This window comes from Afipia clevelandensis ATCC 49720, from assembly GCF_000336555.1.
GTDB classification, from domain to species: domain Bacteria; phylum Pseudomonadota; class Alphaproteobacteria; order Rhizobiales; family Xanthobacteraceae; genus Afipia; species Afipia clevelandensis.
The window spans coordinates 4063597-4121267 of sequence record NZ_KB375281.1; the positions used below are offsets into that span (position 1 = coordinate 4063597).

Consider the following 57671-nt stretch of genomic DNA (forward strand, 5'->3'; position numbering starts at 1 on the left):
CCCGGCCATGACGAGCAAGAGGTCGGGTGTCGCACAGGTTCTCGAGGACTCCAGGCACTGACTGACGAGCGCAGGTAGACGCATCCATGAGCGATAACGACGACATCCCCTTCAACAAGGATTTTCCCCTTAAGCCCGGCGTCGTGGACGAAGTTGTCCCGGGCGTGCGGCGGGTGTTGTGCGACAATCCAAGCCCGTTCACGTTTACCGGAACGGTGAGCTATATTGTCGGCAAGGGAAATGTCGCGATCATTGATCCCGGCCCGATCGACGAAGCGCATACGCAGGCGTTGCTGAACGCCGTGCGCGGCGAGACGGTCACGCATATTCTCGTCACCCACACCCACAACGATCATTCGCCCGGCGTTGCCGCGCTGAAGGCGGCGACGGGCGCGACGGTCTATGCCGAAGGCCCGCACCGCGCTTCGCGTCCGGCCTATGCCAGCGAAACCCGCGCCACCGAATCCGGCGGCGACAGGAATTTCCGTCCTGACGTGACGCTGAGGGACGGCGATGTTGTCGAGGGCGACGGCTGGCGGCTTGAAACGGTGAGCACGCCGGGACACACCGCCAATCACGTCGCCTTCGCCTGGCAGGACCGGAACCTGACATTTGTCGGCGATCACGTCATGGGCTGGTCCACCTCCATCGTCGCGCCGCCCGATGGATCGATGGTCGATTACATGGCCTCGCTTGATCGGCTGGCGGACCGCAGCGAGCAGCTTTATTTCTCCGGCCATGGTCCGGAAATTCCGGATGCCGTGCGGTTCGTGAAGTTTCTCATTCGCCACCGCAAGGCGCGCGAGGCGTCGATCCTGCACCGGCTTGCCAAGGGCGAGGCCGACATTCCGACCATCGTGCGCGCGAGCTATATCGGCATCGACCCGCGGCTGGTGGGCGCGGCCGGTTATTCGGTACTGGCGCATCTTGAGGATCTGGTGGCGCGCGATGTCGTCGCCACCGATGGCGACCCGACCATCGACGGCAGCTACCGCTTGGTCGCGCCCTTGGCCTGAGGCTTGGCCGGCGTAATCAGCTTTTTCACCGGCTGCGCGTTGTCCACCGCATCGTTGAGTTCTTCCGCGAACTTGATGATGCGCGCCGCGTTGGAGCCGAGATCGTGCTCGAAATAGCGCGACGATGAGCGCATATCGACTCGGGCGCTGTCGCCGTCCGGCGTCACGCGGATCGCGATATCCTCACGAAACCCCATCACAGGCGTGCGCGCCACCGCCTCGATGCGCCCGATGCGCTGCGGCGGCAGGGGCGGACGCTCGTCGATCACCAGCCACTTGTGCCGGTGAACCAGACGCTGGGCCATTTCATAGGCTTTCTGCACCGGAACGTCGATGCTGACCGGTTCGACATCGGGATAGGCGGCGCGCTGCTGCTCGGCGGAATAAAGGCCGGCATAGACTGCCGGATTGGCGCCGTCGCCAGCGCGCAGCCGCGCCAGCGCCTCGAAGCGCGGCGGATCAATCGGATCGGTGGTGATGTCGTGGATCGCCGGCAGGGTCCGGTATTGAAACGCGAGATAGGCCGGGTAGGCCAGAATGGCGGCGTCGATCAGGAACGCCAGCAGGATCCGGCTCATGCCGCGCGAGCCGTTCTGCCAGATGGCGGCGAAGGCGGCGAGGCCGACCAGGATCGAAAGACCGGCGCAGGCCAGCGCGCCGAAGAATGTCGTCAGCGCCGGTTTGAAATCGAGGACGCCGAAGCGGACGATCACGACCGCGACAATGGATGAGACCAGCGAAAACACCGCCAGGCGCCGCGACCACGACGCAAGGGCGGAGATCGGCTCCATCTGGTAAGCAGCAGCAATGCGGCGGGCCATGACGTGAATTCTGTCGGGTTGCGGATCGCCGGGCCGATGCCCGGCCGCGGCTGGTCCGCTTGAGACCATGGCATCGCTGCGAATTCAAGACATTTGGCGATCTGGGATGTTTTTCGGCCGGTTTTGGGCCGGCTGCGCGCCGCTTACCGGGCCGCGCGTCGGTTGAAACCGCAAGCCCGTTGGGGGCTTGCGGTGGCGTGCGTTATGGCCGGCTCAGTGGGTGACGAGCGGGCAGGCCGAATTGGAGAGCTTTCCAAAGGCCTCCTCGCCGGACATGGTCTGCACGAGGCTGTAATAGTCCCAAGGATACTTCGAGTCCTGGGGCTTCTTGACCTGCATCACGTACATCTCATGTTCCATCAGCCCGTCGGCGCGGATCTTGCCGTTGCTGCTGAACATGTCGTTGATCTTGGCCTTGTGCAGTTCGGCCATCACTTTGTCGGAGTCGGTGGTGCCGGCGGCCTTCACGGCATTGAGGTAGGTCAGGGTTGCCGAATAATAGGCCGCCTGGTTCATCGTCGGCATGCGCTTTGTTTTCGCGAAATAGCGCTTTCCGAACGCACGGGTCTTGTCGTTGAGGTCCCAGTACCAGCCCGTCGTCAGGTAGAGTCCCTGTGCGGTCTGCAGGCCGAGCGAATGAATGTCGCTGATGAAGGCCAGCAGCGCCGCCGGTTTCATCGTCTTGCCGAGGCCGAACTCGTTGAACGCCTTCAGCGAGTTGGTGAAGTCGTTGCCCGCATTGGCGAGGCCAACCACCTGAGCGCCGGACGACTGCGCCTGCAGCAGGAAGCTCGAAAAGTCCGAGGTTGCGAGCGGGACGCGAACGGCGCCGATCACCTTTCCGCCATTGGCGGTCACCACATGCGCCGCTGATTCCTGAAGCTGCGTGCCGAAGGCATAGTCGGCGGTGAGGAAGAACCAGCTCTTGCCGCCCTGTTTCACCATCGTGGTTGCCGTGCCGTTGCCAAGCGCCGTGGTGTCATAGGCATAGTGGACCATGTAGGCGTTGCAGTCCTTGCCGGTCAGCGAAGCGCCGGCCGCGCCGATGGCGATGAACGGCACCTTCTTTTCTTTCGCGACGGTGGCCATTGCGAGGCTGACGCCGGTATTCGATCCGCCGAGGATCATGGTCGCGTTCGCCGTATCGGCCCATTCGCGGAATTTCTGCGCGCCGATATCCGGCTTGTTCTGGTGATCCGTCACCATGAATTCAATCTTGTTGCCAAGAACGCTGCCACCGAAATCCTCGATGGCCATCTTTGCAGCTTCCACGCCGCCGGGACCGATGACGTCGGCATAAACGCCCGACATATCGTCGATGTCGCCGATCACCACCTTGTTCGATGCGGCATGGGCAACTGCTGTGGTGGACAGCAGTACGGACAGCAGCCAGCCGGCTGCCTGAAGATTTCGGGATTTTTTCATCTGCGCGTTTCCTCGTTGTTATTTTTGCGAGGGCCGCAAGTTAGGTAGGAGCCACGCGCGTTCCAATTCGCCTTTGGTTGGTGAAACGCCCCGCCAACACTGATAATTCTTAATGTTCGCTGCGGTGCCTGCAAAGAAAATCCCCCGCCGGTCGGGCGGGGGAGGTCTGAAAGCGTGTTTGTTGTTTGCGTTACGCAGCCGCGGTCGGGAGCTGATAGTCCTTGAACTGATCGCGGAGCGCGGTCTTTAAAATCTTGCCGGTGGCGGTGTGCGGAATGGCGTCCACGAACTGAACGTCATCCGGCATCCACCACTTGGCGATCTTGCCGTCCATGTATTGCAGGATTTCCTCGCGGGTTGCCTTCTGCTCGGGCTTGAGCTGCACGATCAGGAGGGGCCGCTCATCCCACTTCGGATGGAACACGCCGATCACGGCAGCTTCCAGCACCTTTGGATGGCCGACTGCGAGATTCTCAAGATCGATCGACGAAATCCACTCGCCGCCCGACTTGATCACGTCCTTCGACCGGTCGGTGATCCGCATATAGGCGTCGGCGTCGATGGTGGCGACGTCGCCGGTGTCGAAGAAGCCCTTGTCGTCGAGAATGTTCGTCTCCACGCGATAATAGGCCTTCGAGACGGCAGGACCGCTGACCTTGAGGCGGCCGAAGGTCTTGCCATCCCATGGCAGGTCCTTGCCGTTGTCGTCGGTGATCTTCATCTGCACGCCGAACGGCGGATATCCCTGCGTCTGCAGGATATCGAGCCGGGCGTCGCCGGTGAGGTTCGCGAACGGGGGCTTGAGCGCGCCGACCGTGCCGATCGGGCTCATCTCGGTCATGCCCCAGGCGTGGCGCACTTCGCAGCCCATGTCGACGAACGACTTGATCATGGAGCGCGGCATCGCCGAGCCGCCGCAGATCACGACCTTGAGGTCGGGCAGGGTCTTCTTCTCGGCGGCCATATGCTGCAGCAGCATCAGCCACACCGTCGGCACGCCAGCGGTGTAGGTGACCTTCTCGGTCGAGAGCAGTTCGTAGACCGAGGCGCCGTCGAGCTTGGCGCCCGGCATCACCAGCTTGGTGCCCATGGTCGGCGCCGAGAACGCGATGCCCCAGCTATTGGCATGGAACAGCGGCACAACCGGCAGCATTGTATCGCTGGCACGGGTGCCCAGCGCGTCGGTGTTGTTGGCCATCAGCGCGTGGAGGACATTCGAGCGATGCGAGTACAGCACGCCCTTCGGATCGCCGGTGGTTCCGGAGGTGTAGCACATCGCGGCTGCGGTGTTCTCGTCGAACTCCTTCCACTGGAAATCGCCGTCGACTTCCGCGATCCACTCTTCATAGGAAATCGCGTTCTTCAGCGTGGTCTGCGGCATGTGCGCCTTGTCCGTGAACACAATGTAGCGTTCGACGGACGGCATCTTGTCGGCGATCTTTTCCAGCAGCGGCACGAAGGTCAGATCGGTCATCATGATGCGGTCTTGCGCATGATTGACGATCCAGACGATCTGGTCGGGGAACAGCCGCGGATTCACGGTATGGCAAATGGCGCCGATGCCCATGATGCCGTACCATGCTTCAAGATGACGCCAGGTATTCCATGCAATGGTGGCGACACGATCGCCGAGCTTGATGCCGTGCTTGTCGAGCTGCTGACCGACCTTCAGCGCGCGGGCACGGATTTCAGCATAGTTGGTGCGGTGGATGGGTCCTTCGACCGATCGCGTCACGACTTCCTGCTTGCCGTGAATGGCCGCCGCGTGGTCGATAATCCGATGACACAACAACGGCCAATTTTGCATCAATCCAAGCATCCGTATCTCCTCCTCAAGGCAGTCTTGTTGTTTGGTGATTGCGCTCCCCGAAGGGACCTGAATGAATTCTAGCGCGGACAAAGCGGGCCGCAAATGGCCTTCTGGCTGGCATGCCACCCTCCGGCGGCCCGTGTTTTCACCCTTCGCGGTGGCGCTGGTTCTTATCGTCGCGGCTTCAGCCGAGGCAAGTGCTAAAGTGCCGCTGCCGCAGCCTCGCCCAGCGGAGGCGCCAGCGGCCGGAAATACGTCCTCCGATGAAAAAGAATCCTCTTCCGGTGTGCCTTCCCAGCCGGAAATAACCAGGCCGGCTGAACTTTCGGCCTGCCGGCAGGCCCTGACGGACAGCATCGCCATCGCGCCCTCGATCCCGCCGATCAGGGGGCCAGGCGGCTGCGGCGGCGAGGATCTGGTCCGGCTGGAAGCGATCGTGCTGTCACCGACCCAGCGCGTGACGGTCAAGCCCGCCGCCATCCTGCGCTGTACGATGGCGGCGGCGGTCGCCGACTGGGTACGCAACGATATCGCGCCATTGGCTGTGTCGCTCGGCACCACGGTCAGCGAACTCGATAATTTCGATTCCTTCGAGTGCCGCGGCCGTAACCGCGTCAAGGGAGCGAAGCTGTCCGAGCATGGCCTCGCCAATGCGCTGGATGTGCGCGGCCTGAAGTTCGCCGACGGCAAGATGCTGTCGCTGACCGACCGCGCGGTCCCGCGCGAGACGCGCGAGAAGGTGCTGGCGTCGGTCTGCGCGCGGTTCACTACCGTGCTGGGGCCGGGCTCGGACTGGTATCACGAGGATCACATCCATCTCGACCTCGCCCAGCGGCGCAACAACTTCAAACTGTGCCAGTGGGGCGTCTACGAGCCGATGCCGGCGATTGCGCCTTTGATGCCGGCGGAACGTCCGGACGAAGCGCCGCCGCGCCCGGCTGCGGATGGCAAGACCGCGCCTGAACAGGCATCCGACGATGCGCCGGGTGCAGATTCAGGCGGAGTGACAGAAAGACCGGCGGTCGTCTCCAGACCGCGCCGCTAGCTGTCGCGGCCGAACGGAGCAGGATAACTGCCAACAAAAAAGCGCCGGATCATCCGGCGCTTTTTTCAATTCACGGCTTGTTGCCGATCAGTACTGGCTGACGCCACCACCGCCCTGAAGGGCCATCTTCGAGTTGACGGGCGAGTCGCCCTGCTTCGGGTCGAGGACCACAACGACGGTGCCCTGCTTGGCGCGGCTGTAAAGATCGATCACGTCCTCGTTGGTCATGCGGATGCAGCCCGAGGAAATCGACGCGCCGATATATTCCGGCTGGTTGGTGCCGTGAATACGGAACAGCGTGTCGCGGTTCCCCTGATAGAGATAGAGCGCGCGGGCGCCGAGCGGATTGTCCGGACCGCCGGGGACGGATTGCGGCAGGCCTTCAATGCGCTTGTGGATGTCTGCGGTGGGCGTCCACTTCGGCCATTCCTGCATGTTGCCGACGCGGGCGATGCCCGAAAACGCGAGCGCTTCTTCGCCGACGGTGATGCCGTAACGGATCGCCTTGCCGCCCTCGAGCACGTAGTAGAGGTAATGATTGTCGGAATCCACGACGATCGAACCCGGCAATTCCTTGCGGTGATAGTTGACGATCGCGCGCCGGAAGGGCGCGGCCACCTCAACCTTGTCGTATCGCGCCTTGGCGAGATATTCCTTGTCGCGAGGCTTCAGGCTCGCTTCCGGAGATTTCTCGTAGGTGGCCGAGGTCGCCTGCATGCAGCCGGCGAGCGAAAGACCCGCGAGAACGACAATAATCTTTGAGCCGATCGAGGACATTCCGAAGTTCCAATGGGGGTGCGGAGGGTGTCTTCACGCTGAAATTAGCCGGAAGATGCTTCCGATTTCGTTACACTCTTTTTGCGCCGAAACAGGCGGTATTTCCAGAGCTTCGAGACCGGTTTTGCTCTGCAGCAGCGCACCTGTTGCATTTGCGCCGCAGGGCCGGGGACGAATAAGCCAGACCCTGCCCAAAACCCCGGCAAGTCCCAGGCTTTTGGCCCTTGGTCCCCGTTGAATGGTTCCCCGCGAGCCGGCCGAATCCGGCTCTCTCCCGGCCTCGCCGCCGAATCGCTCGCCCGGTTTTGATTGCGCGTGATCGGGATGATCCGGCCCGTCCGGCAGGGCCGGTCCGGCTTGCCGGAGGCTGCGTCACGGGAAGTCGGGCTGGCCCGCTATCCCGTGTGACAGTTGTATGTCCCGCAACGAAGTCCAGCGAAAATCCCGGCGATTGCGCTTTCGCTGCGGATGGACGACAGGTAATTCGCGAAAGAGATTCCTGGAGTCGCTCATGCTGTCGGTCTTCGTTCCCACGTCGTCCTCCCTGAAGAAGTTCGACAAGGTCGAGGCCGATGCGCTGCCGCCCGATGCGATCTGGATCGACCTCAAGTCGCCCTCGCCCGGCGAGGACAAGGCGGTCGAAAAGCTGGTCGGCATTGAAATTCCGACCCGCGAAGACATGCAGGAAATCGAGATTTCCAGCCGCCTCTATATCGAAAACAACGCGCGCTACATGACGGCGACGCTGATGTGCGCGACCGATTCCGGCAATCCGCGCACTACACCGGTGACCTTCATCCTGACCGATCACCGTCTTGTCACGGTGCGTTATGACGAGCCGAAGCCGTTCTCGCTGATCGCGGCGAAACTCGCGCGCAATTGTCCGGCCACCATCACCGGCGACGGCGTCCTGCTCGAACTGCTCGATGGCGTGATCGACCGCTGTGCCGACATTCTGGAGCGCGCCGGCGCCGATGTGGACGCGGTGTCGTCGCAGATCTTCGAGCCGTCCGCCGAGAAGGGCCACGCCCGCAGCTATTCCCAGATACTGCTGACGATCGGCAAGAAGGGCGACCTCACCTCGAAGGTCCGCGAAAGCCTTGTATCCATCGGCCGCCTGATTTCCTTCGTCACCGTCGAGACCGATGCCGGGCGCTGGAGCAAGGAGCAGAAGGCGCAGTTCAAGACCCTGCAGCGCGACGTGTCATCGCTGACCGATCATGCGTCCTATCTGTCGAACAAGATCACCTTCGTGCTCGATGCCATGCTCGGCGTCGTCAATCTCGAGCAGAACAACATCATCAAGCTGTTTTCAGTGATGGCCGTGGTGCTGATGCCGCCGACGCTGATCGCGTCGATTTACGGCATGAATTTCAAGATAATGCCGGAACTCGAACAGCCATGGGGCTATCCGCTGGCATTGCTGGCGATGCTGTTCGCAGCGGTTCTGCCTTACATGTTTTTCAAGTGGAAGCGCTGGCTGTAGTTACTTCGCGATCTTGCCGATCGCCGCCCTGATCGACCTTGCCGCGGCATCGTAATCCGACCACGCCCTGGTCCTGGCCAGCAGCGAAGGCACCGTCCGCACGGTATATCTCTTTGGGTCAAGGTCGCTGCGCACCTGTGTCCATGTCAGTGGCATGGAGACCGTCGCGCCGTCTCGCGCGCGGGGCGAAAGCGGCGCCACCGCGGTCGATGTCTTGTCATTGCGCAGGTAGTCGAGGAAGATTTTGCCTTCGCGCTGCTTCTTCGACATGTTGAGCAGGTAATGTTCCGGGCTGTCCGCCGCCATCTGCTGACAGACAGCCTGTGCGAAGGCTTTGGCCGTCTTCCAGTCGATCCTGTCTTTCTTCGCATCCTTCAACGGGGTGACGACATGCAGGCCCTTGCCGCCGGTGGTCTTGCAGAAACTTTCCAGCCCGAGATCCGCCAGCCTTTCGCGCATTTCGCGTGCGGCATCGACGACAGCGGAAAACGCGACATCGGGTGAGGGGTCGAGATCGAACACCAGACGCCCCGGCACATCGGGTTCGCCCGGTGCGCAATTCCACGGATGCAATTCAAGGCCGCCGATCTGCGCGACCGCGACAAGGCCCTCGACGCGATCAATCTGCACATAGGGCTTACGATCACCCGAGACTTTTACGACGTCGATCAGTTTTGACATGCCGGGCATGGCGTGACGCTGGAAGAAGGGTTCGCCGCCGATGCCGTCGGGTGCACGAAGGATCGAACAGGGGCGGCCCTTGATATGGCCGATCAGCCAGTCGCCGGCCTGCTCCATGTAGTGCGCCAGATCGAGCTTGGTGACCGGCTCGCCGTCACCGCCGTCCGGCCACATCGCTTTGTCCGGATGTGAAATCGTCACGCCCATGACGGTATTGGTTGCGGCTGTACGAGCGGTTTTCGTGGCTTTGGCGCTCGCCTTCGCTGACAGTTTCGCAATGTTGGTGCCTGAAGGCTTGTCAGGCGTCACCTCGCTCGCCGGCTTGTCTTTTCGCAAGCCCTTGAACGCCGCCTGCCGGACCATGTTGTCGCCGGTCCAACCTGCGAACTCGATCTCGGCGACGAGGTCGGGTTTCAGCCAGTGAACCTCCGCCGTTTTCTTCGGCGCGTTCTCGCCGCCAAACGGATTCTTCGCTGCGGCATGCGACTTCAACTCGGGCATGAGGCGCTTGACGACAGCCTGTCCGTAGCCTGTTCCGACCACGCCGACATAAGCGAGATGCCCGTTCTTCGGAACGCCGACCATTAGCGAGCGGAATTTGTCGCCATTGCTCTTCCAGCCGCCAATCACGACCTCATGTCCCGCGCGCACCTTGGCCTTGGTCCAGTTGCCGGACCGGCCCGAACGATAGGAGGCGGCGAGCTTCTTCGACACGATGCCCTCCAGCGACAGTGCACGGGCGGATTCCATGATCGCGCTGCCATTGGACTCGAAATGCTCCACGTAGCGGATGGTTCCTTCGCTGCGCTTCCGTTTGCCGTTGAGGAGACGTTTCAATCGCGCCTTGCGTTCGGACAGCGGAAGCGGCCTCAGGTCTTCGCCGCCTTCAAAGGGAAGGTCGAAAGCAAAGAAGATCAGGCCATCAGTCTTGCCGTCGGAGAGCGCGGCCTGCAGCGAAGCGAAACTCGGATGTCCTTCGTGATCGAGCGCGACAACCTCGCCGTCGATGATGGCGTCCGGAAATTTTTCCGCCTGTTTTGCGATTTCTGAAAATTTGTCGGTCCAGTCGAGACCTTTGCGGGTTTTCAGCGTTGCATTCCCGTTTTCGATCCGAAGCTGCACGCGGTAGCCGTCGAACTTGATCTCATGCACCCAGCCGTTGCCCGAAGGCGGCTGGTCAGTGGATTCGCACAGTTGCGGCGCGATAAAGCCGGGCAGCTTGCTGCTGCCTTTTGCAGTGGCTTTTGAATCCGTCTTCTTCGCCGCAGCTTTGCTTTTTGGGCTTGCCGCCTTGGTTCTCTCCTTTTTCCCGCGCTCGTCTGCAGCGAGACCTTTGTTTGAATCCCATACCTGAGCGGCCTTGGCGGGAGTCGATGCCTTGAGCATGAAAGGTTTGGGCGCGCGGCCTTTGCCTTCGGCGATCTGCGCCATGGTGCGTCCCGATGCAGCCGACTTGTCGTCGGCGAGAATGTTATTCGCCTTGCCTTCGCGCGCGTACTCGTCGCGATGCTTGATCAGCAGCCAGTTGGTTCGCTTGCCGCCGTTACGGTCATGCTTCATGCGCACCAGCACCCATTCGCCGTGCAGCTTGTCGCCCTCCAGCGCGAATTTGAGATCCCCCTTCTTGAAACCGCGCTCGGGATCGTCGGACAGCCAGTAGCCGCGATCCCAGATCATCACGGTGCCGCCGCCGTACTGGCCTTTCGGAATCGTGCCTTCAAAATCGCCGTAGTCGAGCGGATGGTCTTCAACCTCAACCGCGAGGCGCTTGTCCTTGGGATCGAGCGAAGGGCCGCGCGTGACGGCCCACGACTTGAACACACCCCCGAACTCAAGCCGCAGATCGTAATGCAGCCGCGTCGCATCGTGCTTCTGGATGACAAACCGCCGGGTCTTGGACGGAGCGACGGAAGATCGTCCGCTCGGCTCGGCGGTTTTCGTGAAATCACGTTTTGTTCGGTAAACCTTAAGCTGCTTTTGGGCCACGGCGCGGGATTCCCGACGGTGCAAAGGGCGCGGAAAAATGTATCATGCGTCATCAAACGGGCGTTCTGGAACAAAAACCTTTGGGTTCTGTTGAGGTTCCGGCCCGGGCATGTGTTCAGGTTTGCGTTCGAGTTGGAGGTAGCCGATGTTGCCGCGTGCGTACTGGAAGGGTTCGCTGAAGCTGTCGCTGGTCACTTGCCCCGTGGCTCTTTACTCCGCTGCCACTACGGTGGAGCGAACCCGCTTTCACATGATCAATACCGAGACGGGCAATCGGCTCAAGCAGCAGATGGTGGATTCCGAGACCGGCGACGTGGTCGAGAAGGAACAGAAGGGCCGCGGCTACGAAGTTGCCAAGGGCGAGTACGTCCAGATCGACAAGGACGAACTGGAAGCGGTTCAGCTCGAAAGCAATCACACCATCGACATCGACAACTTCGTCCCGCGCGACGAGATTGATCGCAGGTATCTCGACAATCCGTATTACATCGTACCCGACGGCAATGCCGGCATCGACGCTTTCGCCGTGATCCGGGACGCGATGAAGGATCAGGATCGCGTGGCGCTCGCGCGCGTCGTTCTGTCGAACCGCGAACGCATCGTGGCGATCGAGCCGCTCGGCAAGGGCCTGCTTGCGACAACCCTGCGATATGCCTACGAAGTTCGCAGCGAGGAAGATTACTTTGCCGAGATCAAGACGCCGAAAATCTCTAAGGACATGGTCGAACTCGCATCGCATATTCTCGACACCAAGGCATCACATTTCGACCCGTCGAAATTCGAGGATGAGTACGAAAACGCGCTGAAATCGCTGGTCAAGCAGAAGGCCGCCGGCAAGACCATCAAATCCGTCGAGAAGCCTGCGAAGGCTGACAATGTCATCAGCCTGATGGATGCGCTCAAGCAAAGCCTGAAGGGCAAGGCGCCCGCGCAGCGTCCTGCGCGCGCATCGCGCACCGCCCCGCGGGGTGCGAAAAAGACAAGCCGTTCCACCGCGCGCCAGCGCAAGGCAGGTTGAGACACAATTCCGACGAGCCGGGATTTGCTTTCGGAACGATCATGCCGTGAGCAATTGTGTCAGGCGGCTTGTGCAGCCAGCAGCTTCGCGCGCAGTTCCTTGATCTCCGCGGTCAGCTTCATGACTTCGGGGATGGTGATGTTGGTCGCGCAGCCGATCGCTTGCGGGATTTCGGCGGCCTTTTGCTTCAGCGCAGCGCCCTTCGGCGTGAGCTGTATTCTCACCACGCGCTCATCGTCCTGATCCCGCGTCCGCCGGACCATGCCCGCCGTCTCAAGCCGCTTGAGCAGCGGTGTAAGTGTGCTCGATTCCAGCAGCAGCTTTTCGCCGATCTCGCCGACGGTTCGTCCGTCTTTTTCCCATAGCACGGCCATCACCAGATATTGCGGATAGGTCAGGCCGAGCGGATCGAGCAGCGGCTTGTAGAGCCGCGTGAAGGCATGCCCGGCCGAATACAGGGCGAAGCAGATGAAATTGTCGATCTTCAGCAGGTCGTCTGCGGTCGGAGCCTTGGCCATGATCCATCTTCCCCGTGATCCGGTCTCAGGAACGTTATTTAAGGCGCGCGCGATTGAATCGCGCAACGCATTTTTGCATGGCTGCCGGTTGAAATATATGTTGCACGATTATATCGTGCACGATATATAGTGATTACTCCTTCCGGCGATGTCGGCGGAAGGCTGTTAGGTTTCAGTCCTCGGGAGAGGCAACCAGGGAGAAAGCAAATGCCGACCAATGTTCTCTATCGCACCCAAGCCACAGCAACCGGCGGCCGCGACGGCAAGGCCGCGACCACGGACGGCACGTTTCAGGTCAACCTCTCGACCCCGAAGGAACTCGGCGGCGGTGGTGGCGCCGGCAACAATCCGGAGCAGCTTTTCGCGGCCGGCTATTCGGCCTGCTTCATCGGTGCGATGAAGGCTGTCTCGAGCACGGTCGGCGTCAAGGTGCCGGCGGATGCGACCGTCACGGCCGATGTGGGCATCGGCCCGCGCTCCGAGGGCGGCTTCGGCCTCGACGTTGCGCTCGCCGTCAAGCTGCCGGGCGTTGACCGCGCAGACGCCGAAAAGCTTGTCGCTGTCGCGCATCAGGTTTGCCCGTATTCCAACGCGACCCGCAACAATCTCGACGTGAAGATCACCGTCGTCTGATTGCTGGATTGTTTCTGCAAAAGAGCGGAGCCTTGGCTCCGCTCTTTTCGTTTGGTGCTTTCGTCAGACGTGCTGGCCGCCATTGATGTGGATCTCGGCGCCATTCACGTAGGAGCTTGTCTCCGTACACAGCACATAGATGATCTTTGCGACTTCGTCCGGCGTGCCGAGGCGGTCCATCGGAATCTGCTCGTGAACGATCTTTTCGGTACCCGGTGAGAGGATCGAGGTGTCGATCTCGCCCGGCGCGATGGCGTTGACGCGCACGCCGACGCGGCCGAAGTCCGATGCCATCTCGCGCGTCAATGCCGCGAGCGCCGCTTTCGATGTTGCATAGGCCGCGCCCGCGAAGGGATGCACGCGGGAACCCGCGATCGAAGTGACATTCACCACCGATCCCTTCACCGATTTCAGTTCTTCGATCAATCCGCGAGCCATCATGATCGGCGCGAAGAAGTTGACGCGGAACACATGGCTCCACGAATCGACATCGGTGTCGATGGAGCCGAGCCGCGCGCCGTTCGCGCCTTTCGGTGAAATCGCGGCGTTATTGACCAGCGCATGCAGCCCGCCGCCGTCAAGCCGCTCGCGGATTTCGTCGATGGCGCGTGCGGTGTCCTTGTGATCCGCAAGATCGACCTGGATGTGATCTTCCGGCCCGGCGCCCCAGGGGCATTGCTCCGGGAATGGATGGCGCGAGCAGGTGAGGACGCGCCAGCCTGCGCTGGAAAAGCGGATCACGGTGGCGTGGCCGATGCCGCGGCTGGCACCCGTCAGAAGAAGGGTGCGCTTGGGCGCATTGGAATCGGCAGGCGCTGAATTCGGCATGAAATGGGGTCTCGCCTTCGGCGTTTGTGACATTGATCAGGGATAAAGCCGCGTCTTGTCCCACGCCGCGCTCGGCGCGTCGCGCGTGAAAATGATGCGATCGTGCAGGCGGAAGGGGCGGTCGTGCCAGAATTCCATCGCCTGCGGCGTGATGCGCCAGCCGCTCCAGCCGGGGGGGCGGGGGACGTCGCCGATGACGTACTTCGCGGCATTGAGCGCGATGGCCTTCTCGAAGGCCATGCGGCTTTCCAACGGCTGCGACTGCTTGCTGGCCCATGCGCCGATCTGCGCCTGCTTTGGCCGTGTGGCGAAATAGGCATCGGCTTCGGCGTCGGTGACGCGGCTCACGGCGCCGCGGATGCGGACCTGCCGGCGCAGCGATTTCCAGTGAAACAGCAGCGCGGCCTTCGGGTTGGCGGCCAGCTCGCGGCCCTTGGCGCTGTCGATATGGCTGTAGAACACGAAGCCGTCGGCATCATAGCCCTTCAGCAGCACCATGCGGATATCCGGCAGACCGTCGCTATCCACGGTGGCGAGCGCCATGGCGTTCGGATCGTTCGGCTCGGACTTCTCCGCCTCGGCCAGCCAGGCGGCAAAAAGCCCCAAGGGTTCCCCGGCGGCGGTAAAATCACCGGAAATTAACTCACCTGAGGTTTTGATTGTGTCTGGACCGTTCATGTCTGGAGTATCCGGTTGCGTATCCTGGCGCCCTTCCGTGCCAAGCCTGTTCTCGAGCGTTCCCTATATAGGGCACCCGAGGGCCGTGGCCTATCGCGGATCGGGCGTGTCGTGGCTGCCCTGTCGCTGGTGGCGTTTGGCTGTTCGGCGGGCGGCTGCAGCATGGGGACCATGTTTAGCAAGGATACTCCGAAGGACGACGCCTCCGACGTCACCGGCTCGATCGGGCCGGTCCTCCGCTCCCACGACGACACCAATCTCACCGACGCCGACCTTGCTTTGGCCCGCAATGCCGCGTCCGACGTGCTGACCCGCGGCCAGAAGGACGTCAGCCAGCCTTGGGAAAATCCTGAAACCGGCGCGCGGGGCTCAGTGACGCCGCTGGCCTCGACCTACACCTCCGAAGGCCGGGTCTGCCGGGATTTTCTGGCCAGCTATGTTCGCGGCACCAATGAAGGCTGGCTGCAGGGTGAAGCCTGCCAGCAGACCAGGGGTGACACCAAAGGCGCTTGGGAAATCCGCCATATGAAGCCCTGGAAGCGAAGCTAACCTTCCCAAGCGCGGCCAGAATCGCCGGGCTGATCGCAGTTTTGAGCCTTGCGGCGGGTGGAACCCGTTGCAGGATTGTCACGAAAACCCCACATCAGGGCAAAGGATCACTCGATCCTGACCTGAATTCCTGCAAGGAGACCTGACGGATGCGCGACCCCTATGAGGTCCTGGGGGTGCAGCGGAGTGCCAGTGCTGCGGCGATCAAGAGCGCCTATCGCAAGCTCGCCAAGAAGCACCACCCCGATGCCAACAAGGACGACCCGAAAGCAGCCGAACGCTTTTCCGAACTGAACATGGCGAACGAGATCCTCGGCGACGAGGACAAGCGCAAGCAGTTCGATCGCGGCGAGATCGACGCCGAGGGCAAACCGAAATTTCAGGGCTTCGAGGGCGGCTTCCCCGGAGGCGGCGGCGCACGCCGCGCGGGGCCGGGTGGGTTTGAATACTCTTTCCGCACCGGCGGTGGGCATCCCGGCGGACCGGGCGCGGGCGGCTTCGCCAGCGGCGGCGCATTCGAGGACATTCTCAAGAGCATGTTCGGCGGTCAGGCCGGAGCCGGCATGGGTGCGGGCATGGGCGGCGGTCCGCGCGGCGGCGCCGGCACCTTTGAGTACGACACGCCATTCGCCACCGATCTCGATGTCGCCGTCACCATGACGGTGGCGCTTGAGGAAGCCGTCAACGGCGCGACGCGGCGCGTGCGGCTGCCGACCGGCAAGGAACTGAATGTCAAGATTCCGGCGGGCGTTGCGGCGGGTCAGCAGATCCGTCTCAAGGGGCAGGGCGAAACCGCACCCGGTCACCGGCCCGGCGATGTGCTGATCACGGTGAACATCGCGCCGCATCCTTACTTCAAGATCGACGGCAACGACCTGCGTCTCGATCTGCCGATCACGCTTTATGAAGCGGTGCTTGGCGCGAAGGTGCGTGTGCCGACGCTCGACGGCGCGGTGCAGCTTTCGATCCCGAAGAACACCTCCTCGGGACGGACGTTCCGGCTCAAGGGCAAGGGCATGCCGATCAAGGGTGCGCGCGGCGCCGAAGGATTCGGCGATCTTTACGCCACCACGCGCATCATGCTGCCCGACGCCAACGACGCCGAACTCGAGGCGCTGATGGAAAAATGGCGCACCGAGCACCCGGCGAATCCGCGCAAGGATTTTGAGTGAGCGATGCCTCGCTATTTCGATGCGCTCGCTGAGTATTCTTGCGCCTGATTTTTCTCCGGTCGTCCCCGCGAAAGCGGGGACCCATATTCCCTGAGTTCTCGGTTTGCGGGAGCTGCTGGAGCAGCTTTCTCGCTCTCACCACGATGCGCGGTGGTTATGGGTCCCCGCTTGCGCGGGGACGACGTCGGATGCGTTGCACGAGTGCGCTCGACGAACAGGTCGTCATGGCCGGGCTTGTCCCGGCCATCCACGTCTTCCTTTCGGACTTTTCGCAAAGGCGTGGATCACCGGGTCAAGCCCGGTGATGATGATCATTGGTGTTGCACCTGCCTATGCTTCACCGACTTCCTGATTCAATTTTCAAACAGCCACTTCATTTACGCGCATGCCTCATCACTCCCGCGCTTCAATCGTGCGAGGTGAGCTGTCGTTGTGCCCCTCGACAATGAGGGGCATGGAGCGCCGCGAGGCGCAAATGTCTTGTTTCGCTTCCGGCATCGCGTGCGAAGCGATGTTGGTCCGGAAACGCATCGCCTCACGGCGCTCCATTCGCGGCGATTTTGGGCGAGGGGACCGTACTTCCGGATGGGACGGGCGAACCCTGATCCGGTCAGCTTTCGCTGCCTTCATCTCCATCTCGTGCAGCCGCGAACGGCAGAGCCACGTAGTTGGCCCGGACGGTGACCCCGCAGACGAGCGTGGCTCGTCACGCCTCCCGGACGCAACGGGTGCGAACCGTGCGCGCAGGCGCCGCATCCTGCTCCGCTTCAAAGCGCCCTCGAGAAGCGCCCCTCGTGAACAGGACAATACGGACTATATTCCTAGATCGGAAAATGTCAAGATGCTTCGTCATTGCGAGGAGGCGAAGCCGACGAAGCAATCCATTTTCGTCGGGACAAAGCAGATGGATTGCTTCGCTTCGCTCGCAATGACGATCGTGCGCGTTGGAGCGTCACGTCATCTATCAGCGGTCGTCCCGGCTTTCGCCGGGACGACATTTATGTTTTGCGGCTTGAGGTAAGTGAACTTGCGCAGAATACATCGCTGCCCAGTTACCTCCGGCGGTTGCCCTTCGTCGTTGAATCTGTAACGTCGGTGCATGTTCATCCTCAACGTCAGCATCGGCATGATCCATGGCTAACCCGCGATGGACCGGGATCGCCTGCCTCGGCATCACGGCATTCGGCTGGGGCCTGAACTGGCCTTTCATGAAACTGTTGCTGCGCGAATTGCCGCCGCTGTCCGCGCGCGGCCTCGCGGGCGTCACCGCCTCGCTCATTCTGGCGGTGATCGCCTTCAGCCGCCGCGAACGCCTGAGCGTGCCGCGCGCGGCGATTCCGCGCCTGTTGTTCGCGACATTCACCAATGTCATCGCATGGATGGGTTTTGGCACCGTTGCGATGAAATGGGTCAGCGTCGGCGAAGGCGCGCTGCTCGCCTACACGATGCCGATCTGGGCCACGCTGTTCGCCTGGCCGTTGCTCGGCATGCGACCGACATTCCGCGATGGTCTCGCGCTCTGCCTCGGCATCATCGGAATCGTGATCCTGTTCGGCGGTGACGGGTTTTCCTTCACGCCGGAAAAGCTGGCGGGCGCGGCGCTGGCGCTGTCCGCTGCGATCCTGTTCGCGCTTGGCAACGTCCTCAATCGTGAGCCGATCCCCGTGCCGCCGGTCGCGCTGGTGGCGTGGCAGGTCGGATTGGGCTGCCTTGCGATGCTGGTGTTCGGTCTGCTGTTCGAGAAGCCGGATTTTCCCGATGTGTCGGTCCGGGGCTGGGCGCTGATGGCGTACATGACCATCATTCCGATGGGCGTCTGCTATCTGACATGGTTCGAGACACTGCGCCGTCTGCCGCCGGCGACGGCCTCCACCGGCATGCTGCTGGTTCCGATTGTCGGCGTCGTCTCCGCCGCGCTGATGGTCGGGGAACCGCTCGGCCTGCGCGAGGTTCTTGCGATGGTCTTCACACTCGGCGGTGTCACACTGGCGTTACAACGGACGTAGCCGAACTTCGGGATGAAGCTGCGGCAATGCCGATGCTGTGCGCAGCGGCTTGGCATGCTATCCGTTAGGACAGAAATACTACCGCAAAGGACCCGCTTGTTACTCGAACTTGGAATTGTCGCTGTTCTCATCGTCATCAATGGTCTTCTGGCGATGTCGGAGCTTGCCATTGTCTCGTCGCGTCCCGCGCGGCTGACGGCTCTTGTTGAAAAGGGTGTCACCGGCTCGCGCCGTGCCCTCGCGTTGGCCTCCGACCCCGGAAAATTTCTTTCCACCGTGCAGATCGGCATCACGCTGGTCGGCGTGCTGTCCGGCGCGTTCTCCGGCGCGACGCTCGGTGCGCGCCTCTCGGCCTGGCTTGTGACTTTCGGACTTTCGCAAGGCGTTGCCGACGCGCTCGGCGTCGGCGTGGTGGTGACGCTGATCACCTATGCATCGCTGATCGTCGGCGAACTGGTGCCGAAGCAGATCGCGCTGCGCGATCCCGAGGCGGTGGCGGTGAAGGTCGCGCCAGCCATGGTGATGCTCTCGAAAATATCGCTGCCGCTGGTGTGGATACTCGATCGCTCCGGCAAGGCGCTGCTCTGGGTGCTCGGCCAGCGCGGCGAACCCGAGGAGAAAGTGAGTGAGGAGGAAATCCACACGCTCGTGGTTGAGGCCGAGAATGCCGGCGTACTCGAACCCGGCGAGAAGGAGATGATCGCGGGTGTGATGCGGCTCGGCGACCTGCCGGTCGGCGCGGTGATGACGCCGCGCCATGAGGTCACCATGATCAATCTTTCGGAGCCGGACGAGGCGATCCGTCTCGCGTTCAGGACCAGCGCGCATTCGCGCCTGCCGGTGTTCGACGGCGAGGAGACGCTCGGCATCCTGCAGTCCAAGGACATGCTGGATGCCTATCTTGCGGGCGAGACGCCAGATATCCGCAAGCTGATCCGGGAGGCGCCGGTCATTCCCGAAACGCTCGACGCGCGCGATGTCGTCGCGATCCTGCGCGATTCACCGGTGCACATGGGGCTGGTGCATGACGAGTACGGCACGTTTCAGGGCGTGGTGACCACGGCGGATATTCTCGAGTCGATTGTCGGCAGCTTTCACACCGAGCAAGGTCCGGCGGAGCCTGCCTTCGTCAAGCGCGATGACGGTTCGTATCTAGTGTCGGGCTGGATGCCGGCGCTGGAATTCGCGCGCCTGCTCGACATTCCGCTGCCGCCGTCGCGGGCGTATCAGACCTGCGCGGGCTATCTGCTCGACAGGTTCGGCGCCATCCCGTCGGAGGGGCAAAGCGTCAGCGCGGATGGCTGGCGCTTCGAGGTTGTGGATCTCGACGGCCGCCGCATCGACAAGGTGCTGGCGACGAAGGAATAGGCATGTCATTGCGAGCGAAGCGAAGCAATCCATGACCAACAAGGAAGACTGGATTGCTTCGTCGCAAGTGCTCCTCGCAATGACATCTGAAAATCGACGTGGGTCTTACAGCCTCACCTTCTCGGTCTGGTCGTAGACCATCCGCGCGACCTGCTCGAGGCGCGTCCGGTCGGTGGTGCCGCTCACCACAAAACCGACACCGCGATCCGCCCAGAACAGCGCGCCGCTGTTGCCGCTGCTGGCGTAGCGCATCTGCGTCGCTTCGGTGTCTGCGCGCGAAGCATAGACCGTGAAGCGTTCGCCGGAGGCGGTCTCGTACATCAGGAACGACGCCGGTCCGGCCGGGCCGGGGAGCAGGCGGCCACCCACCAGTTTCAAGCCGGTCGCATCAAGCTCCGGAGCGCGGACTTCCCAGCCGCAGCGCTTGGTCAGCCATTGCTGCAGATGCGCGCGCTCGTTGCCTGCCACCTCGACCGGATGGCGAACCTCGACCACATAGAGCTTGTGAGCTTCCAGCGCGTCGCCGGTCAAATTCGCGAACGCCGAGGGCGTGGCGCTGGCGCCGCGCGCCATCCAGCCGGCGCCGCCGCCGACGGCGAACATCACCAGCGACGCGGCGATGGCACCCAGCATCCAGCGGCGCGGCGGGCGCGACAGACTGTCGACCGAGAGACGCGCCGGAACGGGCTCGTCCGCGACGGAATCATACTTTGCATGCAGCGCCTCGCTCATCGCTCGCCACGAGGCGACGCGCGCTGCGTCATCGGGATGCGTGGCGATCCAGGCCTCGACCGCCGCGCGCCGATCCGCCGGAAGCTCGTTGTCCACGTAGGCGTGAAGCTCGTCCTCGGTGACGGGAATGTTGTGGTCGTCGGTCATCGGTCTTTATCTCTCGTCCTCAAGATCATCCGGCAGTGGTTACCTGCTCGCGCAGGTGGGGTGGAGGCTACGCAAGGTACAGAGTCTGCCTCCACCCCGCGCGCCAACCGCATCGCGTTCAGCGCGCCACCCTCTCCACGCGGGAGAGGGAGAAGAAATCGGGTCGCCCCATTCATCGCGCATCAAGTCCATCATCGTCCCCGTCGTCATTCACTTCACACGCCGCAGCGCCGGTCGCTCGCCCTCGATTACGGCGCGCACATGCGCCCGTGCGCGGGCGAGGCGCGACATCACGGTGCCGATCGGCACACCCTGAATGTCGGCGACATCGCGGTAGCTGAGGCCTTCCAGCACCACCAGCAGCAGCACCGCGCGCTGGTCTTCCGCGAGCGTTGCAAGGGCGCGGGAAATGTCGCGGCCCTCGGCCTCGGTGCCGGAGGCATCGGCGGTGGTGTCGTGCAGTTCCATCAGCGTCGGCTGGCGCGCCAGCGAGCGGCGGCGGTTGCGGTTGAGATTGGTCAGGATCGTGTAAAGCCAGGCGCGCAGGTCGCCGCCGAGAAAAAGTTTCTCGGAGCGCAGCGCCCGCACCAGCGTATCCTGCACCAGATCGTCGGCGATATCCGCATCCCGCGCCAGCGCGCGCGCATAGCGCCGCAGGGCCGGAATCATGGTCTCGACGTTATGGCGAAAATCGTTGCTCATTCAGCTTCGTCCGGCGCGGCCGTATTTGCCGTTCTACACTGAAAAACACCGCGAACCGGCAGCTATTCCGGCGGTTTCGCCGGTTAAGGTGGAGGCTCGCCGCTTGCCGGGTTGAACGGCTGGAATGGCTGTGCCATCAGGGGATCAAACACGAGGACCATCGTGCGCGGACTTGATCCGCGCATCCATCAACTTCAAAAATGCTCTTGATGATGGATTGCCGGGTCAAGCCCGGCAACCGACACGACAAGAAAGCCGCAACGCTTGATGCCATCGCCCACCGTTTACTTCATCCGTCACGGCCAGACCGAATGGAACGCCACCGGCCGCTTTCAGGGCTCACAGGACATTCCGCTCAACGAGATCGGCAAGGAACAGGCGATCCGCTCCGGCGAACTGTTGACCGACATTCTGGCGCGCGACGCGCTCGATCCGGCCAAAGTGCCGTTCGTGTCGTCGCCGCTCGGCCGTGCGCGCAACACCATGGAGCTGTTGCGCGGTGTGTTAGGGGTGCCGCCGCACGGCTATGAACTCGATGACCGCCTGCGCGAGATCGGATACGGCCACTGGGAAGGGTCGACCTTGCCGCAGATGGAGCAGTCGCATCCGGAAGTTTTCGCAGAGCGTCAGGCCGACAAATGGGGCGTGCCGCCCCCCGGTGGCGAGAGCTATGCCTCGGTCACCATCCGCATGCGCGAGTGGTACGACTCGCTGATTCAGGACACGGTCGCGGTGTCGCATGGCGGCTCGATGCGCGCGCTGCTGGTGGCGCTCGATGTCGAGACCCCGGTCGGGGCTGCGGACCTGACGGTGGAGCAGGGCGTGGTCTATGTTTTCTGCGACGGGCAGGTGACGAAACATAGTTAATGCTTCGTTAATGCGGCACTTTAAGTGCCTGAGATTTGACCCTAAGAAGCCCGCGCGTTACGACTTCACGTCAATTTTCGCGAATAGGGGCCGTTTGGCCCGGCGGGTAATTTCTGATGTCCTTCAACACCTTCGGCCATATGTTTCGCGTCACGACCTTCGGCGAAAGCCACGGGGTCGCGCTCGGCTGCGTGGTCGATGGCTGCCCGCCGCAAATCCCGCTGACGGTTGAAGAGATTCAACTGGATCTTGATCGCCGCCGCCCCGGCCAGAGCAAATACACCACCCAGCGGCAGGAGCCCGATCAGGTCAAAATCCTTTCCGGCGTGATGGACACCGACAAGGGACAGGTCACCACCGGCACGCCGATTGCGCTGATGATCGAGAACACCGACCAGCGCTCGAAGGATTATTCCGAGATCAAGGACAAGTTTCGTCCCGGCCATGCCGACTTCACCTATGAAGCCAAATACGGCCTGCGCGATTATCGTGGCGGCGGGCGCTCCTCGGCGCGCGAGACCGCGGCGCGTGTCGCGGCTGGTGCGGTGGCGCGGAAAATTATTCCGGACGTGAAGGTACGCGGCGCGCTGGTGCAGATGGGCCCGCACAAGGTCGACCGCGCCAACTGGGACTGGGACGAGGTTGGCCGCAATCCGTTCTTCTGTCCCGACAAGGCCAAGGCTGCATTCTTCGCCGAATATCTCGACGACATCCGCAAGAGGGGATCGTCCATCGGCGCGGTGATCGAGGTTGTGGCCGAAGGCGTGCCTGCGGGTCTCGGCGCACCGATCTACGGCAAGCTCGACAGCGACCTCGCGATGGCGATGATGAGCATCAACGCGGTGAAGGGCGTCGAAATCGGCGCGGGCTTCGGCGCGGCGGAATTGCACGGCGAGGACAACGCCGACGAAATGCGCATGGGCAATAACGGTCCGGTGTTCCTGTCCAACCATGCCGGCGGCATTCTCGGCGGCATCTCCACCGGACAGCCGGTGGTGGCGCGCTTCGCCGTGAAGCCGACCTCGTCGATCCTCACCCCGCGCCGGACCATCGACAAGTCAGGCGCGGACACCGACATCCTGACCAAGGGCCGCCACGACCCTTGCGTCGGCATTCGCGCGGTGCCGGTCGGCGAAGCCATGATGGCCTGCGTGATCGCCGATCATCTGCTGCGTCATCGCGGGCAGGTCGGAAGCTGACGACAAGCACCAGATTTTTCTTTCACGCCCCATCCGGATCATGATACCGTCGCATTCTCGCCCGTTGGCGAGGACCAGCGCGCTGTTTTTGCGCGTCCGGTTTGATTGCGGCGTGAATGAATTGTCCGGCGGTGCGCATGGCGGATGCGGCACAAGACTCGTTTTCGGTAGCGGCGGTCAGCCGCGCCGAACTGTCATCCTGCGAGGTCTGGCGCACCATGTTCGCCAGCGAGCGGAAGGATCGTCGTTATTACGAGATCATCGAGGATACGCTTCGCGAGGGTTTCGATTACAGGTACTTCGCCATCCGCGACGCGAGCGGACAGATCCGGGCGGTCCAGCCGTTCTTCCTGCTCGATCAGGATGTGCTGGAAGGCATGGGATCGGAGTGGCGGCTGGTCTGGCTCATTCGCCGGCGTTATCCGCGTTTTCTCAAACTTCGGACATTGATGGTCGGCTGCACCGCCGGCGAAGGGCATCTGGCGGTGGGCGATGGCGTCTCGGTCGAAAGCGTTGCCGATGTGCTGTCGCGGGACATTGGTAAACTCGCGAAGCAACTCGGCGCCCATCTGATCGTGCTGAAGGAATTTCCTGTCGGTTATCGCGAAGCCTTCGGCTGTTTCCTGCAGCGCGGGTTCGGGCGGGCTCCGAGCATGCCGATGACCAAACTGAATATCGAGTATGAGAGTTTCGACCGCTTCATCGAAAAAGCCCTGAGCGGCAAGGCCCGCAAGAACGTGCGCCGCAATCTTCAGGCCAGCGCGGGCGAAGACATCCGCATGACCGTCACCGATGACACGGCAAATCTGGTGGACGAAATCTATCCGCTTTACCTGCAGGTCTATGAGCGGTCGAAATTCCGGTTCGAGAAGCTGACCAAAGACTATTTCCGGGAAGTCGGCACGCAGATGAAAGACAAGGTCCGCGTCTTTACCTGGCATCGCGGCAACACGCTGGTGGCCTTTAATATCTGCATGGTTCAGGGCGATCAGTTTTTCTCCGAATATGTCGGCTTCGATTACTCCGTCGCACTGAACCTGCATTTGTATTTTTGCGTGGTCCGCGACACCATCAACTGGGCGATTGCGGGCGGCTACAAATGGTTTCGCAGCAGCGGCCTGAACTACGATCCGAAACTTCACCTGCGGCACCAGCTCGATCCGGTCGATCTGTATGTGCGCCATGTCTCGCCGGTTGCGAACATGGTGCTGAAGCGGGTGCTGCCGTGGCTGTCGCCGGTGCGGTACGACGAGACGCTGAAGAAATTCCCGAACTATCGCGAGATGTGGTGAGCCGGGCGGACCGACGCGCTTGACCCAATACGTGCGCCGTCGCAAAACAGATTCCATGCAAGGCAACAGTCTTCAGGGCGTCATCGACTGGCTGACCGACGGAGCGCGGTCGGCGACGCGGGTCGACCAGTTCGTGACCCAGACCTGCGAACGGCTGGTCGATTGCGGCCTGCCGCTCTCGCGCGTCGGCGTGTTCGTTCGCACACTGCATCCCAACATGCTGGGCCGGCATTTCGTCTGGCGCGCCGATGGCAGCGTCACCATGGGCGCGATGCCTCATGGCGATCAGGACGAGGACTACTTTCTCTCCAGTCCGCTGGCCATCGTGTTCGAGCAGGGGCTGGAGGTGCGCAAGCGGCTTCTGGATACGGGCGCGGGCAATGTGCCGTTCTTCGCCGAAATGAAAGATGGAGGCGCGACCGACTATATCGCGCTTCCGCTGCTGATGTCCGATGGCACCATTCATGCGGTGAGCTGGATCACCCAGCATCCTGAGGGTTTCGCCGAGGCGCAGCTTGCCGACCTGCGCCTGGTGATGCCGTCGCTCACGCGCATGATCGAAGTCTGGCTGCTGCGGCGGACCGCGGCGGGATTGCTGAACAATTATGTCGGCGGACGGGCCGGTGCGCGAATCCTCGCCGGGCAAATCCGCCGCGGCCATACCGAGACCATGCACGCGGCGATCTGGCTGTCGGACCTGCGCGGGTTTACGCCGCTGTCGGACCGGCTGCCGCCGGAAGCCGTGGTGGAGGTGCTCAACACCTATTTCGACTGTCAGGTGCCTGCGATCCTCAATCATGGCGGCGAAGTTCTCAAGTTCATGGGCGACGGCCTGCTGGCGGTGTTTCCGATCTCCGACAAGGAGGGCGACAGCGAAACCGTCTGCCGCCGCGTGCTGGAGGCGGCGCGCGAATGCCGCAAGAGCGTTGCGGCGATGACCTATTCCCATCAGGGTGAGACGCTTGCGAACTTCAGGTTCGGGCTGGCGCTGCATATCGGCAAGGTCCTGTACGGCAATATCGGCGGCGGCGACCGGCTCGATTTTACCTGTATCGGCCCGGCGGTGAATCTGGCGGCACGCATCGAGAAGATCGCCGGACGCCTGAACCGTACCGTGCTGGCCTCCACGGCCTTCGCCAGCCAGGCCGACGCCGGATGGACCGACCTCGGGCTGTTTTCTGTCGCGGGATTTGCCGCCGCCGAGCGGGTTTATGGCCTGGCGGACGAGACCGTGACTGTGCCCGCCTAGTCGTGCCGCCAGCGGCATTGACCGCCTTGCGCAAGGGGTTAAAACGCCGGATCGAACCCGGTCCGTAAAGTTCACGCATGGCGCCCTCCGGATATTTCCTCGAAGCCCCGCAACGGTTGAGGGCTTTCGTCCGCGCGCGGGAATCCAGCCTGATCGTGATCGCGGCCCTGATCGGCGCGATGGCGGGCCTGTTCGTGGCGGCGATGAGCGCCGCGGTCGAACTGCTGCATGTGGTCCTGTTCGATATTCCGATGGGCGCGCGGCTGTCCGCGATCAATCAGGTCGATCCGCTGCGCGCCATCGTTGTGCCGACTCTGGGTGGCCTGGTGCTGGGGATCGCGCTGCTGGTGCTGCTGCGGTGGCGGCCCGGACGTGAGATCGATCCCATCGAGGCCAATGCGCTGCATGGCGGCTACATGTCGTTTCGCGGCAGCATTATCGTCGCGTTGCAGACCATCTGGTCCAGCGGCGTCGGCGGGTCGGTCGGGCTCGAGGCGGGCTATACCCAGCTTGCCAGCGGCGTGGCCTCATCCATCGGACGGGCCTTTCACCTGCGCCGCGCGGATCAGCGCATTCTCGTCGGCTGCGGCGCCTCCGCCGCTATTGCAGGCGCTTTCAGTGCGCCGCTGGCCGGCGCATTCTATGCGTTCGAGCTGGTGCTCGGCGGCTACACGCCCGCCAGTCTTGCTCCGATCGGCGTCGCGGCCGTGACGGGATACGGCGTGACGCATCTGTTTGCACCGCTGTCGCTCGGCGTCAGCATCCGGCAAATCGGCGAGGTGACCAGTCAGGATCTGGCGATTGCCGCCGTGCTTGGCCTGCTCGCTGCGCTGACGGGCATCGCCATCATGCGCGGCGTGGCGCTTTTCGATACAGCGTTGTCGAAGATACGGCTGTGGACGCCGCTGCGTCCCGCGCTTGGCGGTCTGGCAGTGGGGCTGATGGCGCTGGTGACGCCGCAGGTCCTCGCCTCCGGTCACGGCGCGTTGTACCTCAACAGCCTGATCAAGATGCCGGTCACCTTGATGCTGATGGTGTTCCTGCTCAAGGCGCTGGCTTCGATTGTCTCGCTTGGCTCCGGATTTCGCGGAGGCCTGTTTTTCGCTTCGCTGCTGCTGGGATCGCTTGGCGGCCATCTGTTCGCTGCGGGGGTTTCCGCCGTGCTGCCCGGCCTCAATCTCGATCACGGCGTCTACGCGGTGATCGGCATGAGCGCGCTGTCGGCCTCGATCATCGGCGGCCCGCTCACCATGTCGTTCATCGCGCTGGAAGCCACCGGCAATCTCTGGCTGACCACCGCGGTGCTGATCGCCGTGATCGTGTCGATGCAGGTGACGCGCGAACTGTTCGGCTATTCATTCGCGACATGGCGCTTCCACCTGCGCGGCGAAACCATTCGCAGCGCGGCGGATGTCGGCTGGATCAGGGATCTGACCGTGCGGCGCATGATGCGGACGGATGTCATCACCATCGCGGTGGACACCCCGATTGCGGCCTTACAGACCGCGTTGCCGCTGGGATCGAAAACGCAGGTGGTCGCGGTGGACGCGGAGGGGCGGTATGCCGGCATCGTCTTTGTCGCCGAAGCGCACGGCCTGAAAGACACCCAGGCCGCCAGCGTGCGCGATATCCTGCACTATGCCGATGTCACGCTGCTTCCCGAGATGGATGTGCGGCAGGCGGTGTCGGCGTTCGATACCGCCGAGGCGGAATCGCTCGCCGTGGTCAATTCCGCCGTGGATCGCCGTGTCATCGGAATCCTCACCGAAGCGCATGCCCTGCGCCGCTATGCCGAGGAATCCGACCAGCACCGGCACAGCCTGATCGGAGAGCGATAGCCGCTCGCTCTGAAACGAAAACGGCGGCCCTGGGGCCGCCGTTTCAGCTTTGCTATTGAAGCGCGGCTTCAGGCGGCGCGCACGTTGGTGAGGAATTTTTCGACCTCGATCTTGAGGCGGTTGCTGTCGGTGGACAGCATCTGCGCCGCCGAAAGCACCTGACCGGAGGCCGCCCCGGTCTCGCCCGCGCCGCGGCTGACATCGGCGATGCTGTTGGCGACCTCGCCGCTGAGGGACGCCGCCTGCTGCACGTTGCGGGAGATTTCCTGCGTCGCCGCGCCCTGTTCCTCGACGGCGGCCGCGATGGTCTGGGAGATTTCCGAGATCAGCGTGATGGTCTTGCCGATTTCCTTGATCGTGGAGACGGATTCCTGGGTCGCGGTCTGCATGCCGGCAACCTGGGCGCTGATCTCGTCGGTGGCCTTGGCGGTCTGGGCGGCGAGAGCCTTCACTTCGGATGCGACCACCGCAAAGCCGCGGCCGGCTTCGCCGGCGCGGGCGGCTTCGATGGTGGCGTTCAGCGCGAGCAGGTTGGTCTGCTCGGCCACGGCGGTGATCAGCTTGACCACATCGCCGATGCGGGCCGCGGCCTGCGACAGCTCGGAGATGCTGGTGTCGGTCTTCTGGGCCTGACGCACCGCGTCGGTGGCGATGCGGCTGGATTCCTGCACCTGGCGGCCGATCTCGCCGACAGACGAGGTGATTTCCTCGGTGGCGACGGCGACGGACTGGACGTTGCTGGATACTTCCTGCGAGGCCGAGGCGGCTTCGCCCGAGGTCCGGCCAGTGACTTCAGCGGTGGATGTCAGCGTGTTGGCGGCAGCTTCCAGTTCGGTGGAGGACGACGACAGCGAGCCGACCAGTTCGCCGATCAGCTTTTCAAAATCGCGGGTGATGGCATCGACACGCTGGCCGCGCGCGATCTTGGCTTCGGCGTCGGCTGCTGCGGCTTCATCCGCAGCCTTCTTGGCGATCAGCGCTTCCTTGAACACCTGCAGGGTGTCGGCCATGGCGCCGATTTCGGTCTTCTCGCCCTGATGCGGCACAATGGCGGCAAGGTCGCCTTCGCCGAGCGCCTTCATCGGCGTCACGATCGAGGCGATGCCGCTGGACACGTCGCGGACCAGATAGAAGCCGACAACAACGCCGATCAGGATCACCGCGACAATTGCCGCGATCACCAGCTTGAACGCGAGAGTATAGCTGTCGGTAGCGTCCTTGCCGGCGGCTTCGGCGCCCTTGTTGTTCAGCTCGACGTCCTTCTGCAGAAGCTCGTCAGCCTTGATGCCGATCGGATTGGCGTGCTTCGCATTCAACTCCTGCGCCTCGCGCGAGAACCGGCCGGCCTGCTGGCGCGAGATGGCCATTACTTCCTGCGTCGCCTTCTTGTAGCTGTCCCACAGCCCGACCCATTCCTTGTACATCGCGCGTTCTTCCGACGACGTGATCATGGGCTCGTATTTTGCCCGAATAGCCATGTTCGCTTCGACGATGCGATCAATCAGCTTTTCCTGGGCCTGCTTGTCTTCAAGTGATTCCACCAGCAAGTGCTGGCGCACCACGTTGCGATAGGTCAGGACGCCCGCACGTAGTTCGCCGAGCGCACGGACGCTGGGCAGCCAGTTGGTCTGCAGATCGGTGGCATTGGCGTTGATCGCCTGCATCTGCCGGATCGAGAACGCTCCCAGCGCCGCGATGGCGACGAGCATCAGGGCAATAACAAACGTGATTTTGGTGCGGATGGACATTCTGGAGAGCATTTTGAATCCTGGGTCTTTCTGACCGGTCTGGCTGGGGGCGAGGTGTGGAGAACTGATATCTTGGGGGGCCGATGGTTTTGGTCCGCGAGGGCCGGACCGCTTTCAGGCGGTGCGGTTGCACCGCTTCAACTTCGTTGAACGAAGTGAAATGTTCGTAAAGGCGCGGTACTTCGGTGTTGCGCTGGCCGCATGGGGCTGTGCTGAAAAAGGACAGCTCGAAAATCGTCGGCGGCCCGCGATGCCGTCGCCGCGCGCGTGAAAAAGCCGGCGGTGCTTTCGCATCGCCGGCTTGAAGAAGGTTCGCCAGACGAATCCGGTCAGGCGGCGCGGATGGTGGAGAGGAAGTTGCGGACTTCCATCTGCAGGTGGTTGCTCTCCTTGGACAGCGATTGCGCCGCGGTGAGCACCTGCGCCGACGCCGCGCCGGTCTCGCCATTGCTGCGGTCGGCTTCGGTGATGTTCTCGGCGACCCGCATGCTGAGTTCGGCGGCCTGCTGAACGTTGCGGGCGATCTCCTGCGTCGCCGCGCCCTGTTCCTCGACGGCGGCAGCGATCGTGGACGAGATTTCCGACATCAGGTTGATGGTGCTGCTGATCTCCTTGATGGTCAGCACCGAGTCGCCGGTGGCGACCTGCATGTCCGAAATCTGCGCGGTGATTTCGTCGGTGGCCTTCGCGGTCTGGGAGGCGAGGGCCTTGACCTCGGAGGCGACCACGGCGAAGCCGCGGCCGGCCTCACCGGCGCGCGCCGCCTCGATGGTGGCGTTGAGCGCCAGCAGGTTGGTCTGGTCGGCGATGGCGGTGATCAGCTTGACCACATCGCCGATGCGGTTGGCGGCCTTCGACAGTTCGGCGATGCTGGCATCGGTTTTCTCGGCTTGCTGCACGGCGACCTGGGCGACCCGGCTGGATTCCAGCACCTGGCGGCCGATTTCCTTGACCGAGGAGGTGATCTCCTCGGTGGCGGTGGCGGTTGACTGGATGCTCTCGGAAACGTCCTGCGAGGCATTCGCCGCCGCGCTGGACAACTGCCGGGTGGTGTCGGCGGCGTTGGTTAGCGTGCCGGCGGTGGCTTCCATTTCGGTCGAGGCCGACGAGAGCGAGCCGATCAGTTCGCCGATCATGCCCTCGAAGTTGCGGGTGGTCTCATCCAGCACTTCGGCGCGGCGCATTTTTACGGCAGCCTCGGCAGCGGCGGCTTCATCGGCGGCCTTCTTGGCGATCATGGCGTCCTTGAACACCTGCACGGTATCGGCGATCTGGCCGATCTCGGTGCTTTCGCCCTGATGGGGGACCTGCGTGGTCAGGTCGCCGGTGGCCAGCGCGCGCATCGGGGTCAGCACCGAGTCGATGCCGCGCGCGATATCGCGGACGATCAGCACGGCGGCGCAAAGGCCCATCAGCGCCATGACAATGAGGGCACCGAGCACGATCCGGAACGCCATTTCATAGTCGTTTTCCGCCTTCTGGCCTGAGGCCGCCGCGCCCTTGTCGTTCATGGTCACGAGTTTCGCCAGCACGGCGTCCATGCTGCGGCCGGCGATGGTGGCGCGCTTGGCGTTGACCTCGCGCGCCTGCGCGACTTCCTTCTTGCGGGCGTGGGCGATGACTTCATCCGCGGCTTCCCGGAAGGTCTTCCAGGTCGCGGAAAGCTCCTTGTACAGCGCAGCTTCCTCCGCCGAGGAAATCAGCGGCTCGTAAGCCTTGTTCGCGGTGTCGTAATCCCTGGCGCGGGCGTCGAGATTCTTCTGGATGTCCGCCATGAACTTCTCGTCCGGCTCGGTCAGATAATCGCGCAGCACCGCCCGGTAGCGCGCCGACTGGGTGCGCAGTTCGCCGAGCAGGCGCACGCTGGGCAACCAGCTTGTCTTGATGTCCTGGGCCGAGGCGTTGATCGCGCGCATCTCGATGATGGCGAACAGGCCCATGGCGGTCAGGGCCACCAGCAGAATGGAGACGAGGGCGACGAGTTTGGTCCGGATGGAGAGGCGGGAGAGCATCTAATCAGTCCTTTCGGGGTCCTTCTGACCCCGCTCAAGAAAACGCGCGACGAAACCAGACACAGGGGTCTGGCCGTCGAAAATGATTTCGACGCCTGACAGGCGCGGCGGTGTTGGCAATTTCCAGTCGGCGACCCGTTCTCATGGCGGGGCGTCCGCTCTGCAAACGTAAATAAATTCCGTGAAATGTTGGTAAATGCCTCTGGACCGGGCATGCGGCCCGAAAAAGGGCGTGAAGGCGGGTTGCTGTGCATAGGGCAGAGGCGATTTCGGGTTTCGGCTTCCCGGACCGAAGGGGCCGTGTCACCATGATGTCGTGAACGACGGGAGGTCCGCCATGCGCTGGTGTGTCTCGATCGGAGCGGTGCTTGTGGCGGGTGTGGTCGCAGGCGGCGATGTTCCCGGATTTGCCGCGCCGGCCGCGCCCTCCGTCCCCGTGGCGGCCGAGGCCAGGGTCGATGTCGAACTGATCCTGGCGGTCGATGTCTCCTACTCCATGGACATGGATGAACTGGCCCTGCAGCGGGAAGGGTATGCGCTCGCGGTCACCTCGAAGGAATTCCTGCAGGCGCTGAAGACCGGCCCGACCGGCAAGGTCGCGGTGACCTATTTCGAGTGGGCCGCTTCGACCGACCAGAAGATCATCGTGCCATGGCGGGTGATCGACGGTCCGGAATCCGCCGGTGCGCTGGCTGAGGAAATCCTGAAAGCGCCGCTGCGCCGCGCCTCGCGCACCTCGATCTCCGGCGCGATCAATTTCGCCATGCCGCTGTTCGAGGCCAACGAATATCAGGGGCTACGGCGGGTCATCGACATTTCGGGCGACGGGCCGAACAACAATGGCGAGCCAGTGACCATCGCGCGCGACGCCGCGCTGGCCAAAGGCATCACCATCAACGGCCTGCCGATCATGGCCAAGGAAACCAACTACGCCACCATGGATATCGAGAATCTCGATTTCTATTACGAGGATTGCGTGATCGGCGGCCCGGGGTCGTTCGTGGTGCCGATCAAGACAAAAGAGAAATTCAAGGAAGCGATCCGCACCAAGCTGGTGATGGAAGTTGCATACCGCGCGCCCGAGCCGCGCATCGTTCCCGCCGCGACGCGCGAGCCGCGCGTGTCATGCACCATCGGCGAGAAGATCTGGCAGGAGCGGTGGGGACGGTAATTGTTTTGATCGATTTTGAGATGACGCACGACGTCTCCGCATATTCAGTCGTCATCACCGGGCTTGACCCGGTGATCCACGTCTTGCTTGCGATCTCAAAGAGAAGTCGTGGATGGCCGGGTCAAGCCCGGCCATGACGATCTGTGGTTTGTTGAGCGTTCAATCCGCAACTACGAGCCGAGTTCACCTTCTGAACCGCGCCACCAGTTCCACGTGCGGGGTGTGGCGGAACTGATCGACCGGCGTGACACGGTCGATCCTGAATCCTGCGTCGAGCAGAATCCGTGCATCGCGCGCGAAGGTCGCCGGATTGCACGACACCGCGACGGCCAGCGCGATTTTGCTGGCGGCCAATTGCTGCGCCTGCGCCTGCGCGCCCTGACGCGGCGGATCGAACACCACGCAATCGTAGTCGCGCAGTTCCTGCGGCACCAGCGGGCGGCGGAACAGATCGCGCATCTCGGCCTTGATCGGTTTGAGGCCTTGCGTCTGTTTCACCGCATTCTGCAGCGCCGTGATGGCGCCTGCGTCGCTGTCGAACGCCGCCACCTTGAATTTTTCCGCAAGCCGAAATGCAAACGGGCCGAAGCCGCAGAACAGGTCCGCGATATGTTTGGCGCCCTTGCAGCGCTCGAACGCCAGCGCCGCGAGGGTTTCCTCGCCCAGCGCGGTCGGCTGCATGAACGAGCCGGGCGGCAGCGTGACCTGCGCCTTGCCGACCTGCACCACCGGCGGCTTGCGCATGATGACCAGTTCGCCATGGCGGGTCAGCCGCGCAAGATCATGCTTCTCGGCGAGCTTCGACAGTGCCGTCAGCAGGGCCGTGCCGAGCGGGCCGGAGCCGCGCACATCGACATCAAGACCGTTGTCTGCCGCCGTGATCTGGATATCCAGCGGCTTGCTCACCGGGCGCAGCAGTTCGGCGATCTCGTTGGCGGCTTCAATGGCACCGTGCATCTTCGGATCGAGGATCGGGCAATGATCAATGGCGATGATCTCGTGCCGTCCCGCCGCGGCGAAGCCGACGCGCAGAACATCCTGCTGGCTTTGCCGCGCATGCAGTGTCATGCGGCGGCGACCGGTGCCGTGGGCGTCGATCAGATCGTCGATCTCGCACTCGATGCCCGCGTGATGAAGCGTGTCGATCACGAGCTGACGCTTCCACGCCTGATAGGAACTCGGCTCCCAGTGCTGGATGGCGCAGCCGCCGCAGGTGCCGAAATGCGGACAGAACGGTTCGATGCGCTGCGGGCTTGGCGTGACGATCTGCGCCAGTTCGCGGCGCTCGGGATGGCCGGGCGAGGGCAGCACATCGACGCTTTCGCCGCCGAGCGCATAGGGCACATAGATGCTCGCGCCATCGGCAAGCGCAACGCCGTCGCCGAAATGGCCGACATGATCAATGGTGAGGCGTTCAGTCATTCAATCTAGCCGCGCCGCGCGCCGAGGAAGAATTCGGTGTTTCCGTCGCCGCCTGCGATGGAGGACGGAAACACCTTGATCTCGGTGCAGCCGAGGTCTTCCGCGAATGCGACGATGTCATCGCAAACGGCCTTGTGCACGGCGGCGTCGCGGATGATGCCTTTCTTCGAGTGTTTGCGGTCCGCCTCGAACTGCGGCTTGATCAGCGCCAGAAGATGCGTCGGCGCGGCGGGAATCGGCAGCACAGCAGGCAGGACCAGCTTCAGTGAAATGAAGCTGACGTCGATCACGATAATATCCGGACGGATTTCCAGCCGCTTGCCTGCGAGCGAGCGGATGTCGGTCTCTTCCATCGAGACAATTCTGGAGTTGCCCTGCAGGCTCGGATGCAACTGGCCACGCCCGACGTCGATGGCGTAGACGAGACTTGCGCCGTTGGCGAGCAGCACTTCGGTGAACCCGCCGGTCGATGCGCCGACATCGACGCAGACATGATCCTCGATGTCGATAGGATACTGCTCCAGCGCGCCGGCGAGCTTGACGCCGCCGCGCGACACCCAGGGATGCGCGGGCTCGGCCACGATCTCGGCGTCAGCGGCAAGCGGTTCAGAGACTTTCAAAACCGGCTTGCCGTTGGCGGTCACGCCGCCGGCTTCGATAGCAGCCTGCGCGCGGGCGCGGCTATCGAACAGGCCGCGCTCAACCAGCAGAACATCTGCGCGTTTGCGTGAGGTCATGTGCCACACCCTTTCACCTCTCCCCGTGGGGCAGAGGTCGACGCGCGCAGCGCGGCGGGTGAGGGGGCTCGATAACCTTGTTCAGACATCTAGAGCCCCTCACCCCAACCCTCTCCCCACAGGGGAGAGGGAGTGCATCGCATGCGGCGTGACAGCGCGTATCTGTCGTGAAGATCGGCAGGTCGCTAGGCCAGCTTCACCGTTTCGGACTTCAAATCCTTGCCCAGCGCCTCGAAAACCTTGGCGACGATGCCCTTGGCGTCGAGACCGGCCTGCGCATACATCGCCGCGGGCGAGTCATGGTCAATGAACGTGTCGGGCAACACCATGTTGCGCACCCGCAGGCCGCGATCCAGCACGCCGTGATCGGCCAGCGTCTGCAGCACATGGGTGCCGAAGCCGCCGATGGAGCCTTCCTCGATGGTGATGAGGACTTCATGCTCGCGCGCCAGCTTCAGAATCATGTCGAGATCGAGCGGCTTCATGAAGCGTGCGTCGGCGACGGTGGCCGACAGGCCGTGCGTTTCAAGTTCGTCGGCAGCCTTGAGGCATTCGCCGAGCCGCGCGCCGAACGACAGCAGCGCGACCTTGGAGCCTTCACGCATGATGCGGCCCTTGCCGATCGGCAAGGCAACGCCGACCTCGGGCATCTCGACGCCGCGGCCTTCGCCGCGCGGATAGCGCAGGGCGCTTGGCGCGTCGTCGAGTGCAACCTGCGTCGCGACCATGTGGACGAGATCGGCTTCATCCGCCGCCGCCATGATGACGAAACCGGGCAGGCAGCCGAGATAGGCGTTGTCGAAAGAACCGGCATGGGTCGGGCCATCCTGGCCGACGAGGCCGGCGCGGTCGATGGCGAAACGCACCGGCAGGCGCTGGATTGCCACGTCATGCACGACCTGATCGTAGCCGCGCTGCAGGAAGGTCGAATAGATCGCGCAGAACGGCTTGAAGCCTTCGGTGGCAAGACCTGCCGCGAAGGTCACCGCATGCTGCTCGGCGATGCCGACATCGAAGGTGCGTTCCGGAAAGACCTTCTCGAACAGGTCGACGCCGGTGCCGCCGGGCATCGCCGCGGTGATGGCGACGATCTTGTCGTCCTTCTGCGCTTCCTTGATCAGGCTCTGGCCGAACACGGCGGTATAGGACGGCGCGTTGGATTTCGCTTTCGCCTGCGCGCCGGTGGCGACATCGAATTTCGCGACCGCATGATACTTGTCCGCCGACGCTTCGGCAGGCGCGTAGCCTTTGCCCTTCTGCGTCACGACATGGATCAGCACCGGGCCGTTGCCGGCATCGCGGACATTGGTCAGCACCGGCAGGAGATGATCGAGGTTGTGGCCGTCGATCGGACCGACATAGAAGAAGCCGAGTTCCTCGAACAGGGTGCCGCCGGTGACCATGCCGCGCGCATATTCCTCGGCGCGCAGCGCGCGGTCCTCGAAGAATTTCGGCAGCTTGTGCGCCAGATTTTTCAATGCTTCTCGGGCCGAGCCATAAGTCTGGCTCGACAGCAGGCGGGCGAGATAAGCCGACATCGCACCGACCGGTGGCGCGATCGACATGTCGTTGTCGTTGAGAATGACGATCAGGCGCGAATGCATCGCACCGGCATTGTTCATGGCTTCATAGGCCATGCCGGCGGACATCGAGCCGTCGCCGATGACGGCGATGACGTTGTTCTTCTTGCCGGTGAGGTCGCGCGCCACGGCCATGCCGAGGCCGGCCGAAATCGAGGTCGAGGAGTGGGCCGCGCCGAACGGATCGTATTCGCTCTCGGCGCGCTTGGTGAAGCCGGAGAGGCCGCCGCCGGTGCGCAGCGTGCGGATGCGGTCGCGGCGGCCGGTCAGAATCTTGTGCGGATAGGCCTGATGGCCGACGTCCCAGATGATGCGGTCGTCCGGGGTGTTGAACACATAGTGGAGCGCGGTGGTCAGTTCGACCACGCCGAGACCCGCGCCGAAATGGCCGCCGGTCACCGACACGGTGTCGATGGTCTCAAGCCGCAATTCGTCGGCGAACTGGCGCAGTTGCTCGGGCTTGAGCTTGCGCAGCAGGTCCGGCGTCGGCGCAGCGTCGAGGAGTGGAGTCTTGCTCGAATGTGACACTTGAAATGATCCGCAATGATTTGGGGGCGTCCGGCCCGGCAAGTCAAAAAATGCCCGGAAAGGTCCGAAACGGACCCGTGACTTATACCAATTCCAAAACCATGCCAATCCGTTAGGCAGGCGCGAAAAGTCTCACTTTTCGGGCATCCGGCGGCTGGAACCGGGCAACAAGGCCGATCCGGCGCTGGCGTGGCTACCTGCGCGGTGACGACGACCGAATTGTGCTCGGAACAGTTGACCTACTGAACGTCCAGCGGTTCGGTGCCCGCCGCCTGACCGGATGCGTCGGTGGTGATCTTGTCGACGCGTGCTTCGGCCTGACGCAGCAATTCCTCGCAACGGCGCTTGAGACTCTCGCCGCGCTCATAGATCGCGACCGACTCTTCCAGCGGCACCTTGCCGTCCTCGAGCCGCTTCACGATCGACTCCAGTTCCTCGATCGCGTGCTCGAAGCTCAGTTTCTTGACATCCGCGTGGGACGTATCGGCCATGGTCGTTGTCCGTTGTCGTGATCGGAAGCCCGCGGAATCTAGGAACGATTTGCGGGCGTAATGTGGCGCAATGTAGCGCGATTCATTGCGGTGGGGAAAGCCGATCTCAGTTGTTCATCAGCGCCGCGACATGCACGGCGACGGAATCGCGCAGACCCTGCAGATCGTAGCCGCCTTCGAGCACCGACACGATGCGGCCCTCGGCGGACTTGTCGGCAATCTCCATCAGCTTGCGCGTGACCCATGCGAAATCTTCCTCGCGCAGTTCGAGGCTGCCGAGCGGATCGCGCCAGTGCGCGTCGAACCCGGCGGAAATCACGATCAGCTCCGGCGCAAACGCCTCGAGCCGCGGCAGGATGGCGAGATCGAACGCTTCGCGGAATTCGCGTCCGCCGTTACCGGGGCGCAGCGGCGCGTTGACCACGGTGTCCTGATCGCCGCGCTCCTGCGTGGCGCCGGTGCCGGGAAACAGCGGCATCTGATGGGTGGACGCATACATCACAGTGGGGTCGGCCCAGAAAATTTCCTGGCTGCCGTTGCCGTGATGCACATCGAAATCGACCACGCAGGCGCGTTCGATGCCGTATTTGCGTTGCGCGTAGCGCGCGGCGATAGCGGCGCTGTCGAAGAAACAGAAGCCCATCGGCTTTGAGGTTTCGGCGTGATGGCCGGGGGGGCGGGTGCCGACGAACGCATTGGTGCGCTTGTTCTTCATCACGGCATCGACGGCGGCCACCGCGCCGCCGGTGGCGCGCAATGCGGCTTCCCATGTGCCCGGTGACATCGAGGTGTCGCCGTCGAGATAGACCATGCCGTCCTTCGGCGCGATGTGACGCAGCTCATCGATATATTCGTTGCTGTGGCAAAGCGCGACCACATCGAGATCCGCTTCCGGCGCTTCGACGCGGACAAGATTCGTGAACGGTTCCGCCGACAGGCCCTGCTCGATGGCGCGCAGCCGATCCGGGCGCTCCGGATGACCGGGCGCGGTCAGATGATTGAGGCCAGCGGCGGTGTGGTAGTAAAGGGTCGGCATGGACCGTTGTCTTTCTTCTGGTGCCGAAGCAATTTTCCTCGCAAGTCACCCATCATAACGTGCGATGCCCGGGTTTGTCCCGGGCATCTAGGCTTGACTTTGAGATTAGGTGAAGACCGGAAAGCGCCGATAAAGGGCTCAGGCCTTCTTCTTGCGGGAAAAGAAGGCCGCGAAGGCGTTCCGCGCTTCATCCGATTTCAGCCGCTCGCCGAAATGATGCGATTCCTCGTCCATCCGGCGCAGCACGTCTTCCCGCGCAGGTTTCAGCAGCTTGCGGGTCAGCGCCACGGCGTCTTTCGGCAGCGAGGCGATTTCGCGCGCCACCTTGCGTGCCTCGACCTCGGTGTGCCCGGGCGCGACGATGACGTTGACGAAGCCGGCTTCGCGGGCCTCGTCCGCTGTCACGGTGCGGCCCATCACCAGCATCGAGAAGGCGCGCTGATGTCCCATCACGCGCGGCGCAAGCAGGCTGGAGGCGGCTTCCGGCACAAGGCCGAGATGAATGAACGGCGTCGAGAACGTCGCCGTGGTCGAGGCGAGAACGTAGTCGCAATGAAACAGCATGGTGGTGCCGACGCCGACGGCAATGCCGTCCACGGCACCGATCAGCGGCTTCTCGTTATAGGCGAGGGCTTTCAGAAACTGTGTCGCCGCCATCGGGCGCGCGTCGTCGCTGTTGGAGGTATTGGCCCGCGCGAAATCCTCGAGGTCGTTGCCTGCGGTGAACACGCCGGAGCCGCCGGAGATCACGATGCTGCGGATATCGGGATCGGACTGCGCGGATTTGATCGCCTCCGCCATCGACGTATACATGCCCTGGGTCAGTGCATTCTTCTTGTCGGGGCGCCGCATGGTGATGGTGCGGGTGTTGTCCTCGTCGGTGATGATGATGTGGTCGGTCATGGTCGTTTCCCCGGAAGTGTGAAGGCGCTGCAGCATCGGAGATGGCTGGCGCCACCTGCTCGTTCATCCTACATCATGCCAAGAACGGCAATCCTGGCCAGCCGGTTTCCGGCGCAATTTCACAAAGGGACGCTGCCATGCAACTGACCGGCATTCATCACCTGACGGCGATTTCGGCCCATGCGAAGGGAAATCTGGCGTTTTACACCGGCGTGCTGGGCATGCGGCTGGTGAAAAAGACCGTCAATCAGGACGATGTCAGCGCCTACCACCTGTTCTATGCGGACGGGAAGGCCAACCCGGGCACCGACCTGACCTTCTTTGACTGGCCAGCAGCGCGGGAACATCGCGGGACCCGCAGCGTCTCGCGTACGGGCCTGCGGGTCAACGGCGAGAAAGCGCTGGCCTTCTGGCAGCAGCGGCTGATCCAGCTCGGCGTGCATGTCGGCAAGGTGACGGAGGTCGATGGCCGCATGACGCTTCCGTTCGAGGACCCGGAAGGCCAGCGGCTGGTGCTGGTCGATGACGGCGGGCGCGGCGAGGCGCATCCGTGGGAGAAAAGCCCGGTGCCGGCGGAGCATCAGATCCGTGGCCTCGGCCCGATCGTGCTCAACGTTCCGGAACTGGCGCGCACGGCGCGGCTCCTGACCGATGTGCTGAACATGAAGCGCGTGCGCGACTATGCGTCGCCCGACGGCGAGCATCGCATCGAGGTGTTCTCGATGGGTGAGGGCGGTCCTGCCGCTGAATTGCATGTGCTGGAGCAGAAGGATTTGCCCGCGGCGCGGCAGGGCGCGGGCGGAGTGCACCATGTCGCGCTGCGCACGCCGAACGAAGAACAGTATCACGCCTGGACGGCGCGGCTGTCCGAGTTCGGCATTCATTCCAGCGGCGAGATCGACCGCTTCTACTTCCGCAGTCTCTATTTCCGTGAGCCGAACGGAATCCTGTTCGAGATTGCGACCGACGGGCCGGGCTTCGCCACCGATGAGCCGATGGACAAGCTTGGCGAGAAACTGTCGCTGCCGCCGTTCCTCGAACATCGCCGCAGGGAAATCGAAGCGGGGCTGAAGCCGCTGGTGTGAGTCCTTCTTTCCCTCTCCCCTTGTGGGAGAGGGTGCCCGAACGAAGTAAGGGCGGGTGAGGGGTCATCGTGAGCTATCCTTCACCCGGCTCAGTTTCGCTCCGCTCAACCTCGCCACCCTCTCCCACAAGGGGAGAGGGGAAGAAAATTACCCGGCCAGCACCACATCCGCGCCGGTGGTCGCGGTCGCGGCGTCCATGATGGTGCGCTCGAATGCGCCGGACTGCACCGTGACGTTCTCCGCAAAGAACCGCGCCAGCGCGACATAACGCTGCACGTCGTTCTGATGCGTCTCGTCGGTGCGCGCGGCGAGCGCTTCCTTGGCCAGCGAGCAGCCGCCGAGCGTGGTCGAAAACAGCCGCAGATAAGGTGTCGCGCCGGCCAGCGCTTCGGCGGGCGAGGTCGCGATCTTTTCCAAGAGCCACTTGCTCGAGCGCTCGACCGAGTCGACCGCCTCGCGCAGCTTGGCGCCGGTGGTGCCGAAGGCCGGATCATTCGAGGCTTCGACCTTCGCGACGATGTCTTTCAGTTCGGCGAGCAGATCCCACACCGCTTCGCCGCCGGACATCTGCAGCTTGCGCATCAGAAGGTCGTTGGCCTGCACGCCGTTGGTGCCTTCATAGATGGTGAGGATGCGCGCATCGCGGACGTACTGCGCCGCGCCGGTTTCTTCCATGAAGCCCATGCCGCCATGCACCTGCACGCCGATGGCCGCGACTTCATTGCCGATGTCGGTGGAGAACGCCTTCGCCATCGGCGTCAACAATGCGCCGCGTGTGGCTGCTTTCTCGCGCACCTTCGGATCGGTGGCGCGGTGCGACACGTCGATCGCCACAGCGGTCGCGTAGCAGATCGTGCGCGCCGCCGCCGTCATGCCGCGCATCAGCATCAGGTTCCGCTTCACATCCGGATACATGATGATCGGATCGGAGCCGGTATTCTGGCTGCCGAGCGCCTTGCCCTGCTTGCGCTCCTGCGCGTAGGCCAGCGCGCGCTGATAGGCGCGGTCCGCGAGGCCGACGCCCTGCAGGCCGACACCGAGACGCGCCTGATTCATCATGGTGAACATGGCGGCCATGCCGCCGTTCTCCTTGCCGACCAGATACGCGATGGTGCCGCCCTTGTCGCCCATGGTCATGGTGCAGGTCGGCGAGGCGTGGATGCCGAGCTTGTGCTCGACGCCGCTGGCATAAATATCGTTGCGCGCGCCGAGCGAGCCGTCGGCATTGACCAGATACTTCGGTGCCAGGAACAGCGTGATGCCCTTCGAGCCCGGAGGCGAGCCGGGCAGGCGCGCCAGAATGAAATGAACGATGTTGTCGCTCATGTCATGGTCGCCATAGGTGATGAAGATTTTCGAGCCAAATAGACGGTAAGTGCCATCGGGCTGCTTTTCCGCGCGGGTGCGCAGCGCTCCGACATCGGTACCGGCCTGTGGTTCGGTGAGCTGCATGGTGCCGGGCCATTCGCCGGAAATCAGCTTCTCGAGATAGATGTCCTTCAGCTCCTTGCTGCCATGGGCATCGAGCGCGTCAATCGCGCTCAGTGTCAGCAGCGGGCAGAGGCCGAATGCGAGATTCGAGGCGCTCCAGATTTCGTTCACCGCGGAATGCACGGCGAGCGGCAGGCCCTGACCGCCAAAATCTTCCGATCCCGACACGGCATTCCAGCCGCCTTCGCACCAGCGCTTGTAGGCATCGGGCCAGCCCGGCGCGGTGATGACACCCTTGTCGGTGAGCTTGATGCCGGCGCGGTCGCCGGGCTGATTGAGCGGCTCGAGCACGTCAGTCGCGAACTTGCCGGCTTCCTCGATCACGGAGGCGGAGAACTCCGGATCGTAGCCATTATAATGTCCTGCCTCCACGGCGGCCAGAAGGCCGGCGCCATGGTTGAGAGAGAGGAGCATGTCGTTGAGCGGCGCGCGGTAGGTCATGATCGGGGTCTCGCTGTTTCGTGCGGAACGTCAGGCGGGTCGCGCGGCAGTCGCAACGGCCCCATCGGCCGGACGGCGGCGATCCACGCAAGGTATTGGTCGGTATCCAGTTTTCCTCTGGCCGGCGGCTCTTGTCACAGGCTGCCTGACCTCGCTCTGTCTTCCCACGAAAACCGGCTGTCCTCAACTCCCGCTGTGGCGGGAAAGCGGTGGCGGCAGATATGCCACGGAAGCCGTCAAGCAGCGGCGAGCGGGGCTGGCGCAGCCTGGAAAAGCGGGTTTCCCCCTTGCTGCAAATGCTCTAAGACCTGCCGGTCAGGCGACTCGGGACGGCAGCGCGCTGTTCCGGCAGGGAATACACAGGCAATTTACAGTTGTTCCCGGCGCGATCGCCCGTTGCGCTGTTGGGGCGTAGCCAAGCGGTAAGGCAGGGGATTTTGATTCCCCCATTCGGAGGTTCGATCCCTCCCGCCCCAGCCAGCCAGTCCCGATGCGAGAGACTCTTCCTCTTGAGTGTCAGAAAGGCCCGCCAACAGCGGGCTTTTTCTTATAGGCGAGTGTGCGTGGAGACGATATTCGCACCAATTCTGCCGAAAATTGCCGAAAGTCTCCGCCTACCTATTAGGAAATTCCCGTTTTCGAGAGACTTGCCCCAGAGACCGAAGAAACAAACCACTGCGCGGTGGGGGCGTCAGTGACGGGCGCTTCGGAGCGCGTATTTATGAACCTGGCTTCCATTTTGCGGAAGGAGAAACAGCGCGAGGCATTCCCGCAACCGCACAGGATAACGGCCGCCTTATCTATCGGCATGTGCCTTTGCTATGCCTAGCGAAACGAATGGGAGCAACCGGGTCTCGCCGTACCGGCGCTCTGGTCAATGCGCATGGGTCGAACTAAGATCGCGCCTATGGCGGCCAAACCTCTCGACATCGGCGATTTGAGTTTCGCGCGGAAGGGCGATGCGCAAGAGCATTTCCGCCAGATCCTCCGTCGGCACGATCCCGGCGTGGCACTTTCCGAGCCAGATGCGACCCAGGTCTACTGGCTGCTTGAGCGGCATCCAGAAGCGGCGGTCAAAATCGGAGCAGGCGTAAAGGAATTCAGTACGCGCAGCGCGATGTTCGACACCCGATGCTTTGAAATCCGCCGCATCGATGGCAGCACGACTGATTTCTCCGTCAAGCCCTGCCTTGACGGCAAGGCGCCGTCGGCCTTTGCGGAGACTTTGCGCGCCATGCGCACTGAAGTGTTCGAAGACATCAAGCAGATGAAATGGGAGTTCTTCCGCGCCTCCACCCATCCTGATGGCAAAGCGCCCTGTGCCTTGACCGGCCGGCTGTTGTCGCTGGAGGAAGCGATGATCGATCATGCGCCGCCAAAAACGTTCAAGGCGCTGGCAGAGCGGTTCCTCGATGAGAATAAAATTGTTCCGAGCGAAGCTCTGCTCACACCCGCAAAGGACAATCAATATACTCCGCACCTTGCTGATAGCGACCATGCCGAGAAATGGCGGCAATTCTATCGCGCGAACGCAAACCCACGGATCGTGGCGCGTTAATTGGCGGTTAGCCCGCCGACACCGGCCCGCCCGGGCGTGCCTGCGGGTAGAGCGTTTGCCGGACGTCGTGAAGAATATCGTTCTCGAATGGCGACAATTCGGCGTTCTGCAGTTCGATCCGCCCAAGACGGTGCAGGACCTCGTCGAGCGACGATGCAGGCAGCAAAAACCCCTGAAGCCGCTGCGCGGTTTGTAGTGGAATTCCGTATTCGTCGAGCGCAAAGAGGATCGAAGGCATGAATAAATTTTCAGCCTGCTCGGCGAAAAAGGCGTAGTTGCCTGTATGCAACCTTGCGCCGCCCAGCACATCGCGCTGAAGCGCGTCGATCGCCATGAGATCGCGCGGAAAGCGCTGGCAAATCACATTGCGCACGAGACGCAAGGCGGTTTCGACCGCATCGCTTGGCGAGTCGCCGGGGTACCGGCGTGCCACACAGGTCTTGACGTAGGCGCTGAGATCGTCGCCCATCCGGAGCGCGTTGAGATGCCATGCGAGCTGCGCGCCCGAATTGATGCGGTATTCCTGAAGCGCGCGCTTATTGAGAAAGCGGAAGATGAGATCGCATGCGGTTTCGAGCTGGGGGCCGGTCGGCGGTTGGGTCCAGCCGAGCAGGGGTTGAATCTCCGGCAGCCGTGCGCGGATTTCGCTGGCAATTGCCTCCTGCACTTCCCATGGGACGTGGCGATTGGCGCGCAGCGTGACCGGGCTTAGCGAACTCCTCGCGAAAAGATCCTCGACCCGGTGTTTCGAGAGCGGTTGGAGGTCGTCGGCCGGCAAATCCAGGAGCAGACTCATGGGCGTGTCGGCGCTTTGCACTCCAAGCGGAAACTCCACGGTGAAAGACTGATCGTCCGGCGGTGCTTCGAGCACGAAGACGCGCCCCACGAAATACTCGTTCATCCGGCCGGCGCGGCCTTCGATATTCTTGTACGTAAAATGCTCTAACACGTCGCGGCTTTTTCGGCGATCATACACAATGACGTTTTTGGCGACCGTGTTCACGCCTTCGATGATGGTCGAGGTACACACGAGAAAAGGAATTTTTCGGTTGTTAAACAGACGAATGAAATATTGCTGCAAGGCGCGGGGCACGCCGCCGTGATGGATGCCGATGCCATGCTGGAGCGCGTGCGCAACGATCCAGTCCGGATCATATTTCTCGGCGATCCAGTGAACCGCGGCCGCCGCCGCGTCATGGGGCGCGAGCCCGCCCCGTTCGATCAGCAGTTTGGCGACCTGGCTCGCGCTGCCGGGAGACTGGCAGTAAATGATCGTGGGTCCGTCGAGCATCTTGCAAAGCTCAAGCAGGCCAACATCGCGCGCGTCGCCGTGCGTGGGCAAGTTAAGATTGACGACATCGACCGCCACGGTCGAGAACTCGGACGGGATGAAGTGGTGCTCGTAGCGGTCGAGGCCTTTAATCGCCTGGATGTTGGGCCCGAGCAGATAAAACTGCGCGCCGGTCTTGGCGAGCTTGTGAAAGGCAAGGTTGAGGTCGACGGCGCGGTCGGACTTTTTTTCAGTCGCAAGGTTCATCTTGTAGAATTCGTCGATGACGAAGAACTGCGTGTCCGCTAGGTCCTCGCGGCTGAGGACCCGTTCTTGCGTCAGCACATAGACCGTAATCCGGTCGGCCCGCGCGTTTTGGCTGGGATGCGTGATGATGGCGCAGCGCTCCCCAAACCGGCGCAACAGGCGGCGGCGGGTTTCGTCGATGAGGGCCAGGGTTGGCACGACAATGACAATTTTGCGGAATTTCTCGGAAGCCACGATCTCGTCGATGACGAGGCTCTTGCCGGAACTGGTCGAGGCGCTGAGCACGACATTGGCGCCGCGCAAGAGCTGATGGTAGATGCGCGCCTGAAGGCTGTGAAAAACAATCGCGCTGTCAGCATTGTCCGGCCGGTGCAGCTCGAAGGCGAGTTGGTCGGCGACATCCGCCGCCGCGATAGTTTCAGAGAGATACGGGAAGAGGCCGACATTCCTCACCAGGCTCATCAGGACCACACGCTGGGATTTATCGAAACGGTCAAGGACGGCCAGTGCGCGGATGACGAGATCGCGGCCTTCATGGTGGGTATGCGTATTGTTCACGTGCTGCGCGATCCCTCGCAAGATACCAACACGCTGGTCCGGTGGGATGGGCTCCTGAAGTGCGTTGCGGAGTTCGCCGTAATCCATTCGCTAGCCGCCCATCAGGGCTGTGAATTGCCCGGTCAAGGTGACCACGCATTCGATCGGCACTAAGAAGATGTGCACCTTCACGTTTTGGAGGGTGGATGGCAGGCGCGGCTTCAGCGCGGCGTAGGACGCCTGCACCTCGGCGACCAGACGCGTGCGATAGTCCCTGGCGTAGCCCCCGCCCAAAACCGTGCTGTCATAGGCGATCAAAATCGGAATGCATAAGGCCTCCACTAGGTCGTCGATCGGCGCGTTGCGCGCGAGCGCGGCTTCCAGGCTGGTCGGCATCAGATGCAAGGGCTCGCGCAAGGCAAGAATGGTTTCCCGCTCCTCCTTCAGGAAATCAGGATCTAGCACGTGTTCGAGATCCGCTAGCGTGGCTTTGAGAATCGCCTCATGACTATCGGCGGTCGCGATGGTGGCGCGCCCAAGCCAGAGTTCGTCGCCCCTCAGAGCATGGACGATATGGGCGGAGCCGAAACTGCGCATGCCCGTTGCAGATTGATAGAAAAGTTTGCAAGCGATGGGTTCGCTGCCAAAGCTCTGGCGGATGACGACATGGAGCAGTGTTTCGCCGACGAGTTGCTGATCGGAGACAGCTCGTTGGCGCTTGATGGCGCTGACGGCGTCCCGAGTCTTTCGCCGCAGTTGGAGATGCTGTACGGATGCAAGGTCGCTCGCCTTCAAGGCTATCTCCGGGAGCCAATCGACGAGATGATCGGCCAACTGCTGCGAACGCCAGCGCTCGTTTTCAAAGCGCACGTCGTAGCTTGAGAGCGCGCGACGCAGTGAGTCTTCAGACATGTGGTGAAGATCTGCAAAGAACGCGTCGGTCTTGGCGCGATAGGGTTTCGAGGTGCGCTGCTGCGCGGCTTCAGTGTTGGCAAGGTGCTCCGTCCACCAAGCGATGGTGGTACTCCGAGTAAGCACCTTCTTCTCCGGGTCACTGACGCGCGAGGCGGTCGCAGCGTCGTCAACGATGCGCAAGAGGTCCTGATAGATTTGGTCTACATGCGAAGCGGTGGGATTTCCGCCAAAGCGTTCCGCAAGAACGCTGATTTTTTTGTGGTTCAAGGCGATCAATGCGGTGACGTCACCGGTCACTTGCCAGACGGTCTGCTCGGCCCAATAGACAAGGTCGTTTCCAAGCGGCGAAACTGTCTTGAGTTGCTTGGTAAGCTTCTTGCCCAACTCGGCTACGGGCTCGCGACGGAAGCGCGCGCCGCGTTCAAGCTTCAGGCAAGCGAGCGATTTGTTCACGTCGCGGCGCGATACGATCCGAAAGCGCGCGTTGGGCCCATAACGATCGCATAAGAGCGATTTCTCGACCAAGGAGGTTGGTTTCTTGGGTGGACTGCGTGTGGTGACCTCGTCCTTCGTCCATTTGCGATCACCCTCGGTCGTTTTGACCTGGACGTATTCCGGATATTCGGTCTCACCGGTCTGCCAGAAGAGGAAGATGTCGTCGGCGGTCTCGCATTCGACTTTGGCGAGACGCGGATCGTCGATCATGGCCAAGAGGAAGAATGCGGCGACATGATCCTGATATTTGAACCCCCGACGCGCCGCGACGCCGCCCGCATCGGAGGCGGGCGTATCGATAGTGCCGGTGAGATCGGTCACGCTCATGAGGTCAGCTCAAAGGATCACCGATTACAGTGGTACTAGCAAAGAGGCTTGTTCCAAACGGAACAATAAGTGAACAAACGGCATATTTGCGGTTTTCAGGCAAGGAGGCTTGCTTCAAAGCGCTGGGTACCGGGCGGACCGCCGAGATCAACTGGCACGATATCGAGGTTCTGCAAATCGGCCGTTCAGCCTCCTGCGGCTGTCGGGTGGGGCTCTTCAGGAGTTGCAAGAACTTGCGCCCGCCGGCTATGAGCCTGTCCTGCATGTCGCTTGCTCCGTCGGGGAGGGATCGCCGACGCCATCGTCACGATTTCAGCCGTGGTGCAGCGATGAGAAATCGCTGCTGGCGAAGCCAGACGGAGCGCGAAAATACTGGAGCAAACTTCAGCGCTGTTATGGGTAGGTTGACCTAGCTGAACGCCGCTAGCGTCTGTCTGAGAAATAGCTAGGAAGAACTCCATAGCATTGGATCTACGAACCCAACTTAGATCAGAATCTCAGCGCCATGCATTGGTCGGACCATGCCAAGGGCAGCGTTTTCGGAATCTGCGCCAATGATAATGTTGCTGGCTGGTCGCCGCTGAGAATGGCCGCTGTTATAGTGGGTGCCATGAACGCATAGCGCAATTCCTGCCGCACCAACTTGGGATGCAGTTTGACCGAGGCGGCCAGTGCCTCGGCAGTGGCAAACTTTCTATTCTGTAGATCACGCAGCCATGCGTGGGCTCGAACAATGGCCTGAACCAATTTCGCATTAGGCTGGCATTCGCCGTCGGCCTCAGTGATCGTTGCCGAACCCGGTTGGCGCAGCTGCCAAGGGATCGCGAATTTGCTCGATCGGATTTTGGCCGGCGGCGTGGTGGTAACCCTGATGATGCGGCTGCTCAGTTCGGCGCGCGCGACATAGCTGTCGATAACAGTTGCATTCAACACAGCCTTGTCGAGTTTCAGCCGTTCACGCAACGCGTTGATTATAGTCGACTCGATGTCAGTTGCCGCGACGCGCGCCATGGAGCCGGCTTCCAGTTTTCGTCCACGCAGCAAAGCCGAACTGACATAGAACTTGTAACGCACGCCGTTCTTGGACGAAAAGCTTGGGCTCATTGCGTTGCCGCGATCATCGAACAGTTTGCCCATGAGAAGTGCGCCGCTTTCCGATCGCTCTATCTTCCTTTTGTTGGTGCCGGAGGCGAGCAGTTCTTGAACTTTGTTGAAGGTCTTGCGGTCTATGATTGCCTTGTGCTCGCCCGGATACCATTTTCCGCCGTGGCCGGTTTCGCCAATGTAGATCCTGTTTTTCAGGAAGTGGGCGAGGGGACCATAGGTGAACGGAATGCCGCCGTTGAACTTCTTGACCTTGGTATTCCGACGCTTGGTGACGATGCCACGCTTATCGAGATCCGCTACGAGGCGACCGAACGATTGCAACTCAACGTAACGCCGAAAGATAGTCCGGACAGTTTCAGCTTCAGTAGAATTGATGACGAGCTTCTTGTCTCGAGCCTCATAACCGAGCGGCACCGTACCGCCGGTCCACTTCCCTTTCCGACGAGAGGCAGCGACCTTGTCCCGGACGCGTTCAGACGAAAGCTCGCGCTCGAACTGGGCAAATGACAGCAGCACGTTGAGGGTCAATCGACCCATCGAGGTCGTCGTGTTGAACTGCTGAGTGACGGCTACGAACGAAATTGATCTCGCGTCAAACGCTTCCACGAGCTTGGCAAAGTCAGCCAGCGAACGGGTGAGGCGGTCGATCTTGTAGACCACGACAACGTCGACCTTACCGGCGTCTATATCCTTGAGCAGTTGCTTGAGGGCAGGACGCTCGAGGTTGCCACCGGAGAAGGCCGGATCGTCATAGGGCTGCGTGATTACCTTCCAGCCAAGTGATGCCTGGCTCTTTATATAAGCCTCGCAAGCTTCCCGTTGGGCATCGAGCGAGTTGAATTCCAGCTCAAGACCATGCTCAGTGGATTTGCGGGTGTAGATGGCGCAGCGCAGGGTTTTGGGAGCGTTACTTGCCATGGGCGGACTCCTGAGACTTGGAGCGCAGCCCGAAGAACCGCGGTCCATTCCAGTTGGTGCCTGCAATCAGCGACGCGATCTCAGAGAGACCCGCATAGGTCTTGCCGTCATAGGCAAAGCCGTCTGGACGAACCACGACGCGGTAGGTTTTACCCTTCCATGTCCGGACCAGTTCCGAGCCGGGCTTGATGCGGCGCGGCAGCTCCAGCCGCCCGTTGGGCTTGGCAGCCATGGCTTTCACAAGCTGGTCGAGCAGGCGCTTGGTCGGACCGGACAATCTCCCATAGGCTTTTTCCTGAATCCGATGGGCAATGCTCCTGCGCAGCAGGTCCGGACCGAAAGCCCTTGGCGGATCTGTTCGAAGCACTTCTCGGTAACATCTGCGCAGTTCGACGATAGGGGCTGTTGCCAGCCGATCGAGCTCTGCTTCTACGGCTGGATCGGCTGGCTTCATGGAGGAGGTAGCTTGGATCATTTCGCGGTACTCGGTTTCGCGATCCGGTAGACGCGCTGTCCATCGGTCTTGACCGAGGTTAGGTTCAGCTTGAGTTTTTTGCGCACGGTTCCAGCGAAGAAGCCGCGCACCGAATGTTGCTGCCAGTCGGTTGCCTTCATGATGGCGGCGATGGTGGTGCCGGACGGCGCGCGGAGCATATCGAGGACCTTGTCCTGTTTGGACACGGCCACGTTCGGCGTCTTCAGCATTACCGGCTTCTTCGGCGCGACGGGCGGCAGAACTTTTCCGGCGGATTTTGTCGGTCGCTTTGCTGCCGGTGTGGATTTACGCCCGGTCTTGCGAGGGGGCTTTCGATTGCTGGTGGGCATTTCGGTTCTCCTGCTTCAACGACAGCATCATGTGCCGCCACTGCCGCAAGCCCGTCGTTCGCAGACGGGCCGAGAACCTTTCGTTTGGAGAGAGAGCTTTACTCGCTCGACAACCGGTTGAGCAGCGAAGCCGCATCCTGCAAACGGCCGGTCTCATAGAATATCTGTTCGAGATCCATCGAAACTCTTACGCCTTCGGCGACACTGCCGGCCAGCGCGCAGGCCTCGGCGGCCTTGGCAATCCGTGCGGCCTCGCCAAGGCGAATGCCGATCTCGATAAGGATTAGGCCAATTGCCTGTTCTGTAATTTTGCGGTCCATCATTCTGCCTCCGATTTACGGCGACAGTGACGCTCCACGTGCTGGGGAAGTCGAGCGGAAACGCAGCAATCTAGTGGCTCTTATCAGCCGGTCCGGATCACAAAATGATCCGAAAAGAAGCCCAAAGCTGCACGACTTATTTGGTCGGACGCTTTGAGGCGGTCTTGGGCGAGCCCTTTCCCCCAACGTAGTCCTTAAACAGCTTCACAGGATCGGCGCCAAGCGCGCGGGCGATAGCAATGAACTCAATGACGTCGAGGCGGCGCTCACCGTTCTCATATTTGGCGACAAAGGATTGAGGTCGGCCGAGTTTCTTGGCCAAGGCCTGCTGTCGAACATCCGCAGCTTTCCGCACTGCGACAAGCAGGTCGATCAGTCGGGCATAGTCCGCGGATTTGAGGGTCTTTTGCATGCGCCGCCAGGGCCGTGAATCGGCGGCGCACAATTTGATCCCAGAAACGGATTATCCCAAAATAGGATCAAAAATTAACCCTGACCTGCTTCCTTCGCTACCAAACGACCTTTGGACTGGATGTCGATGTGCAACGAAGCCACTAGCGGCTTGGCGTTTCAGGCTGTGTGAGCGCGGCAATGGAGTTAAGGGTTTGTCGATGGCAAATGATGTGACGGTGTCCTCCGGGCGAAAGCAGAGTGAGCAGCAGGCCGCTTTACAAGTCCAAGAAACCCTCGCTGCGCACTTTCCTGACTACACGGTCGAAACGGGTAAAAGCCTGCTCTACAAGATCGAGGTAGATCCGTCCGGCCAGCTGAGCCATGAGAGCGCTGCAAGCCCGATGCGTGGGCAGAACGCATTTCAGACGGACATTCTGATCACAAAAGATTCAATTCCGCTCGTTGTCATCGAGCTCAAATCTGGTTCTTTTACATCGCATGACGTCATTACCTATAGCTTCAAGGCAGCGCGGCATAAGCAAATCTATCCCTATCTGCGGTATGGCTTTGTCGTCGTGGGGTTGGACGGGCTTGGCCGTCGATTCGTGACTCACAATGAGGGGTTTGACTTCGCGATGGCTCTTCCGGATAGCACGACCATCGAGACCGATCTTGTCGCGCTGGTTCGTCGGCAAATCGCGGGCGCGGAAATATTATGCGATCTGATGCGTTCCGATCGGATCAAGATCCTGCGTTATGAAGAGACTGTCGAAATCGATCGATAGACGGCGGCTCGCCATCATCCGACCCAGGAAAGGGTCGTATCATATCCCCAGGTCTTGAACGCAAGCGCCTGGCTGATGCTATCGACGATGTCATCAGTCTTGCCCTGCGGGAACCTAAGGAGCTCGGATTCGACTTCCGCGAGGAAGTTCGCCGTGCGGGGGAATAATACCATGCCGGCTTCGAACTTCGCCTGCTGGACGTAAAGGCGACCGATCTTGTCACGTTCAATTGCCACGGCCTTTACTGGGTAGCTGCCAAGTTGCTTGAGTTCTTGGGCCAACGCGATGCCGGTCGAGGCATCCTCGATCAGAATCCGGTCAGGCTTAAAGCGGTCGGCGAGGGCGATGACGGTTTGTTTAAGGCGGGGATATTCGTAGCGACCACGCGTGACATCCATCAGGTAATATCGCTTATCGACCACCATCCACGTGGTGCAGACGCTCCAGTCATTCTGAGCGCCGTCCTTGGCAGCCGTATCCCAAGACTGGACCACTTTGGCCTTGTAGGTGCGCTCAGGCAATTGATCGTAATACTGTAGCCATTGGCGGTGGATCATCGCGCCACCGTCAGGTACCGGGGATTGTTGATACTGAGCACTGAAGATAGCGGAACCCATTTCTGAGCGAAGCTTCTCCAAGGTTGAGAGAGTCTCGTATTGGGGGTGAAGGGCTTCGCCAGCCCGGCGCATGTGAAACTCGCCGTCACCGATGGCGATTTTTTCCTCCACCTCGGCAATGGCGGGCAGGCTCAGTATGGTCCTATCGTTGGAATTTTCGGCGAGGAAACCCGTCAGATCATTAAGATGAACCCGCTGCATGACCAGAATGATGACACCCGTGGCTTTGTTGTCGAGGCGCGAGAGCAAAGTGTTTGTGAACCACTGGTTCAGGGAGTTACGAAGAGTGTCGGATTGCGCATCCACTGGCTTTTGCGGGTCATCCAGAATGAACATATCGCCGCCGAGGCCCGTCAAAGTTGCCGAAACGGAAGTCGATCGGCGAAAGCCGCGTCTGGTGGTGAAGACATCGGAATCGGCGATCCGAGCGACGCGCATGCTCGGAAATGTTTTTCGATACCAATCGGACTGAACGATCGCTCGAAAGTCGGCTGCATGTTTGGCCGAAAGGTCGTTGCTGTAGCTCACACCAAAAATCTTCATTCGAGGATTATGCCCGAGCAAGAACGCCGGCAGAATCACAGACACCGTCAAAGACTTCAGGTATCGCGGCGGCATGTTGAGGATCAGACGGTTGACCTTGCCGTCCCGAATGCGTTGGAGCTGGTGCGAGATCGCTTTGATGTGCCAATTCGGCAGGTATTCGGCACCTGGATTGAGCATTAGAAAGCAGCGATGGAGGAAGCTCTCGAAATCGTTGCGCAGGATAGAATAGAGGAGGTCTTGATCCTTCATCGCTCCTTCTCCTTTCCACCAAGCGTGGACTGGAAATTCCGCAGATAGGCATCAAGAACGGCCTTATCGTCAGGATTGACCTCCGACTCGGCGCTCGCTGTAGAGGCAATCGCGGCCAGCCGGTTCAGCACGAACGCTGCGCTCTTGGTGTTGCCCTTGAGCGAGTCCTCCGCGAGCTTGTGAAAGATTCCCTCCAGAATAGTGATCTTTCGAATCCGCCCGTTCTGTCGGATTTCGATTTTACGATTCAGGAGCTCCATAAGGATAGTCGCCTCGCTTTTAGCCCCCTTCGGACGACCTTTTGGATTGCCGCTTTGGCCTGGCTTGAATTGTCGAGAACGAGGCGGCTTCCCATAGCCAACGTCATCGTCGCTCGGCTCCAGCCGTACCCGCTTCCGGAAGACACGCTCAATTTTTGGGATCGATGCCATTGTGTTAGATCCTTACGCGTTTGAGAGCAGGGGAGGCGGACCGCTCTGCGGCCACCTCGTCGAAGGTTTGGCCGGTGGCCTCTAGGATTGCGTCGCGTTTGGTGAATTCCTGCCAACGGCGGATCGCAACATCGATGTACAAAGGGTCGATTTCGATGCCGTAGCCGCGCCGACCGACCTTTTCGGCAGCAAGAATGGTGGTGCCGGATCCCATAAAAGGATCGAGCACAATGTCGCCACGACGCGAACAGTCCCGCATGGCGTCGGCCACCAGGGCAACGGGTTTGACCGTTGGGTGAACGGTCAGCTCGGCGAGGCGATCTTTGCGGAACGTATTGACGCCGGCGTACTCCCAGACGTTCGATCTGGAGCGGCCAAACTTGCCGAGTTCGATATTGTTCTGGTGGCGGCCAGTGCCGTTCTTGAACACAAGGATTAGCTCATGCTGGGAGCGGTAGAAGCTGCCTTGCCCAGCGTTTGTTTTGACCCAAGCGATCATGTTTTTGAGCTCAGTGAAAGCTTCTTCGCCGGCCGCAAGGCACTCGCCAACGTGCCGCCAGTCCATGCAGCAGAAGACGATTGAACCGTCCTCTAAATACCGAGCGGCCAAGTGCATCCAGCTGGCAAGGAATTCGGTGAACTCGGCGCGCGACATCTCGCCGGAAGCGGAGGCAAACTCGCGGTGCTTGGTTTTCCCGCGACCTTGAACGGAGCTAATCCTGACGTTGTAGGGCGGGTCCGTAAAAGCCATGACGGCACGGGCGGTGCCCATCAGCTTTTTGACATCTCCGGGTTCTCTCGAATCCCCGCACAACAGCCGATGTTTCGACAGCGTCCATAAATCACCAGGTCGACTGATGGCCTTGGCTTCTACCTCGGGTACGACATCGCCAGGTTCACGCTCAGAATCGAGGTGATCGCTCATCAGGCTGTCGATCTCAGCAGCCTCAAAGCCGGACAGTTCGATATTGAGCTGGCATTCGGGAAGCAGAACCGCGAGTTCGCCAAGCTCCGCTGCGAGAACGGGATAATCCCATCCCGCGTTCGTCGGGATTTTGTTGTCCGCGATAGTAAGGAGGCGTTTCTTGGCATCGCTTAGGCCCGACATGACGATTGTCGGCACTTCCTTCAGCCCAAGCTCAAGCGCTGCGAGATACCGGCCATAGCCGCAAATGATAACGCCGTCTTCGTCGATCAAGATCGGATAGGTCCATCCGTAACAGAGGACCAAGTTTGCGATCTGCCGAATTTGCTTTTTGGAGTGTGTTCTTGTCTTCCGTTTAGGCGCTCGCAATGAGCGCACAAGCATCATGACGACGCGGTCGTGGGTCACAGTGAGCTCCTTTCATTTCGAAGGGAGCTCTTACATCCATCATTTTTTTGCTGAACGCATCAACCGCGATCAATGTGAGATTGTGGCAAAAAATTAAGATGGCTTTCGAAGGGTTTTCTTGCGACGGCGGCGCTTCTCATGTTCGCCGTTGATTTGGTCTAAGTAATCTTTCACCACGCTTGCCCTACACGGACCATCAATGATTCCTTTCGCCGGTCCCCGATCGGCTGCCTCACGCGCCCGACGCTTCATATTCTCGATTGCACGCTTAGAGACTGTGAGAAAAATCGTTGGCATCGTAGGCCTCCGTTGCATGGAAGCTAATGATGTCACCGGCGTCGTTGTCGGTCAGCCGCGGCGATCAAACTCAAATTGTGGCACGGCGGGGGCGCGCCTTTTTATGACGAATTCCGAATTTGCTTAAGGTGTCGGAGATCTTTTGCTCCGATACGATTTTGCTGTTGGGATTCTGCTTGAGCAGATCGCCCTGGATCACCTTCAGATACGGAACATTATCCAGGTCTCGAAGAGCACTGTAATTGAGAAGGTTCAACTCGCGCGCGATCGAAATGAAATCAGGCCCTTGAGAGCCAGCCGGAACAGCGTAACACCGATCCTCCGCCTTAGCCGATGAAATCGTCTGATGGACGATCCGCCAATCGAGGTCGGTGATAACGTAAGGAAGCTTTGCCGGAATAACCTGAACCGCGCGGACAATCTTGCCGTCGGTTCGGGTAACGTTTCCGGCGATGTCGACAGCGGCGTTGTCCAAGACTACGGTTTCGAATTCGATTGCCTGGTCCTCGTGTCTCGCCTGACTTGTCTTTGAACTACGCAACCATGCTGTAAACGCATGGTTATCTTGCCGTTCGAAATGGATTCCAGTTAACGTCACGATGTCCTGCGAGGGCAGTGGCAAGCCCGCACATATTATTCTGGCTTGATCGTTGGGTTGAAATTTCGCCTCATCGACGAACGCGTCGATCGCTTCGGCGACTGAAAACAGGTAAGATTTGCTCTCGCTAAGGTTTATCTGGATCGTCATGTTGACCTCCCACAAACTCATCTATTTAGGTGCGTGTCGCTTTTCGGAGTCAAGGTCGTTTTCGGCAAGCTGTGAGTTCCGCAACCGGCGTTATTCGCGTAATGAGCGGTTATGGAACCAAGCTAACGGCCTTAAAGGATAATCCAGCGTTTGTGTTTTAAGCGACCCCGGTCGGACCTCTTTGCCGAGCGCTTCACCTGCTTAATCTGCGCAATTTTACGGGCAACATTGAGACAGCGTGATGATTAACCTCGGATAAGCGGACGGAAGAGTTAGCACCCGAGCTTCTTCAACGCGCAACGCTCGAACGGATGAAACGCGAATGGCCGCGATGGCTCCTGCTAAGACGCTTGAGAGGTTGCGTCATCAAGAGCGGATAGAACTGTGTCATAGGTTGCAGATGTGGTGCCGCAATCCGTAACCGCAAATGGAAGCCTTGGCACAGGCCATGCGGCGGCGAATTCGTGACCGTCAAATATCTGCGGCGATCACCCGCGTGGTCTTTGCGAGGCGCCCTTTGAGCGTCGAGAGCTTGTCGGTGAGCTCCCGGAGTGTCTGATCGGAGAACGAGGTTATCAGCGACCGCCTGCCGGGAAAACAGATTCGCAATTTTCTTGTGGGTCGTGTCGGTGAGCGACATTAGGACGACTCGCGCATCGTCCTTGGACGCGACGCGGCGCACGAAACCATGTTCTCCAAGATTTTGGTCGGAGCGTGTTCCGGTACGCTGTGGTAACGCTCAGAGCACCGCTGATTCCAACGTATGCACTCTGTGGCGCCCTGTTAAAAACGCAACGTGACTCACATCGCCCGGGTGTTACGGACGAACGCCGCCTTGGGGGCTTAATGATCGCTATCGAAGAATATGACGGATGGCCTACGCGATAGCAAAATCAGCGCGGCTGACACGTCGCAAAATGCATCGTGTGCAGCATGAAAAAAGCCCGCATTGCTGCGGGCTTTTATTCTTTTACCGGTGTCCACCACCACCGCTGTGTGCACCGCCGCCAACCCCGATGGTAACGCTCGGACCGCCTCCACCGTGACCTCGTCTATTGCCATAACGGGGCGCGTGGCCAGAGCTACTGCGGTAAGAATGGTTCGGACGTACAATACGCTGGACACGGTAATTACGCCCGTGCCGATCGCGTGAACTAAAGTCAGTGGACTGCGTCACGTCCGTTGAGGCATTCGCCTTTACCGAATTGTCTGCGGCGTTTGCCGCGGAGCCTCCAAGCAGCATAG

The 57671-nt window shown here is 61.5% G+C and carries 49 protein-coding genes and 1 tRNA gene; 20 read left to right on the top strand and 30 right to left on the bottom strand.

What is annotated here, in order from left to right; translation table 11 throughout:
* Positions 1-86 precede the first annotated feature (86 nt).
* Positions 87-1016, top strand: coding sequence for an MBL fold metallo-hydrolase (locus HMPREF9696_RS19475; RefSeq protein ID WP_002714767.1), 930 nt, complete (start codon positions 87-89; stop codon positions 1014-1016).
* Here the strand turns inward: HMPREF9696_RS19475 and HMPREF9696_RS19480 are convergent.
* From HMPREF9696_RS19480 to HMPREF9696_RS19490, 3 genes are all read right to left on the bottom strand, one after another.
* A complete protein-coding gene (locus tag HMPREF9696_RS19480; protein ID WP_040301633.1) occupies positions 989-1837 on the bottom strand; it encodes a DUF1499 domain-containing protein in 849 nt (282 codons plus the stop codon). The two genes, HMPREF9696_RS19475 and HMPREF9696_RS19480, sit on opposite strands and share 28 nt — an antisense overlap.
* Positions 1838-2050: 213 nt before the next feature.
* Positions 2051-3262, bottom strand: a complete 1212-nt coding sequence (locus HMPREF9696_RS19485; protein ID WP_002714769.1) for an ABC transporter substrate-binding protein — start codon at positions 3260-3262, stop codon at positions 2051-2053.
* A gap of 190 nt (positions 3263-3452) precedes the next feature.
* A complete protein-coding gene (locus tag HMPREF9696_RS19490) occupies positions 3453-5081 on the bottom strand; it encodes a fatty-acid--CoA ligase (protein ID WP_002714770.1) in 1629 nt (542 codons plus the stop codon).
* Between the two features lie 61 nt (positions 5082-5142).
* Between HMPREF9696_RS19490 and HMPREF9696_RS19495 the strand changes: the two genes are divergently transcribed.
* Positions 5143-6117 carry an extensin family protein gene (locus HMPREF9696_RS19495; RefSeq protein ID WP_002714771.1) on the top strand — a complete coding sequence of 325 codons (975 nt, stop codon included), beginning with the start codon at positions 5143-5145 and terminating at the stop codon, positions 6115-6117.
* Positions 6118-6204: 87 nt separating this feature from the next.
* Here the strand turns inward: HMPREF9696_RS19495 and HMPREF9696_RS19500 are convergent, their stop codons facing one another.
* On the bottom strand, positions 6205-6894 hold the full coding sequence (locus HMPREF9696_RS19500) for a L,D-transpeptidase (RefSeq protein WP_002714772.1): 690 nt from the start codon (positions 6892-6894) through the stop codon (positions 6205-6207).
* 511 nt (positions 6895-7405) lie between these two features.
* On the opposite strand from HMPREF9696_RS19500, the gene HMPREF9696_RS19505 reads away from it, so the two are divergent.
* On the top strand, positions 7406-8380 hold the full coding sequence (locus tag HMPREF9696_RS19505) for a magnesium transporter CorA family protein (RefSeq protein WP_002714773.1): 975 nt from the start codon (positions 7406-7408) through the stop codon (positions 8378-8380).
* Here HMPREF9696_RS19505 and ligD read toward each other — a convergent pair whose 3' ends face one another.
* Positions 8381-11047, bottom strand: a complete 2667-nt coding sequence (gene ligD, locus HMPREF9696_RS19510) for a DNA ligase D (RefSeq protein ID WP_002714774.1) — start codon at positions 11045-11047, stop codon at positions 8381-8383.
* A gap of 145 nt (positions 11048-11192) precedes the next feature.
* On the opposite strand from ligD, the gene ku reads away from it, so the two are divergent.
* Complete coding sequence (gene ku, locus HMPREF9696_RS19515; RefSeq protein ID WP_002714775.1) at positions 11193-12065, top strand: non-homologous end joining protein Ku; 873 nt, start codon at positions 11193-11195, stop codon at positions 12063-12065.
* A 59-nt stretch (positions 12066-12124) separates the two neighbouring features.
* On the opposite strand, the gene HMPREF9696_RS19520 is transcribed toward ku, so the two are convergent.
* Positions 12125-12583: a MarR family winged helix-turn-helix transcriptional regulator gene (locus tag HMPREF9696_RS19520; RefSeq protein WP_002714776.1), complete on the bottom strand. Its 459-nt coding sequence runs from the start codon at positions 12581-12583 to the stop codon at positions 12125-12127.
* A 207-nt stretch (positions 12584-12790) separates the two neighbouring features.
* On the opposite strand from HMPREF9696_RS19520, the gene HMPREF9696_RS19525 reads away from it, so the two are divergent.
* Positions 12791-13216, top strand: coding sequence for an organic hydroperoxide resistance protein (locus HMPREF9696_RS19525; protein WP_002714777.1), 426 nt, complete (start codon positions 12791-12793; stop codon positions 13214-13216).
* 63 nt (positions 13217-13279) lie between these two features.
* On the opposite strand, the gene HMPREF9696_RS19530 is transcribed toward HMPREF9696_RS19525, so the two are convergent.
* Positions 13280-14044, bottom strand: a complete 765-nt coding sequence (locus tag HMPREF9696_RS19530) for an SDR family NAD(P)-dependent oxidoreductase (RefSeq protein ID WP_002714778.1) — start codon at positions 14042-14044, stop codon at positions 13280-13282.
* Between the two features lie 36 nt (positions 14045-14080).
* A complete protein-coding gene (pdxH, locus tag HMPREF9696_RS19535) occupies positions 14081-14722 on the bottom strand; it encodes a pyridoxamine 5'-phosphate oxidase (protein WP_002714779.1) in 642 nt (213 codons plus the stop codon).
* Between the two features lie 15 nt (positions 14723-14737).
* On the opposite strand from pdxH, the gene HMPREF9696_RS19540 reads away from it, so the two are divergent.
* The 4 genes from HMPREF9696_RS19540 (at position 14738) to HMPREF9696_RS19560 (ending at position 19817) form a co-directional block, all read left to right on the top strand.
* Entirely contained in the window at positions 14738-15271 is a 534-nt protein-coding gene (locus HMPREF9696_RS19540) for an RT0821/Lpp0805 family surface protein (protein WP_002714780.1), read from the top strand.
* 149 nt (positions 15272-15420) lie between these two features.
* Positions 15421-16443, top strand: a complete 1023-nt coding sequence (locus tag HMPREF9696_RS19545) for a DnaJ C-terminal domain-containing protein (RefSeq protein WP_002714781.1) — start codon at positions 15421-15423, stop codon at positions 16441-16443.
* Positions 16444-17576: 1133 nt separating this feature from the next.
* Positions 17577-18449, top strand: coding sequence for a DMT family transporter (locus HMPREF9696_RS19555; RefSeq protein ID WP_002714783.1), 873 nt, complete (start codon positions 17577-17579; stop codon positions 18447-18449).
* 54 nt (positions 18450-18503) lie between these two features.
* A complete protein-coding gene (locus HMPREF9696_RS19560; RefSeq protein ID WP_051053272.1) occupies positions 18504-19817 on the top strand; it encodes a hemolysin family protein in 1314 nt (437 codons plus the stop codon).
* A gap of 105 nt (positions 19818-19922) precedes the next feature.
* Here the strand turns inward: HMPREF9696_RS19560 and HMPREF9696_RS19565 are convergent, their stop codons facing one another.
* Positions 19923-20696 (bottom strand): anti-sigma factor family protein, encoded by a 774-nt coding sequence (locus HMPREF9696_RS19565; protein WP_002714785.1) that lies wholly within the window; start codon positions 20694-20696, stop codon positions 19923-19925.
* A gap of 210 nt (positions 20697-20906) precedes the next feature.
* Complete coding sequence (locus HMPREF9696_RS19570; protein WP_002714786.1) at positions 20907-21398, bottom strand: sigma-70 family RNA polymerase sigma factor; 492 nt, start codon at positions 21396-21398, stop codon at positions 20907-20909.
* A 267-nt stretch (positions 21399-21665) separates the two neighbouring features.
* Between HMPREF9696_RS19570 and HMPREF9696_RS19575 the strand changes: the two genes are divergently transcribed.
* From HMPREF9696_RS19575 to HMPREF9696_RS19595, 5 genes are all read left to right on the top strand, one after another.
* Positions 21666-22265, top strand: a complete 600-nt coding sequence (locus tag HMPREF9696_RS19575; RefSeq protein ID WP_002714787.1) for a histidine phosphatase family protein — start codon at positions 21666-21668, stop codon at positions 22263-22265.
* 116 nt (positions 22266-22381) lie between these two features.
* Positions 22382-23464, top strand: a complete 1083-nt coding sequence (gene aroC, locus HMPREF9696_RS19580; protein WP_002714788.1) for a chorismate synthase — start codon at positions 22382-22384, stop codon at positions 23462-23464.
* 137 nt (positions 23465-23601) lie between these two features.
* Positions 23602-24756, top strand: coding sequence for a GNAT family N-acetyltransferase (locus HMPREF9696_RS19585; protein ID WP_002714789.1), 1155 nt, complete (start codon positions 23602-23604; stop codon positions 24754-24756).
* A gap of 55 nt (positions 24757-24811) precedes the next feature.
* A complete protein-coding gene (locus HMPREF9696_RS19590; protein ID WP_002714790.1) occupies positions 24812-26005 on the top strand; it encodes an adenylate/guanylate cyclase domain-containing protein in 1194 nt (397 codons plus the stop codon).
* Between the two features lie 77 nt (positions 26006-26082).
* Positions 26083-27843 carry a chloride channel protein gene (locus HMPREF9696_RS19595; protein ID WP_002714791.1) on the top strand — a complete coding sequence of 587 codons (1761 nt, stop codon included), beginning with the start codon at positions 26083-26085 and terminating at the stop codon, positions 27841-27843.
* A gap of 68 nt (positions 27844-27911) precedes the next feature.
* Here HMPREF9696_RS19595 and HMPREF9696_RS19600 read toward each other — a convergent pair whose 3' ends face one another.
* Both HMPREF9696_RS19600 and HMPREF9696_RS19605 read right to left on the bottom strand, forming a co-directional pair.
* Positions 27912-29603, bottom strand: coding sequence for a methyl-accepting chemotaxis protein (locus tag HMPREF9696_RS19600; protein WP_002714792.1), 1692 nt, complete (start codon positions 29601-29603; stop codon positions 27912-27914).
* Between the two features lie 317 nt (positions 29604-29920).
* On the bottom strand, positions 29921-31603 hold the full coding sequence (locus HMPREF9696_RS19605; protein WP_002714793.1) for a methyl-accepting chemotaxis protein: 1683 nt from the start codon (positions 31601-31603) through the stop codon (positions 29921-29923).
* Between the two features lie 337 nt (positions 31604-31940).
* Between HMPREF9696_RS19605 and HMPREF9696_RS19610 the strand changes: the two genes are divergently transcribed.
* Positions 31941-32774 carry a DUF1194 domain-containing protein gene (locus HMPREF9696_RS19610; protein ID WP_002714794.1) on the top strand — a complete coding sequence of 278 codons (834 nt, stop codon included), beginning with the start codon at positions 31941-31943 and terminating at the stop codon, positions 32772-32774.
* Between the two features lie 183 nt (positions 32775-32957).
* On the opposite strand, the gene HMPREF9696_RS19615 is transcribed toward HMPREF9696_RS19610, so the two are convergent.
* The 6 genes from HMPREF9696_RS19615 to HMPREF9696_RS19640 form a co-directional block, all read right to left on the bottom strand.
* Positions 32958-34196 (bottom strand): class I SAM-dependent RNA methyltransferase, encoded by a 1239-nt coding sequence (locus tag HMPREF9696_RS19615; RefSeq protein ID WP_002714795.1) that lies wholly within the window; start codon positions 34194-34196, stop codon positions 32958-32960.
* A gap of 5 nt (positions 34197-34201) precedes the next feature.
* Complete coding sequence (locus HMPREF9696_RS19620) at positions 34202-34933, bottom strand: TlyA family RNA methyltransferase (protein WP_002714796.1); 732 nt, start codon at positions 34931-34933, stop codon at positions 34202-34204.
* A 185-nt stretch (positions 34934-35118) separates the two neighbouring features.
* Positions 35119-37041 (bottom strand): 1-deoxy-D-xylulose-5-phosphate synthase, encoded by a 1923-nt coding sequence (gene dxs / locus HMPREF9696_RS19625; RefSeq protein WP_002714797.1) that lies wholly within the window; start codon positions 37039-37041, stop codon positions 35119-35121.
* A 239-nt stretch (positions 37042-37280) separates the two neighbouring features.
* Positions 37281-37532 (bottom strand): exodeoxyribonuclease VII small subunit, encoded by a 252-nt coding sequence (locus tag HMPREF9696_RS19630; protein ID WP_002714798.1) that lies wholly within the window; start codon positions 37530-37532, stop codon positions 37281-37283.
* 106 nt (positions 37533-37638) lie between these two features.
* On the bottom strand, positions 37639-38568 hold the full coding sequence (locus HMPREF9696_RS19635) for a histone deacetylase family protein (RefSeq protein WP_002714799.1): 930 nt from the start codon (positions 38566-38568) through the stop codon (positions 37639-37641).
* A 138-nt stretch (positions 38569-38706) separates the two neighbouring features.
* Positions 38707-39471 (bottom strand): crotonase/enoyl-CoA hydratase family protein, encoded by a 765-nt coding sequence (locus HMPREF9696_RS19640; protein WP_002714800.1) that lies wholly within the window; start codon positions 39469-39471, stop codon positions 38707-38709.
* A 137-nt stretch (positions 39472-39608) separates the two neighbouring features.
* On the opposite strand from HMPREF9696_RS19640, the gene HMPREF9696_RS19645 reads away from it, so the two are divergent.
* The gene (locus tag HMPREF9696_RS19645; RefSeq protein WP_002714801.1) at positions 39609-40556 is read left to right on the top strand and encodes a ring-cleaving dioxygenase; all 948 of its coding nucleotides are present in this window, start codon (positions 39609-39611) and stop codon (positions 40554-40556) included.
* Positions 40557-40703: 147 nt separating this feature from the next.
* On the opposite strand, the gene HMPREF9696_RS19650 is transcribed toward HMPREF9696_RS19645, so the two are convergent.
* Positions 40704-42488, bottom strand: coding sequence for an acyl-CoA dehydrogenase family protein (locus HMPREF9696_RS19650; RefSeq protein WP_002714802.1), 1785 nt, complete (start codon positions 42486-42488; stop codon positions 40704-40706).
* A gap of 405 nt (positions 42489-42893) precedes the next feature.
* Here HMPREF9696_RS19650 and HMPREF9696_RS19655 point away from each other — a divergent pair.
* Together HMPREF9696_RS19655 and HMPREF9696_RS21060 are read left to right on the top strand one after the other, a co-directional pair.
* Positions 42894-42968 (top strand) — tRNA-Gln (locus tag HMPREF9696_RS19655).
* Positions 42969-43395: 427 nt separating this feature from the next.
* Positions 43396-44046: a DCL family protein gene (locus HMPREF9696_RS21060; protein WP_002714803.1), complete on the top strand. Its 651-nt coding sequence runs from the start codon at positions 43396-43398 to the stop codon at positions 44044-44046.
* Positions 44047-44053: 7 nt separating this feature from the next.
* On the opposite strand, the gene HMPREF9696_RS19665 is transcribed toward HMPREF9696_RS21060, so the two are convergent.
* Positions 44054-46228 (bottom strand): DEAD/DEAH box helicase, encoded by a 2175-nt coding sequence (locus tag HMPREF9696_RS19665; RefSeq protein WP_002714804.1) that lies wholly within the window; start codon positions 46226-46228, stop codon positions 44054-44056.
* A gap of 3 nt (positions 46229-46231) precedes the next feature.
* Positions 46232-47857: a HamA C-terminal domain-containing protein gene (locus tag HMPREF9696_RS19670; protein WP_002714805.1), complete on the bottom strand. Its 1626-nt coding sequence runs from the start codon at positions 47855-47857 to the stop codon at positions 46232-46234.
* A gap of 29 nt (positions 47858-47886) precedes the next feature.
* On the opposite strand from HMPREF9696_RS19670, the gene HMPREF9696_RS22235 reads away from it, so the two are divergent.
* Positions 47887-48270, top strand: coding sequence for a 4'-phosphopantetheinyl transferase superfamily protein (locus HMPREF9696_RS22235; RefSeq protein ID WP_157170043.1), 384 nt, complete (start codon positions 47887-47889; stop codon positions 48268-48270).
* 76 nt (positions 48271-48346) lie between these two features.
* Here HMPREF9696_RS22235 and HMPREF9696_RS19675 read toward each other — a convergent pair whose 3' ends face one another.
* The 5 genes from HMPREF9696_RS19675 to HMPREF9696_RS19695 all read right to left on the bottom strand — a co-directional run bounded on the left by HMPREF9696_RS19675 (position 48347) and on the right by HMPREF9696_RS19695 (position 51472).
* Positions 48347-49882, bottom strand: coding sequence for a recombinase family protein (locus HMPREF9696_RS19675; RefSeq protein ID WP_002714806.1), 1536 nt, complete (start codon positions 49880-49882; stop codon positions 48347-48349).
* Positions 49872-50357: a DUF2924 domain-containing protein gene (locus tag HMPREF9696_RS19680; RefSeq protein ID WP_002714807.1), complete on the bottom strand. Its 486-nt coding sequence runs from the start codon at positions 50355-50357 to the stop codon at positions 49872-49874. Before HMPREF9696_RS19680 ends, HMPREF9696_RS19675 begins: the two co-directional genes overlap by 11 nt.
* The gene (locus HMPREF9696_RS19685) at positions 50354-50587 is read right to left on the bottom strand and encodes a DUF3489 domain-containing protein (protein WP_245259245.1); all 234 of its coding nucleotides are present in this window, start codon (positions 50585-50587) and stop codon (positions 50354-50356) included. The genes HMPREF9696_RS19680 and HMPREF9696_RS19685 overlap by 4 nt, the downstream gene beginning before the upstream one ends.
* Before the next feature lie 218 nt (positions 50588-50805).
* On the bottom strand, positions 50806-51027 hold the full coding sequence (locus HMPREF9696_RS19690) for a hypothetical protein (RefSeq protein WP_002714809.1): 222 nt from the start codon (positions 51025-51027) through the stop codon (positions 50806-50808).
* 136 nt (positions 51028-51163) lie between these two features.
* Positions 51164-51472, bottom strand: coding sequence for a helix-turn-helix domain-containing protein (locus HMPREF9696_RS19695; RefSeq protein ID WP_430642312.1), 309 nt, complete (start codon positions 51470-51472; stop codon positions 51164-51166).
* A 166-nt stretch (positions 51473-51638) separates the two neighbouring features.
* Here HMPREF9696_RS19695 and HMPREF9696_RS19700 point away from each other — a divergent pair, with 166 nt between their 5' ends.
* Positions 51639-52205 carry a hypothetical protein gene (locus tag HMPREF9696_RS19700; RefSeq protein WP_002714811.1) on the top strand — a complete coding sequence of 189 codons (567 nt, stop codon included), beginning with the start codon at positions 51639-51641 and terminating at the stop codon, positions 52203-52205.
* Between the two features lie 14 nt (positions 52206-52219).
* On the opposite strand, the gene terL is transcribed toward HMPREF9696_RS19700, so the two are convergent.
* From terL to HMPREF9696_RS19720, 4 genes are all read right to left on the bottom strand, one after another.
* A complete protein-coding gene (gene terL, locus HMPREF9696_RS19705; RefSeq protein WP_002714812.1) occupies positions 52220-53617 on the bottom strand; it encodes a phage terminase large subunit in 1398 nt (465 codons plus the stop codon).
* Positions 53614-54048, bottom strand: coding sequence for a DUF5681 domain-containing protein (locus HMPREF9696_RS19710; protein WP_002714813.1), 435 nt, complete (start codon positions 54046-54048; stop codon positions 53614-53616). Before HMPREF9696_RS19710 ends, terL begins: the two co-directional genes overlap by 4 nt.
* Positions 54049-54052: 4 nt before the next feature.
* Positions 54053-55381, bottom strand: a complete 1329-nt coding sequence (locus HMPREF9696_RS19715) for a site-specific DNA-methyltransferase (protein WP_002714814.1) — start codon at positions 55379-55381, stop codon at positions 54053-54055.
* 367 nt (positions 55382-55748) lie between these two features.
* Entirely contained in the window at positions 55749-56426 is a 678-nt protein-coding gene (locus HMPREF9696_RS19720; protein ID WP_002714816.1) for a hypothetical protein, read from the bottom strand.
* Positions 56427-57671 lie beyond the last annotated feature (1245 nt).

Coding starts and splice junctions, on each gene's coding strand:
- pdxH (WP_002714779.1), bottom strand. CDS start 14,722: ATGAACGGTCCAGACACAATCAAAACCTCAGGTGAGTTAATTTCCGGT.
- HMPREF9696_RS19475 (WP_002714767.1), top strand. CDS start 87: ATGAGCGATAACGACGACATCCCCTTCAACAAGGATTTTCCCCTTAAG.
- HMPREF9696_RS19575 (WP_002714787.1), top strand. CDS start 21,666: ATGCCATCGCCCACCGTTTACTTCATCCGTCACGGCCAGACCGAATGG.
- HMPREF9696_RS19615 (WP_002714795.1), bottom strand. CDS start 34,196: ATGACTGAACGCCTCACCATTGATCATGTCGGCCATTTCGGCGACGGC.
- HMPREF9696_RS19690 (WP_002714809.1), bottom strand. CDS start 51,027: ATGGACCGCAAAATTACAGAACAGGCAATTGGCCTAATCCTTATCGAG.
- HMPREF9696_RS19480 (WP_040301633.1), bottom strand. CDS start 1,837: ATGGCCCGCCGCATTGCTGCTGCTTACCAGATGGAGCCGATCTCCGCC.
- HMPREF9696_RS19675 (WP_002714806.1), bottom strand. CDS start 49,882: ATGGCAAGTAACGCTCCCAAAACCCTGCGCTGCGCCATCTACACCCGC.
- HMPREF9696_RS19645 (WP_002714801.1), top strand. CDS start 39,609: ATGCAACTGACCGGCATTCATCACCTGACGGCGATTTCGGCCCATGCG.
- HMPREF9696_RS19520 (WP_002714776.1), bottom strand. CDS start 12,583: ATGGCCAAGGCTCCGACCGCAGACGACCTGCTGAAGATCGACAATTTC.
- HMPREF9696_RS19685 (WP_245259245.1), bottom strand. CDS start 50,587: ATGCTGAAGACGCCGAACGTGGCCGTGTCCAAACAGGACAAGGTCCTC.
- HMPREF9696_RS19640 (WP_002714800.1), bottom strand. CDS start 39,471: ATGACCGACCACATCATCATCACCGACGAGGACAACACCCGCACCATC.
- HMPREF9696_RS19710 (WP_002714813.1), bottom strand. CDS start 54,048: ATGGCATCGATCCCAAAAATTGAGCGTGTCTTCCGGAAGCGGGTACGG.
- HMPREF9696_RS19605 (WP_002714793.1), bottom strand. CDS start 31,603: ATGCTCTCCCGCCTCTCCATCCGGACCAAACTCGTCGCCCTCGTCTCC.
- HMPREF9696_RS19630 (WP_002714798.1), bottom strand. CDS start 37,532: ATGGCCGATACGTCCCACGCGGATGTCAAGAAACTGAGCTTCGAGCAC.
- ku (WP_002714775.1), top strand. CDS start 11,193: ATGTTGCCGCGTGCGTACTGGAAGGGTTCGCTGAAGCTGTCGCTGGTC.
- HMPREF9696_RS19600 (WP_002714792.1), bottom strand. CDS start 29,603: ATGCTCTCCAGAATGTCCATCCGCACCAAAATCACGTTTGTTATTGCC.
- HMPREF9696_RS19680 (WP_002714807.1), bottom strand. CDS start 50,357: ATGATCCAAGCTACCTCCTCCATGAAGCCAGCCGATCCAGCCGTAGAA.
- HMPREF9696_RS19545 (WP_002714781.1), top strand. CDS start 15,421: ATGCGCGACCCCTATGAGGTCCTGGGGGTGCAGCGGAGTGCCAGTGCT.
- HMPREF9696_RS19565 (WP_002714785.1), bottom strand. CDS start 20,696: ATGACCGACGACCACAACATTCCCGTCACCGAGGACGAGCTTCACGCC.
- HMPREF9696_RS19500 (WP_002714772.1), bottom strand. CDS start 6,894: ATGTCCTCGATCGGCTCAAAGATTATTGTCGTTCTCGCGGGTCTTTCG.
- HMPREF9696_RS19665 (WP_002714804.1), bottom strand. CDS start 46,228: ATGGATTACGGCGAACTCCGCAACGCACTTCAGGAGCCCATCCCACCG.
- aroC (WP_002714788.1), top strand. CDS start 22,382: ATGTCCTTCAACACCTTCGGCCATATGTTTCGCGTCACGACCTTCGGC.
- HMPREF9696_RS19490 (WP_002714770.1), bottom strand. CDS start 5,081: ATGCTTGGATTGATGCAAAATTGGCCGTTGTTGTGTCATCGGATTATC.
- HMPREF9696_RS19635 (WP_002714799.1), bottom strand. CDS start 38,568: ATGCCGACCCTTTACTACCACACCGCCGCTGGCCTCAATCATCTGACC.
- HMPREF9696_RS19495 (WP_002714771.1), top strand. CDS start 5,143: ATGAATTCTAGCGCGGACAAAGCGGGCCGCAAATGGCCTTCTGGCTGG.
- HMPREF9696_RS19560 (WP_051053272.1), top strand. CDS start 18,504: ATGCTATCCGTTAGGACAGAAATACTACCGCAAAGGACCCGCTTGTTA.
- HMPREF9696_RS19650 (WP_002714802.1), bottom strand. CDS start 42,488: ATGACCTACCGCGCGCCGCTCAACGACATGCTCCTCTCTCTCAACCAT.
- HMPREF9696_RS19700 (WP_002714811.1), top strand. CDS start 51,639: ATGGCAAATGATGTGACGGTGTCCTCCGGGCGAAAGCAGAGTGAGCAG.
- HMPREF9696_RS19525 (WP_002714777.1), top strand. CDS start 12,791: ATGCCGACCAATGTTCTCTATCGCACCCAAGCCACAGCAACCGGCGGC.
- HMPREF9696_RS19590 (WP_002714790.1), top strand. CDS start 24,812: ATGCAAGGCAACAGTCTTCAGGGCGTCATCGACTGGCTGACCGACGGA.
- HMPREF9696_RS19505 (WP_002714773.1), top strand. CDS start 7,406: ATGCTGTCGGTCTTCGTTCCCACGTCGTCCTCCCTGAAGAAGTTCGAC.
- HMPREF9696_RS19670 (WP_002714805.1), bottom strand. CDS start 47,857: ATGAGCGTGACCGATCTCACCGGCACTATCGATACGCCCGCCTCCGAT.
- HMPREF9696_RS19610 (WP_002714794.1), top strand. CDS start 31,941: ATGCGCTGGTGTGTCTCGATCGGAGCGGTGCTTGTGGCGGGTGTGGTC.
- HMPREF9696_RS19485 (WP_002714769.1), bottom strand. CDS start 3,262: ATGAAAAAATCCCGAAATCTTCAGGCAGCCGGCTGGCTGCTGTCCGTA.
- HMPREF9696_RS19595 (WP_002714791.1), top strand. CDS start 26,083: ATGGCGCCCTCCGGATATTTCCTCGAAGCCCCGCAACGGTTGAGGGCT.
- terL (WP_002714812.1), bottom strand. CDS start 53,617: ATGAAGGATCAAGACCTCCTCTATTCTATCCTGCGCAACGATTTCGAG.
- HMPREF9696_RS19620 (WP_002714796.1), bottom strand. CDS start 34,933: ATGACCTCACGCAAACGCGCAGATGTTCTGCTGGTTGAGCGCGGCCTG.
- HMPREF9696_RS19585 (WP_002714789.1), top strand. CDS start 23,602: ATGGCGGATGCGGCACAAGACTCGTTTTCGGTAGCGGCGGTCAGCCGC.
- HMPREF9696_RS19720 (WP_002714816.1), bottom strand. CDS start 56,426: ATGACGATCCAGATAAACCTTAGCGAGAGCAAATCTTACCTGTTTTCA.
- HMPREF9696_RS19570 (WP_002714786.1), bottom strand. CDS start 21,398: ATGAGCAACGATTTTCGCCATAACGTCGAGACCATGATTCCGGCCCTG.
- HMPREF9696_RS19530 (WP_002714778.1), bottom strand. CDS start 14,044: ATGCCGAATTCAGCGCCTGCCGATTCCAATGCGCCCAAGCGCACCCTT.
- HMPREF9696_RS19555 (WP_002714783.1), top strand. CDS start 17,577: ATGGCTAACCCGCGATGGACCGGGATCGCCTGCCTCGGCATCACGGCA.
- HMPREF9696_RS21060 (WP_002714803.1), top strand. CDS start 43,396: ATGGCGGCCAAACCTCTCGACATCGGCGATTTGAGTTTCGCGCGGAAG.